This window comes from Halomonas hibernica (assembly GCF_013183775.1).
Classification (GTDB): domain Bacteria; phylum Pseudomonadota; class Gammaproteobacteria; order Pseudomonadales; family Halomonadaceae; genus Vreelandella; species Vreelandella citrativorans.
This window is the reverse complement of sequence record NZ_VIFN01000005.1, coordinates 226,177-283,847: the sequence shown is the minus strand read 5'-3', so window position 1 is coordinate 283,847 and position 57,671 is coordinate 226,177. Positions and strand designations below refer to the sequence as shown.

At 54.8% G+C, this 57,671-nt stretch carries 53 protein-coding genes (2 of these 53 only partly in view); 36 read left to right on the top strand and 17 right to left on the bottom strand.

Going from position 1 to position 57,671, the window contains the following annotated elements; translation table 11 throughout:
* The 6 genes in view from FKN99_RS10450 to fliF are tightly spaced (at most 19 nt apart) and all read right to left on the bottom strand, a layout consistent with a single transcriptional unit that may run on beyond the window.
* Positions 1 to 791, bottom strand: the 5' portion of a protein-coding gene (locus FKN99_RS10450; RefSeq protein WP_172117778.1) for a flagellar hook-length control protein FliK. 637 nt of this gene lie to the left of the window's left edge; 791 of the gene's 1,428 nt are visible here — the first part of the coding sequence; it begins with the start codon at positions 789 to 791; the stop codon falls past the left edge of the window.
* A gap of 19 nt (positions 792 to 810) precedes the next feature.
* Positions 811 to 1,263, bottom strand: coding sequence for a flagellar export protein FliJ (gene fliJ, locus FKN99_RS10445; protein ID WP_087109085.1), 453 nt, complete (start codon positions 1,261 to 1,263; stop codon positions 811 to 813).
* Positions 1,260 to 2,654, bottom strand: a complete 1,395-nt coding sequence (gene fliI, locus FKN99_RS10440; RefSeq protein WP_172117777.1) for a flagellar protein export ATPase FliI — start codon at positions 2,652 to 2,654, stop codon at positions 1,260 to 1,262. Before fliI ends, fliJ begins: the two co-directional genes overlap by 4 nt.
* A gap of 11 nt (positions 2,655 to 2,665) precedes the next feature.
* Complete coding sequence (gene fliH / locus FKN99_RS10435; RefSeq protein ID WP_172117776.1) at positions 2,666 to 3,424, bottom strand: flagellar assembly protein FliH; 759 nt, start codon at positions 3,422 to 3,424, stop codon at positions 2,666 to 2,668.
* Complete coding sequence (gene fliG, locus FKN99_RS10430) at positions 3,417 to 4,424, bottom strand: flagellar motor switch protein FliG (protein ID WP_172117775.1); 1,008 nt, start codon at positions 4,422 to 4,424, stop codon at positions 3,417 to 3,419. Before fliG ends, fliH begins: the two co-directional genes overlap by 8 nt.
* Positions 4,417 to 6,183 (bottom strand): flagellar basal-body MS-ring/collar protein FliF, encoded by a 1,767-nt coding sequence (gene fliF / locus FKN99_RS10425; protein WP_172117774.1) that lies wholly within the window; start codon positions 6,181 to 6,183, stop codon positions 4,417 to 4,419. The genes fliG and fliF overlap by 8 nt, the downstream gene beginning before the upstream one ends.
* A 255-nt stretch (positions 6,184 to 6,438) precedes the next feature.
* Between fliF and fliE the strand changes: the two genes are divergently transcribed.
* Positions 6,439 to 6,768 carry a flagellar hook-basal body complex protein FliE gene (fliE, locus tag FKN99_RS10420; RefSeq protein WP_087109075.1) on the top strand — a complete coding sequence of 110 codons (330 nt, stop codon included), beginning with the start codon at positions 6,439 to 6,441 and terminating at the stop codon, positions 6,766 to 6,768.
* 88 nt (positions 6,769 to 6,856) lie between these two features.
* Here fliE and FKN99_RS10415 read toward each other — a convergent pair whose 3' ends face one another.
* A complete protein-coding gene (locus FKN99_RS10415) occupies positions 6,857 to 7,243 on the bottom strand; it encodes a flagellar protein FlaG (RefSeq protein ID WP_172117773.1) in 387 nt (128 codons plus the stop codon).
* Positions 7,244 to 7,629: 386 nt separating this feature from the next.
* Here FKN99_RS10415 and FKN99_RS10410 point away from each other — a divergent pair, with 386 nt between their 5' ends.
* The 27 genes from FKN99_RS10410 (at position 7,630) to FKN99_RS10280 (ending at position 35,140) form a co-directional block, all read left to right on the top strand.
* The gene (locus tag FKN99_RS10410) at positions 7,630 to 9,318 is read left to right on the top strand and encodes an HD domain-containing phosphohydrolase (protein ID WP_172117772.1); all 1,689 of its coding nucleotides are present in this window, start codon (positions 7,630 to 7,632) and stop codon (positions 9,316 to 9,318) included.
* A gap of 183 nt (positions 9,319 to 9,501) precedes the next feature.
* Positions 9,502 to 9,918, top strand: a complete 417-nt coding sequence (gene fliS / locus FKN99_RS10405) for a flagellar export chaperone FliS (protein ID WP_172117771.1) — start codon at positions 9,502 to 9,504, stop codon at positions 9,916 to 9,918.
* Between the two features lie 7 nt (positions 9,919 to 9,925).
* Positions 9,926 to 10,330, top strand: coding sequence for a flagellar protein FliT (fliT, locus tag FKN99_RS10400; RefSeq protein WP_172117770.1), 405 nt, complete (start codon positions 9,926 to 9,928; stop codon positions 10,328 to 10,330).
* Complete coding sequence (locus FKN99_RS10395; protein ID WP_172117769.1) at positions 10,327 to 11,595, top strand: flagellar hook-length control protein FliK; 1,269 nt, start codon at positions 10,327 to 10,329, stop codon at positions 11,593 to 11,595. The genes fliT and FKN99_RS10395 overlap by 4 nt, the downstream gene beginning before the upstream one ends.
* Complete coding sequence (locus tag FKN99_RS10390; protein ID WP_172117768.1) at positions 11,579 to 11,863, top strand: EscU/YscU/HrcU family type III secretion system export apparatus switch protein; 285 nt, start codon at positions 11,579 to 11,581, stop codon at positions 11,861 to 11,863. Before FKN99_RS10395 ends, FKN99_RS10390 begins: the two co-directional genes overlap by 17 nt.
* A 112-nt stretch (positions 11,864 to 11,975) precedes the next feature.
* Positions 11,976 to 12,305 (top strand): flagellar transcriptional regulator FlhD, encoded by a 330-nt coding sequence (gene flhD / locus FKN99_RS10385; protein ID WP_087109062.1) that lies wholly within the window; start codon positions 11,976 to 11,978, stop codon positions 12,303 to 12,305.
* Entirely contained in the window at positions 12,302 to 12,859 is a 558-nt protein-coding gene (gene flhC, locus FKN99_RS10380) for a flagellar transcriptional regulator FlhC (RefSeq protein WP_172117767.1), read from the top strand. The genes flhD and flhC overlap by 4 nt, the downstream gene beginning before the upstream one ends.
* A 191-nt stretch (positions 12,860 to 13,050) precedes the next feature.
* Positions 13,051 to 13,920, top strand: a complete 870-nt coding sequence (gene motA, locus FKN99_RS10375) for a flagellar motor stator protein MotA (protein ID WP_172117766.1) — start codon at positions 13,051 to 13,053, stop codon at positions 13,918 to 13,920.
* Positions 13,917 to 14,840: a flagellar motor protein MotB gene (gene motB, locus FKN99_RS10370; RefSeq protein ID WP_172117765.1), complete on the top strand. Its 924-nt coding sequence runs from the start codon at positions 13,917 to 13,919 to the stop codon at positions 14,838 to 14,840. Before motA ends, motB begins: the two co-directional genes overlap by 4 nt.
* 43 nt (positions 14,841 to 14,883) lie before the next feature.
* A complete protein-coding gene (gene cheA, locus FKN99_RS10365) occupies positions 14,884 to 16,965 on the top strand; it encodes a chemotaxis protein CheA (protein ID WP_172117764.1) in 2,082 nt (693 codons plus the stop codon).
* Positions 16,962 to 17,462: a chemotaxis protein CheW gene (cheW, locus tag FKN99_RS10360; RefSeq protein WP_087109052.1), complete on the top strand. Its 501-nt coding sequence runs from the start codon at positions 16,962 to 16,964 to the stop codon at positions 17,460 to 17,462. The genes cheA and cheW overlap by 4 nt, the downstream gene beginning before the upstream one ends.
* A gap of 130 nt (positions 17,463 to 17,592) precedes the next feature.
* Positions 17,593 to 18,882: a methyl-accepting chemotaxis protein gene (locus FKN99_RS10355; protein ID WP_253927020.1), complete on the top strand. Its 1,290-nt coding sequence runs from the start codon at positions 17,593 to 17,595 to the stop codon at positions 18,880 to 18,882.
* Between the two features lie 53 nt (positions 18,883 to 18,935).
* Positions 18,936 to 21,104 (top strand): methyl-accepting chemotaxis protein, encoded by a 2,169-nt coding sequence (locus FKN99_RS10350; RefSeq protein WP_172117763.1) that lies wholly within the window; start codon positions 18,936 to 18,938, stop codon positions 21,102 to 21,104.
* Positions 21,101 to 21,967 (top strand): CheR family methyltransferase, encoded by an 867-nt coding sequence (locus tag FKN99_RS10345; RefSeq protein ID WP_172117762.1) that lies wholly within the window; start codon positions 21,101 to 21,103, stop codon positions 21,965 to 21,967. The genes FKN99_RS10350 and FKN99_RS10345 overlap by 4 nt, the downstream gene beginning before the upstream one ends.
* Positions 21,968 to 22,060: 93 nt before the next feature.
* Positions 22,061 to 23,122, top strand: coding sequence for a protein-glutamate methylesterase/protein-glutamine glutaminase (locus tag FKN99_RS10340; RefSeq protein WP_172117761.1), 1,062 nt, complete (start codon positions 22,061 to 22,063; stop codon positions 23,120 to 23,122).
* Positions 23,123 to 23,178: 56 nt separating this feature from the next.
* A complete protein-coding gene (locus FKN99_RS10335) occupies positions 23,179 to 24,894 on the top strand; it encodes a methyl-accepting chemotaxis protein (RefSeq protein WP_172117760.1) in 1,716 nt (571 codons plus the stop codon).
* A gap of 50 nt (positions 24,895 to 24,944) precedes the next feature.
* Positions 24,945 to 25,334: a chemotaxis response regulator CheY gene (gene cheY / locus FKN99_RS10330; protein ID WP_172117759.1), complete on the top strand. Its 390-nt coding sequence runs from the start codon at positions 24,945 to 24,947 to the stop codon at positions 25,332 to 25,334.
* 42 nt (positions 25,335 to 25,376) lie between these two features.
* Entirely contained in the window at positions 25,377 to 26,072 is a 696-nt protein-coding gene (gene cheZ, locus FKN99_RS10325; protein WP_172117758.1) for a protein phosphatase CheZ, read from the top strand.
* 116 nt (positions 26,073 to 26,188) lie between these two features.
* The gene (gene flhB, locus FKN99_RS10320) at positions 26,189 to 27,355 is read left to right on the top strand and encodes a flagellar biosynthesis protein FlhB (RefSeq protein WP_172117757.1); all 1,167 of its coding nucleotides are present in this window, start codon (positions 26,189 to 26,191) and stop codon (positions 27,353 to 27,355) included.
* On the top strand, positions 27,352 to 29,433 hold the full coding sequence (flhA, locus tag FKN99_RS10315; RefSeq protein WP_172117756.1) for a flagellar biosynthesis protein FlhA: 2,082 nt from the start codon (positions 27,352 to 27,354) through the stop codon (positions 29,431 to 29,433). The genes flhB and flhA overlap by 4 nt, the downstream gene beginning before the upstream one ends.
* 54 nt (positions 29,434 to 29,487) lie before the next feature.
* A complete protein-coding gene (gene flhF, locus FKN99_RS10310; RefSeq protein ID WP_172117755.1) occupies positions 29,488 to 31,668 on the top strand; it encodes a flagellar biosynthesis protein FlhF in 2,181 nt (726 codons plus the stop codon).
* Positions 31,665 to 32,243, top strand: a complete 579-nt coding sequence (locus tag FKN99_RS10305) for a hypothetical protein (protein ID WP_172117754.1) — start codon at positions 31,665 to 31,667, stop codon at positions 32,241 to 32,243. The genes flhF and FKN99_RS10305 overlap by 4 nt, the downstream gene beginning before the upstream one ends.
* Before the next feature lie 16 nt (positions 32,244 to 32,259).
* Complete coding sequence (locus FKN99_RS10300) at positions 32,260 to 32,661, top strand: flagellar protein FlhE (protein WP_172117753.1); 402 nt, start codon at positions 32,260 to 32,262, stop codon at positions 32,659 to 32,661.
* A 26-nt stretch (positions 32,662 to 32,687) separates the two neighbouring features.
* Positions 32,688 to 33,389, top strand: coding sequence for an RNA polymerase sigma factor FliA (locus FKN99_RS10295; protein WP_172117752.1), 702 nt, complete (start codon positions 32,688 to 32,690; stop codon positions 33,387 to 33,389).
* A gap of 43 nt (positions 33,390 to 33,432) precedes the next feature.
* Positions 33,433 to 34,251 (top strand): motility protein A, encoded by an 819-nt coding sequence (locus tag FKN99_RS10290; RefSeq protein WP_172117751.1) that lies wholly within the window; start codon positions 33,433 to 33,435, stop codon positions 34,249 to 34,251.
* A 4-nt stretch (positions 34,252 to 34,255) separates the two neighbouring features.
* Positions 34,256 to 34,927: an OmpA/MotB family protein gene (locus FKN99_RS10285; protein ID WP_172117750.1), complete on the top strand. Its 672-nt coding sequence runs from the start codon at positions 34,256 to 34,258 to the stop codon at positions 34,925 to 34,927.
* Between the two features lie 21 nt (positions 34,928 to 34,948).
* Positions 34,949 to 35,140: a hypothetical protein gene (locus FKN99_RS10280; RefSeq protein WP_319941277.1), complete on the top strand. Its 192-nt coding sequence runs from the start codon at positions 34,949 to 34,951 to the stop codon at positions 35,138 to 35,140.
* On the opposite strand, the gene FKN99_RS10275 is transcribed toward FKN99_RS10280, so the two are convergent.
* The 3 genes from FKN99_RS10275 to uvrA form a co-directional block, all read right to left on the bottom strand.
* A complete protein-coding gene (locus FKN99_RS10275; protein ID WP_172117748.1) occupies positions 35,117 to 35,662 on the bottom strand; it encodes a hypothetical protein in 546 nt (181 codons plus the stop codon). The genes FKN99_RS10280 and FKN99_RS10275 overlap by 24 nt on opposite strands.
* Before the next feature lie 120 nt (positions 35,663 to 35,782).
* Positions 35,783 to 36,526 (bottom strand): Crp/Fnr family transcriptional regulator, encoded by a 744-nt coding sequence (locus tag FKN99_RS10270; protein ID WP_172117747.1) that lies wholly within the window; start codon positions 36,524 to 36,526, stop codon positions 35,783 to 35,785.
* Between the two features lie 171 nt (positions 36,527 to 36,697).
* Complete coding sequence (gene uvrA / locus FKN99_RS10265; RefSeq protein ID WP_172117746.1) at positions 36,698 to 39,541, bottom strand: excinuclease ABC subunit UvrA; 2,844 nt, start codon at positions 39,539 to 39,541, stop codon at positions 36,698 to 36,700.
* Positions 39,542 to 39,710: 169 nt separating this feature from the next.
* On the opposite strand from uvrA, the gene FKN99_RS10260 reads away from it, so the two are divergent.
* The 4 genes from FKN99_RS10260 (at position 39,711) to FKN99_RS10245 (ending at position 43,552) form a co-directional block, all read left to right on the top strand.
* Positions 39,711 to 41,087, top strand: a complete 1,377-nt coding sequence (locus FKN99_RS10260; protein ID WP_172117745.1) for an MFS transporter — start codon at positions 39,711 to 39,713, stop codon at positions 41,085 to 41,087.
* Between the two features lie 102 nt (positions 41,088 to 41,189).
* Positions 41,190 to 41,870: a single-stranded DNA-binding protein gene (locus tag FKN99_RS10255; RefSeq protein ID WP_172117744.1), complete on the top strand. Its 681-nt coding sequence runs from the start codon at positions 41,190 to 41,192 to the stop codon at positions 41,868 to 41,870.
* Positions 41,871 to 41,921: 51 nt separating this feature from the next.
* The gene (locus FKN99_RS10250) at positions 41,922 to 42,812 is read left to right on the top strand and encodes a sugar nucleotide-binding protein (protein WP_172117743.1); all 891 of its coding nucleotides are present in this window, start codon (positions 41,922 to 41,924) and stop codon (positions 42,810 to 42,812) included.
* The gene (locus FKN99_RS10245) at positions 42,809 to 43,552 is read left to right on the top strand and encodes a lysophospholipid acyltransferase family protein (protein WP_172117742.1); all 744 of its coding nucleotides are present in this window, start codon (positions 42,809 to 42,811) and stop codon (positions 43,550 to 43,552) included. Before FKN99_RS10250 ends, FKN99_RS10245 begins: the two co-directional genes overlap by 4 nt.
* 107 nt (positions 43,553 to 43,659) lie before the next feature.
* Here the strand turns inward: FKN99_RS10245 and fabB are convergent, their stop codons facing one another.
* Both fabB and fabA read right to left on the bottom strand, forming a co-directional pair.
* A complete protein-coding gene (fabB, locus tag FKN99_RS10240) occupies positions 43,660 to 44,877 on the bottom strand; it encodes a beta-ketoacyl-ACP synthase I (RefSeq protein ID WP_172117741.1) in 1,218 nt (405 codons plus the stop codon).
* Between the two features lie 12 nt (positions 44,878 to 44,889).
* A complete protein-coding gene (gene fabA / locus FKN99_RS10235) occupies positions 44,890 to 45,405 on the bottom strand; it encodes a 3-hydroxyacyl-[acyl-carrier-protein] dehydratase FabA (RefSeq protein WP_172117740.1) in 516 nt (171 codons plus the stop codon).
* A 374-nt stretch (positions 45,406 to 45,779) separates the two neighbouring features.
* On the opposite strand from fabA, the gene FKN99_RS10230 reads away from it, so the two are divergent.
* Positions 45,780 to 47,618, top strand: a complete 1,839-nt coding sequence (locus tag FKN99_RS10230) for a putative bifunctional diguanylate cyclase/phosphodiesterase (RefSeq protein WP_172117739.1) — start codon at positions 45,780 to 45,782, stop codon at positions 47,616 to 47,618.
* On the opposite strand, the gene phrB is transcribed toward FKN99_RS10230, so the two are convergent.
* Both phrB and FKN99_RS10220 read right to left on the bottom strand, forming a co-directional pair.
* Positions 47,615 to 49,039 (bottom strand): deoxyribodipyrimidine photo-lyase, encoded by a 1,425-nt coding sequence (gene phrB / locus FKN99_RS10225; protein WP_172117738.1) that lies wholly within the window; start codon positions 49,037 to 49,039, stop codon positions 47,615 to 47,617. The two genes, FKN99_RS10230 and phrB, sit on opposite strands and share 4 nt — an antisense overlap.
* Before the next feature lie 102 nt (positions 49,040 to 49,141).
* The gene (locus tag FKN99_RS10220) at positions 49,142 to 50,062 is read right to left on the bottom strand and encodes a MerR family transcriptional regulator (protein WP_172117737.1); all 921 of its coding nucleotides are present in this window, start codon (positions 50,060 to 50,062) and stop codon (positions 49,142 to 49,144) included.
* Positions 50,063 to 50,538: 476 nt separating this feature from the next.
* Between FKN99_RS10220 and FKN99_RS10215 the strand changes: the two genes are divergently transcribed.
* The gene (locus tag FKN99_RS10215) at positions 50,539 to 51,450 is read left to right on the top strand and encodes a TIGR01777 family oxidoreductase (RefSeq protein WP_172117736.1); all 912 of its coding nucleotides are present in this window, start codon (positions 50,539 to 50,541) and stop codon (positions 51,448 to 51,450) included.
* A gap of 4 nt (positions 51,451 to 51,454) precedes the next feature.
* Here the strand turns inward: FKN99_RS10215 and rapA are convergent, their stop codons facing one another.
* Both rapA and FKN99_RS10205 read right to left on the bottom strand, forming a co-directional pair.
* Positions 51,455 to 54,400: an RNA polymerase-associated protein RapA gene (rapA, locus tag FKN99_RS10210; RefSeq protein ID WP_172117735.1), complete on the bottom strand. Its 2,946-nt coding sequence runs from the start codon at positions 54,398 to 54,400 to the stop codon at positions 51,455 to 51,457.
* A 115-nt stretch (positions 54,401 to 54,515) separates the two neighbouring features.
* Positions 54,516 to 55,319, bottom strand: a complete 804-nt coding sequence (locus tag FKN99_RS10205) for a TlpA disulfide reductase family protein (protein WP_172117734.1) — start codon at positions 55,317 to 55,319, stop codon at positions 54,516 to 54,518.
* 67 nt (positions 55,320 to 55,386) lie between these two features.
* Between FKN99_RS10205 and FKN99_RS10200 the strand changes: the two genes are divergently transcribed.
* Together FKN99_RS10200 and FKN99_RS10195 are read left to right on the top strand one after the other, a co-directional pair.
* Positions 55,387 to 55,623, top strand: a complete 237-nt coding sequence (locus FKN99_RS10200) for a hypothetical protein (protein WP_172117733.1) — start codon at positions 55,387 to 55,389, stop codon at positions 55,621 to 55,623.
* Positions 55,624 to 55,847: 224 nt separating this feature from the next.
* Positions 55,848 to 57,056: an ABC transporter substrate-binding protein gene (locus FKN99_RS10195; protein WP_172117732.1), complete on the top strand. Its 1,209-nt coding sequence runs from the start codon at positions 55,848 to 55,850 to the stop codon at positions 57,054 to 57,056.
* A gap of 149 nt (positions 57,057 to 57,205) precedes the next feature.
* Here the strand turns inward: FKN99_RS10195 and FKN99_RS10190 are convergent, their stop codons facing one another.
* A protein-coding gene (locus FKN99_RS10190) for a branched-chain amino acid ABC transporter permease (protein WP_172117731.1) crosses the window boundary here: on the bottom strand, positions 57,206 to 57,671 show its 3' end. It continues 860 nt past the right edge of the window; 466 of the gene's 1,326 nt are visible here — the last part of the coding sequence; its start codon lies beyond the right edge, outside the window; it ends in the stop codon at positions 57,206 to 57,208.

Below are 57,671 nucleotides of genomic sequence, written 5' to 3'. Positions count from 1 at the left end.
TTAGCGGTGTCCAGCTTTGTCGCAATAGCGTTGGTTGTAGAAAGAGTGCTTGAGGCATCGTGACGATAGGCGCCACTGCTCAACGGTTGGCTCTGCGGCCCTTTGTGAGTGGCTAATGCCCCAGCACTGCTTTGTGTCGTAGCGGTAAGCATGACACTTAACGCGCTAGCAAGCTGACCCGCTTCCTCTTCGCTAAGATACGAGAGTAATTCAATGGCGTTGTCTGAGTGCTCTAACGCCATACCCGGCTGGGGGGCTATGCCGAGTGCACTGAGCAATTCAGCGGTCTGCTCTTGGCTCAGGTCGAGCTGTTGGAGCAGTGTCTCAAGCTCAGGCGCTACCCCTTGAAGCGCTTCAGCCGGCTCGGCTGGTTCTGCAAAGGAAGCAAGCAGGTTCATGCGGGCAGCAATTTCATCAAGAAACGTTAATGGCTCGCTGTTGGACGGATCAATCGCTAGCTCTGGCGTTAACATATCGCTCGTTGCGACCTCATCAAGAGGCGTTAATGACTCGCTGTTTAATGGATCAACCGGCTGCTGTGACGCTAACGTGTCGCTTGTTGCGAGTGATAACCTGGCCTGTAATGAGGCAAGCTGCTCTTGAGACTCTACTGGCGTTTGGCTGTCTACTTCCGTAGCACGTAATGGCGCATTAGTTGATGGCAAATTAGCTGCTTGAGATAACGCTTGGCGAAAAAGATCCGGCGTGTTTACAGACGCGGAGAGAGGCGAGCTGGCCATTGAGGCAGAACCCTGATTCTGTGCACCTGACAGCAATAGCTGTATGTTCATTTATCGTTCCTCAGTGCCACTAATGCGGTTTTTCATTGTGCTGGCGAGCCAAGCGGCTGGTCACCAAGTCATCATTGGTTTTTTGCTCATGGCGTTCAAGACGACGGTGCTCTTCTGATAGCCGGCGGGTGGCCAGTGTATCGTAGGAAGAGAGCTTGCGCTGCTCTTGTTGCCAGTGCTGTTGACTCTGCTGAACGCGCTGCTGTTGAGCGATTAATGCTTGGCGAGCACGACTTAACGCAGCGTCAAGTGAGGCCAGAAACTGCTGATAGTTGTACATGGTAGCGGGGTCAATACCTTCACGCATGGCCTTTTGCAGACGCTCGGCATACTCCGTGCGATACTGGCTAAGCGACTGCAACTGAGCGGCCGTCTGCTGCTCGGTTTGTCGCTCATGTGCAAGCAATTGACCTGCCTGGTCGCGAGCATCCTTGGCTAAACCCGTTAACATTTCTAGCTGTGAATGGCTCATGTTCGACCTCCCACTACGGTATGCAGTGCCTGGCGTGAATCCTCAAGCGTTGCACACTCGCTAATGTTTTGTTGAAGAAAGCGCTCAAGCGCGGGAAAAAGATTCACCGCTTCGTCAAGCCTTGCGTCGTGGCCTGGGCTATAAGCACCGACGCTAATCAAATCACGATTACGCTGATAGCGAGAAAACATTTGCTTAAAAGCGCGGGCTTCCTGTAGTTGTTCCGGTGCGGCAATTGCCGTCATCGCACGGCTAATGGAGGCTTCGATATCAATAGCCGGGTAGTGGCCCGCTTCGGCAAGGCTGCGAGATAGCACAATATGGCCATCCAGAATTGCCCGAGCAGAGTCGGCAATCGGGTCCTGCTGATCATCACCTTCGGTAAGCACGGTATAAAATGCGGTAATGGATCCGCCGCCGCGCTCAGCATTGCCTGCCCGTTCAACAAGGCCGGGTAGCTTGGCGAATACGGAGGGTGGATACCCTTTGGTCGCCGGTGGTTCACCAATGGCGAGGGCGATTTCACGCTGGGCCATGGCATAACGAGTTAACGAATCCATAATCAGCAACACATTGCGCCCAGCATCGCGAAACCCTTCGGCCAGCCGTGTCGCATAAGCGGCCCCTTGGAGGCGCTGCAGCGGCGAGGTGTCGGCTGGCGCAGCGACGACTACAGAACGACGTCGGCCCTCCGGCCCTAGAATGTGATCAATAAAGTCTTGTACTTCTCGACCACGTTCACCAATTAAGCCCACCACGATAACATCGGCTTGGGTGTAGCGAGCCATCATGCCCAGTAGCACCGATTTACCGACACCGGAGCCTGCAAACAGGCCCATTCGCTGGCCTCTGCCGACACTTAAAAGCGCGTTGATGGCACGAATGCCAACATCAATCTGATCTTCAATCGGCGCACGGGATAGCGGATTCAGTGGCGCCGAGCTAAGCGTTGCATGGGTTACGTCCTCAACGCTTTCACGATCATCCAAAGGATTGCCGTTTCCGTCTAAAACGCGGCCCAATAATTCATCTCCGATGGGGAAGCGGCGCGCGCTGTGCCCGCTTCCATCGCCAAGTGGGGAGACTCTGGCGCCAGGCATCAGCCCGGAAATTTCTTCCAGCGGCATAAGGAAGAGTTTGTCGCCCGCAAAGCCGACCACTTCGGCTTCTGCATGTTTATCGCTGTCCGTAAGGCGCCCATCAGGGCCAGGAAGCTCTATACGGCAGGCACTGCCCACGGCTACGCGCAGCCCAACGACTTCAATCACCATGCCGGTCGCGCGTGTTACGCGACCGCTACTGCGCTGGCGCGGTAAGTGGCTTATCCGCTGCGTGGTGCGGCGTATTGCTTTATGCCAGCGGTGTTGATGAGGACATGTTGAGTCAGACATGCGCGGTCCGCCTATGAAGACGTAGTATTGGGTGAATGACGCTTACGGGCCTGGGACTGGATCGCCTGCCAGCGGCTTTCAAAAGTGGCATCTAATTCACCCTGAGCGCTGGTGACTCGACAACCACCTCGCGCCAGCTGGTCGTCAGGCTGTAATTTCCAGTTGGCGGCGCTAAGCTCATTACCTAGATGAGTTTCTACCAGGGTATGGTCTTCAGGATTTAGCCACAGACGCTGCTGCCCAACCAGCGGTGGCTCCGTATGTAGAAGCGCACGCACAATATTCAGAATTTGTTCGGGTGTTTCTTGCAGGGCTTCGCCAGCCAACTGCTTGCCTGTCGCCAATGACAGCGCCACAAGATCATGGGCGATAGTTTCATCAATACGCTCCAGGGCATCTGTAAACTGTTTAGCTAGCGCATGCAAAGGCGTAACCGCTTGATGAATCTGTTCTTGAAGCTCTTCTTTTGCCTGGGCGCGGCCCTCTTCCAGACCTTTTGCTAACCCTTCTTCATGACCCTGTTGTAACCCGGCCTGGTAGCCCGCCTTTTCAGCCTCCTGGCGAAGACGTTCATAACGTTCCTCGCGCTCCTGCTGTTCGCGCTGATGTGCCTGTTCGGCCGCTTTTTGTGCAGCCAGCACTTTGCGCTGGTGCGCAGACGGCGCCGCAGGCACGTGGTTGCTTTCTTGATGTAGCGGGGCAAGCTCCTCCATTTGCCAGCGTTGCCAGCTGCGATGGCGGTCAAACTCAGGAGACGACGAATTAGACATATTCGTCGTCTCCTCCGGCCAGCACGATCTCACCTGAATCTGCTAAGCGGCGCACCACTTGTAGAATGGCTTTTTGCTCCGCTTCAACTTGTGAGACACGAATTGGCCCGCGTGCTTCCATATCTTCGCGAACGAGCTCTGAGGCGCGCTGGGACATGTTGCGCAAGAACTTGTCGACCAATGCATCCTGTGCACCTTTGAGCGCCACCACCAGCGAATTGGTTTCGACTTCCTGAAGCACCATTTGAATAGCGCGGTTGTCCAGGTCGAGTAGATTTTCGAACAAGAACATTTCGTCGATAATCTTTTGGGCAAGGTCTTCGTTGTGCGCGCGAACGGTTTCGATGGCTGTCTCTTCCTGAGAAGAGTTCATCAGGTTGAGGATTTCGGCTGCGGTTCTCACGCCGCCCATCTTGCTGCGCTTAAGGTTCTGACCATCCAGCATGCTGGTGAGCACTTCGGTGAGTTCCTGCAGTGCGGCGGGCTGAACACCGCTAAACGTGGCGATCCGCAAGACGACATCGTTACGCAGTTTTTCTTCAAAGTGCTCAAGAATATCTGCCGCTTGATGGCGGTCAAGGTGAACCAGAACCGTCGCGATAATCTGCGGATGCTCATCGCGGATCAGCTCTGCAACCATGGTGGCTTCCATCAGGTTGAGCGCATCAATACCTGAGTTGCCGCCGGTTGTCTCCATGATATCTTCAATCAGGCTGGTCGCGCGTTCGCTACCCAATGCCTTGGTGAGCACAGAACGGATATGTTCGCTGGAATTAAGATTGAGCGCGACAAACTCTTCTGTCTCTTTGTGGAACGCTTCAAGTACGGCCTTCATATCCTCATGGGATACTTGATTTAGGCGCGCCATTTCCATACTGATATCTTGTACTTCGCTGGCGCTTAGGTACTTGAACACCTCTGCCGCGCTGTCTTCATCAAGAGCGAGCAGAAGAATGGCGCTTTTGCGAGCGCCGCTCATGTCGGCTAGTCCGCTACTCATTGGCATTCATCCAGCTGCGAATAATCATGGCGATCATGCGTGGGTCATCCTGTGCCATGTCACGCAGGTCATTAAGATTGTGTTCGTATAGCGACGTTTTGCGGTTTCGCTTGGGCTTATTGCTATAGGTGTTGCCTTCCTCATCAGGCGCTTCACCCTCAGCCTCGTCTTCCACATCGCCACCCACGCTGGTCGCAAGCGTTTGTCCTGGAAGGACCGGTGCCACCGCGGGTGTTTGTGTATAACGCTTGATCAAGGGACGTAAAATAAGTAGATAAAGCAATAAGGCAGCAAGCGCGACAAGCAGATAGCGCCCCAGGGTGCTGGCAATCGCGAGTGTGCCGGGGTCTTTCCACCAATCGGTTTCAGCCGCATCCTCGCGGGTATCGGCAAAGGGCGAATTCACCACTTCAATTTGATCCCCTCGCACTTCAGAGAAGCCCATTGCCTGGCGTACCAAGCGCTCGATTTGGGCAATCTCAATGTCCGTTAGCGCGACGCGCTCAAGTTCACCTTCGGCATTAACGGTGTCGCGGTAATTAACTACGACGGCCGCAGAAAGCCGCTGAATTTGCCCAAGTCGATGCTGTACATGTTCAACCCTACGGTCGACTTCATAATTGACCACATCTTCCTGACGCAGACTACGCAGTGCTTCAGGCGGAACGTCATCAGCTTCTTCCTCGTCACCCTCTGCACCTTCTGGCTGGTTAATGGGAGAAGGGGCCGTGCCGGGCGGCGTATTGCTGAGTGCCCCAGGAATGCCGCTTGCCAAGGGGTCGTCACCGTCAAAGGAGAGGCTCAACTGGCGGCTGCGTACGGCCGCTTCATTGGGCGGCTGGTTCGGGCCATAGCGCTCAGAGGTTTGTTCTCGGCTTGAGAAGTCGATTTGTGCGGCGACCTGAGCGCGCACATTGGCTTGGCCCAGGATAGGCGTAAGAATATGCTCGATGCGCTGCTGATAAGAGCGCTCTACTTCCGCGATATACTCAAGCTGGGAGCCGTCAAGATCATTACCTTTCGAGGAATTGGCTGACAGAAGGCGGCCATTTTGATCAACAACAGTGACATCCTCTGCGGCCAGCTCGGGAACACTGCTGGATACCATATGGATAATGGCGCTTACCTGCCCCTCGCCCAGCACGCGGCCGGGTAGCAGCGTCAATATGACGGAGGCCTTGGCCGGTTCGCGGTCACGAATAAACACGGATGGCTTGGCCAGCGAAAGGTGAGCGCGAGCACGCTCAACAGGCCCTAGCGACTCAATTGAGCGGGCCAGCTCACCCTCCAGGCCGCGCTGGTAATTAACCTGTTCAGCAAACTGACTAATACCAAACGCCTGGGTATCCATTAACTCAAGGCCGAGGTTGCCGCCCCGAGGCAACCCTTGCTCGGCAAGCTGCAACCTCAGTGTATATATCTGATCACTTGGTACCAGCAGTGCTTGGCCGCCTTGGCTAAACTGATAGGGCACGGAGCGGCTATCAAGCTCTGCAATAATTTGGCCACCATCTGCCTCGGTAAGATTGCTGTATAACACGCGGTACTCGGGGCTGCTTGCCCACATGAACAGTGCGGCGACAAGAGCAATAGAGGCTGCTCCTGCAATTAGCAGCACTACCAGCGGGTTACCACGTAACTGTTTTAACAGGCGCTCAACCGTAGGACTGCTTTTTACATCGCTGCCTGTTGGACCATTACGGAGAGTGCTTTGTGTCGTGCTGTTTTGACGGCCTGCCGTTGCACCGGTTTCACTCATGCATCCCTCCAAAGGGGTAAGCAAAACAGATGCCGGCCCAGGCGCATCACCAAAGAAGGCATAGGCTATATCCGTCAATCGCGGTTATCCGCCTGGAGGAAAAGGCGGAATTGTGATGGGCGCCATTATCCCGAGGTGTGTCGAGCATAAATGAACGAAAAGCTTGGCTTTTAGTGCGTAATTGTACGTATGAGCGCAGCGACAGCAGTGTTAGGCTTTGCCCATTACTTTATTTAAAGCTGATGAGGCTTATGTATGAGTACGCCGGCAATACAAGCAGCGCTTCAACAAATGCAAGGGCTCGCGACGCAAGCGGCAGCGCAACCGTTAAAAGGTGAGCATGTCTCGACGGCTGTAGGGCAGGGCGGTTTTGGTAGCGAGCTACAGGCATCAATTCAGCGTATTAATCGTCTTCAAAAAGCGGCTGATGCAAAAGCCATGGCGTTTCAGGCGGGAGAGCCGAACGTTGAGCTGAACGACGTTATGGTGGATATGCAAAAAGCGAGCGTTGCCTTCCAGATGGGGCTCCAGGTGCGTAACCGTGTGGTGACTGCGTATCGCGATGTAATGAATATGCAAGTGTAGTGGCTTGAAGCTTCCTTCAAACAAGGCGCCAGAAATAAGTAAGTGTTGCGTTAGCTGGCGCTTGTTTGAAGAAAGCTTTGCCGAGTCTTTATACCTCTAGTGAAATAAGGCGTCCTTGCATTTCTTCCAGGCGCTCAGCAATGGCCAGCACTTCTTCTGAAGGGATTTGGCGAATGACATCCCCAGACTCCCGGTCAATAACGCGTGTCACAATACGTGATGACTCATCGCTAACATCGAACTCTATTCCATGCGCTTGCATCGCCGCGTTAATACGCTGGATGGGTTCAATCAGCTCGCCTTTTGTTACGGCGGTAGTTCCTGAGCCAGTTCCTGAGACAGCTCCTGAGCCAGTTTGAGCGCCGCTATTGTCTGTCATTGACAGCTGGGCAAGCGTGCTGTCCAGGCGTTGTTGCGGCGTTAGGCGGGGTGTGGCTGATAGTGTTGTTATGGTATCCGTTAGCGGTGATGTCATGACAGCCGTTCCTCGTAAAGATAAGGGCTAAGTATTAGTGATTCAGTAGTAACAACCCATGGATAAGTCGGTTTGGATAAAGCATCAACCCTGCCTCTATAGCTGAGCCTCCTTACTATTGTCGGCTGATACGCCACAAACTTTATATAACGAAATCGTTCTGTATGTGATCCGGCTTAACAGTGCCGGTGTCAGTGAGCTGTCATGTCTGGCTTTTATAAGGGTGCCTTAAGATGACTGGCCCTTTGCAGTATCTGCGCTAACCAGAGCGCGTCTGCTATGCTTTGCCGTTTTGAAGTGGTATTTAAAACAGCTCTTTGAACAGGCTCTTGGGGTGTTTTTGAAAAAGTAGCCTTTGATTAACGTGTTGGAAAAGTGAGGCGAGCATGCTAGCGCAGCGAGACGATTACGAAACGATTGCCAATGCGGCGGCGATTGAGTTGCTACTAAATACAATGATTGAAAGTGGTGGTGTGTCTCTTTGTATGGCTTCGTCTGACGCAACCCCTGAGCCTGTTGTTCTTATGGAGCAGCACGTTGGCCAGACACTCGTCATGGATCTGTCGTCTGTTGATTTTCTGCTTGGGCGCCTGGAGAAGGGCGAAAAATTCTACCTGCGCGGTCAGACGCAGGGGAAATTAATCCGTACCCCTCTTTTGTCATTGACTGAGGCGCGCCGTTCTGGGGGGCGTTTTTTATGTTGCAGTGACTACCCGGCGGCGCTTGATGTCCTACAGAGGCGCGAATCCTTTCGCGCCGAACTGCGTATGGGGATGATAGTAACGGCCTCTATTGTTGGAGCGCTGGGTGAAGAGGTGATAGGTGAGCTACGCGATCTTTCCCAAGAGGGGTGTCAGTTAGAGCTGCCGATGGCAGCGAGTGGTGTACTGCCGGAAACGGATAGCCCTCTAAAGCTAATGCTAAATTTTCCTGACGGCACCTATTTTGAGGGGCAGGGTGTTGCTCGCCACCAAAAGGTTGATCCTGAAAAGCACCTGCTGCGCATCGGGTTTCAGTTTTCTGGCTTTACGGCAGAGCAAGAGCGCCAGATTTGGTACTTCGTGTGTGAGATAGAGCGCCAAGCTGCTCGCTATGAAATGGATAGTCCGGATGACCGACAGTCATCACCGCTGTTTGAGCGGCCTCGCCAACGTATGAGCAGCGAGCGTGTTGGTCGGCGAGATATCAAGCATTATGCGACGCCCATGGCGCGGCGGCTTGTGAAAGTGGCTGCCTATCTGGATGCCCAAATTCTGCTGTTACAGCAGGGTAGCGATATTGATGCGCGACGCTTATCGCGTAACGCTGATCGTGTACTTCTGCTTCACGAGGAGGATCGAGAGTCTTTGTTGTTTGCCTCGCGTTGCCTGTCACTTGAGCCCTTGCTGGTACGTCATGGTATTGCGGTGGCGGTGCACCTGCTTGATCTAGTCGGCGCTAATATGCCCCGCGAGGCGCGTAAAGCCATTGTGGCTAGCGGTTTGATTCATGACTTGGGCAAGGCGCTGGTGCCGCAGGTTGTGTTTAGGGTGCCTGGTTTTGAAGCACCCCATCGGCAGGCAATGAGTGAGCATGTGTCCTTACTGATGGGCCGCCTTCAGCACTGTCAATGGCTTTCGACCAGCGTTGTTCAGGCGGTAATTGGTGGCATTAATGAGCGCCTGGATGGCAGTGGTTATCCAGAGGGCGTGAGCGGGAGCGATATCAATGAACTGGCCAAGGCCAGTGCGGTGGTTGATGTTGTAGAGGCAATGCGCCGAGACCGAGCTGATCGTCCGGCTAAAACTACGCAGCAAATTTATCGACACTTGTTACAGCATTCGCATCAGTTTGATTTGCGCTGGGTAAAGCGCTATATCGAGCATTTCACAACATTGCCGATCGGCTCTTTGGTCCGCTTTTCGAGTGAGCAGTTAGCTTGGGTGTTGCGGCTGGATGCCGATGGCATGCTCGTCGAGGTGGTATTAACTCAGCAGGCCGTTCCTCCCATGCGCGATACGCTTGGGAATACGGTGCGTAGTGATGTGCAGGAGCGGCTCGGTAAGCCAACGCAGGAAGTGGCTATTTCGACGTGACATGGCTTGATCACGTATTCTTTTTTGTTGCAAAGAAAGTTGGCCGCGCCATTAAAGTCAGGCGCCATTGCGCCGATATCATTTTATAGATGAGCATGGTGTGCTCGTGTTAAATGAGAAAAGACGGGCGGCGGTTACCGTGTTGTCTGACCAGTAACCGGTATCAATTAGGAGTTCAAGCTAGTGACATACTCTCGCGGCAGTGCTGCCTACGGAAGAGGTGCTAACGCTTATGCGCGCGTTGGTGTCGAAAGTGGCGTGATGTCAGCTGATCCGCATAGGCTTATTGTCTTGTTGTTTGAGGGGGCGCAAACATCTATTCGTGCTGCACGTATCCACATGCAAAGCGGCAACACGAGTGAGAAAGGCAAAGCAATATCCAAAGCGTTGGATATTATCAATAACGGCCTTAGCGCCGCCCTTGACCAAGAAAAAGGTGGCGATATTGCTGAGCGATTGGCGTCACTTTATGACTACATCGCTCGCTTATTACTCACCGCCAATTTACGAAATGACGAGGAAAGCTTAAATCAAGCAGAGCAACTGCTTGAAAATATTGCCTCTGCATGGCGTGAAATTGGACAACAGCAAAGCGTATGAGGCCCTCATGGCAGCTTCCATAAATGCCCACGATCACGCACCGCACGTACTGTTAGATGCGTATGAGGGGCTGCTGGTTCATGTTACTCAAATGCATGAGCTGGCCAGCGCCGAGCAGTGGGCAGAACTGATTGAGCAGCGCACCCATTATGTCTTGCTGGTCGAGGAAGTGCGCAAGCTCGATAGCGTGGCGGTGCTGGATGATCCCGCCAGGCAGCGTAAGGCAGAGTTACTTGAGCGCATTTTAGAATATGACGTGGAAATTCGGCGCCGTTTGATGGCAAGGCGAGATGAGTTAGGCAAGCTGATTAGTGTTTCTCAGCGTCAGCGAGACCTTCATCGTGCCTACGCACCCCAGCAGGGCGCTTCTTTTAGTGCCTTGGGTGCTGACGATGGAGAAGTGACCAAGTGAGTGGTATCATACCGCTGATTGATACGCTTATGCATCAAGTGCTGGGTCGGCAGGGGGAGGTGTCGTTAAAGCATGCGTTGAGCGAACCTGTTAAGCCAATTCCTCCTGGTGAGGGGCCGCGCGCGCTACAGGGCGATTCACGCCTTGATGGGCGTATTGAACCGGCATTGCTGAATGATTTAAGGCGCGCGCCGGGGTCACTTAACGGTGACAGGCTGTTGGCGCGAGGTGATACGCAGGGTACGCCGCCGGGGTCAACACAGACCCATTTTAGTCCAGCAGCACGCAGTATTGCGGATGTGTTACTGCGCTTCCCTGCGCCACCTGCCGTCATTCGGCCACCCGCGCCCTTGTTGGCTGCGCAAGAGACGCCAGCGGCGACGGTTGTCGCGGAACGTTTGGAGTCCAGCATACGCGATAGCGGGCTGTTTTATGAGTCCCATTTAAAGCGTTGGTTTCAAGGCGATATGGCACGTCAGCAACTGCTACGAGAGCCGCAAATGCAGCCCGGTCCTCGCCCGCTCGTTGCGCTACAGCCTGGTACATCACTGCAGCCAAGTGCACCGCTGCAGCTCCATACGCCGTTACAGCCAGCCGAGCCGCTATCGCCTAATGTACCGTTTTTATTAAAGGCGTCTTTTTCCGAGTCGCCTTTAACCAAAGCAATAGTGCCCGGCAGCGCTTTGCAGTATGTATCCAACGATCAGACTGCCGCCACGCGTGCAGCCCCAATGCCGAATACAGCAGCTTTTACGCCAAGTGCGCCGCCAAGTATGGAGGATAATGCCAGGCTGACGCGCGATGCCATGGCCTATGAGCGCGGCACGGAAGCTCTCAGCAGTCGTGGGCACCGTGAAGTCGTCCATGAAAGTTTGCAAAGTATCGTACGTCAGCAGTTAGATATGCTGGTCATGCCTGTGGTTCGTTGGGAGGGTGACGTTTGGGCAGGCATTTTTATGGCGCTCGTGATCCATCTGCCTGCTCAAGAAAAAGAGGGGGACGGTGAGGGTGATAATAAGGAGGAGGATGGGTGGCGCTCTGAGATGCAGCTGGATGTGCCTAATTTGGGAGCCTTTAGCGTCTCATTGTGGTTTTATCGAGCGGTGTTAAGTATTGATTTAACAACGGCCGATAAAGCCACGTATCAGTACCTGGAGCAAGGCATTTCTGCTTTAGAACAACGTTTGAATGCACTGGATTTGGACAAAGTGCAGGTGCGTGTGCGGTATATGCCGCTGGAGAGTAGTGATGCCCATGCCGAATGAGCGTAGTCGCCAGGCGGTTGCGCTTGCTTACCAGGAAAACGAACGCGCACCACGTGTTGTCGCAAAGGGGTACGGCGAGCTTGCCGAGCGCATTATGGCGGAAGCCCGCCGGCAAGGGATTTATGTGCATGATGCACCTGAGATCGTGGCACTTTTAATGCAGCTGGATTTAGACGCAGAGATACCTCCGCGCCTCTATCAAGTAGTGGCAGAGCTGCTGGTGTGGGTATTTGAGCTGTCAGACGAGGGCCTAAAACGCCATGATTGAGCCAAGTAGCCAATATATAGATAGTGTGCAACCATGGCGAAGGGGCAGAAAAGTCATCAAGGCGTCCGCATAACGGTTACAAGATAGCGCCTGTGTCATTTGATGGAACACTATGAGTCACACCAACTATCTCGATGAAATTGAAGAAATTAATTTAGCCTATTTGCTTCTCGCGCAGCGCCTGTTAAGTGAAGACCGCGAAACAGCACTATTTCGTTTAAAAATAGATAATGACGTTGCTGAACTGCTGTCTTCGCTGAGTGCTCGCCAATTGACGAAATTGGCGCGTACTAACCAGCTGATATGTCGATTCAGTCAGCCGAGTGCTCAGCGGCTACGTCAGATCACTGAGAATCCGCGCGATCAGGGGCTCGCTGGTCTACACGCTTCGCTACTGTTAGCTGGCGATACATTTGAGTCATTATCAGGAGATAAGGGGTGACCCAGAAAAGCCTGGTGGATGAAATGCACCAAGTGCAGCTGGCAATTGAGCTGATTGAGCTAGGCGCACGCTTGCAGGTGCTGGAAACGGAAACCGAATTAAGCCGTACGCGACTGATCAAGCTTTATAAAGAAGTCTGTGGGATGTCGCCGCCCAAGGGCATGCTGCCGTTTTCGACCGACTGGTTTATTACCTGGCTGCCCAATGTTCATTCATCGCTTTTTTACAATATCTACGCCAGCCTGCTGCGAGACACCTGCTGCGAGAGAATCGAAGCGTTTGTAAAAGCCTATCGACTTTACAGCGAGCAGATGATGTTGGAGGGCGCCGAGCCCGTATTGGGTTTGACGCGTGCCTGGACGTTAGTGCGCTTTTTTGAAAGTGACCTGCTTGAGTTTAGCCGTTGCACCCGCTGTGGCGGGCAGTTTGTGGCTCATGCCCATAGCCCGGCCCACGACTATATTTGTGGTATTTGTCAGCCGCCATCGCGGGCAGGTAAAACCCGTAAGGCGCAGCAAGCCAAGGAAGATAGCCTCGGCATCAGTGAAGGGTAAAAGAATTATCAAATGCGCCTTTAACGAATAGATAGCGTTAAAAGGCGGCGTTACTTTTTAATTAGACTGTACATTAGCCCTGGTATGATAAAGCTAATTTGTACCTGAGCCGGAACGCCACTCAACCGTCTGAACAGATGGCTAAGTTTTGGTTCCCTACTTAATACTGAAACACCGCAAGGACCCTGCTTGTGCTGATACTTTTAGGCTATGTAGTCGTTTTGTTATGTGTATTTGGTGGCTATGTACTGGCAGGTGGCAGTCTAGGCCCTCTGTACCAACCACTTGAGCTAGTCATTATCGGCGGTGCTGGTGTTGGCTCATTTATCGCCGCCAATAACATCAAAGCGATTAAAGCCACCTTCAAGCTACTGCCCAGGCTCAGGGGAGCAAAAAAATATAACAAAGCATTTTACATGGAAGTGATGGCAATGCAGTACAAGCTATTGTCAAAAATCCGCCGTGAAGGAATGCTGGGCATAGAGCGAGATATTGACAACCCTCAAGAAAGTCCCCTTTTTCAAGAACATCCTGCTGTATTAGCTGATCCGCATGTCATGACGTTCTTGACGGACTACCTGCGCTTGATGGTGAGTGGCGGCATGGAGCCTATGGAAATTGATGAGCTGATGCTGCACGAAATCGAAGTATTTGAACAAGAGGCTCATGTCCCCGTCGATGCGATTGCAAAAGTGGGCGATGCCATGCCCGCCTTCGGCATCGTGGCGGCAGTAATGGGGGTCATCAAGGCATTGACCTATGCGGATGCCACGGCGCAACAGATGGGTGAAATGATTGCCCACGCGCTGGTGGGAACCTTCCTGGGTATTTTGTTGGGTTACGGCTTTATTAACCCCATTGCCAGCTTCGCCGGTCGGCAAGCCCAGGAAGCAGAAAAGATGATGCAATGCATTCGGATAACATTATTGGCAAGTTTGCACGGCTACGCACCTCAGCTGGCCGTTGAGTTTGGCCGTAAAGCGCTGTATACCGCCGAGCGTCCAACTTTTTTCGAGCTTGAAGAGTATGTGAAAAATGCCAGGAAGGGCGGTACTGCATGAGTAAGGGCGGTGAAAAGCGCCCGATTATTATCCGGCGTAAAAAGGTGGTGCATGCGCATCACGGCGGCGCCTGGAAAATTGCTCTAGCGGATTTCATGACCGCGCTGATGGCGCTGTTCCTGGTAATGTGGATTTTAAGTGTCTCCAGTGAAGAAACGCGGCGCGGCGTGGCGGAATATTTCAGTACGCCACTGGTGACGGCAATCACCGGTGGTGATCAATCAGGCAGTACCAGGGTTATCCCTGGTGGTGGCCCGGACCCGACACACAGTGATGGTGAAAGGGCGCGCATCGATACCATGCAGCAGACCCGGCCAAGCATGCAGGAGCGACGTTTCTTCACCGATCTACAGGAGCGCATCGAACGCGCCATTGAGGCAGACCCCGAACTGCGTCAGCTACGCAGGCAAATGCGCTTTGATTTAACCCGTGAAGGGCTTCGTATCCAACTGCTGGATACCGAGCAACGCCCAATGTTTGAGTTGGGCAGTGATCAGGTGGCCCCGTATATGCGCAATTTACTGCGTACGATTGCGCCGTTACTTAACGAATTGCCTAACGATCTTAGTATTAGTGGACATACCGATAACGTGCCCTATGCCGGAGGATTTCGGGGCTATAGCAACTGGGAACTCTCTAATGATCGTGCCAATGCCTCGCGCCGCGAGCTGGTGACCGGAGGGCTTGATCCTGATCAACTGCTGCGCGTATCAGGCTTTGCTAACCGTGTCGTGTTACCCGATACGGATCCTCGGGATCCGGTTAATCGCCGTATTGAGCTTGTCGTCTTGCTACCCGAAATCGCAGAGGCGATTCGCAACCCGGGAACGATGAGTTCCGATGCCACGCTGCCTGCTTCTGCGGATGACCTGGTCGAAGACTTAACGCAAGAGCCCCTGCCGACAAATGTGTCGGATTAGCGTTGGCTTGTGACAAAAATATGACGTTAGAGTGGAGTGGTGCATGGATATAGCGGATTTTTTTGACACCTTTTTTGAAGAGGCTGAAGAGTTGCTTGCTGATATGGAGCAGCACTTGCTGGAGCTCGATGTCGATAATCCCGACATTGAGCAGCTAAACGCTATTTTCCGCGCGGCGCACTCGATCAAAGGTGGAGCAGGTACCTTCGGCTTTAGCGTGCTACAAAAGACAACGCATATACTCGAAAATCTGCTGGATCATGCACGTAAAGGGGAGCTTGTACTGCGTGCCGAGCTCGTGGATACCTTTTTAGAGGCTAAAGACATCATGCATGAGCAACTCGATGCCTATCGCAACGAGGAAGCGCCCAATCAAGAGGCGTACGAAAGAATTTGCCAAGTATTACAGCAGATAGCTCTGGAAGAAATTGGTCAAACATTGGATGCGCCGGTGGAGGCAGCGGCACCTGCACCGGTCGTCCAGGCTGAAGAACCAGCGAAAGCCTCAGCCGGTCAAAACCAGCTGATTGTCGCCCTGCTTAATGTGGTTGAAAAAGAGCGTACGTTGCTGGTTGAAGAGCTTGAGCAGCTGGGCGATGTTCAGTCGCAGTCTGGCGATGAGAAATGTTACGAAGTCATACTGAGTGGCGATGTCAGCGCTGACGATATTGAAGCCGTCATGTGTTTCATCATTGAACCAGAGCAGATTGAGATTCGTGTAGCGAGTGGTGCCCCTGCAACTGCACAAGAGGAGGCTAAAAGCACGCCGCCGCCTGCTCCTACTCCAGTAACACCGGAGCCTACAACGCCTGCACCAGAAGCTGCGCGCCCACCTGCAGAGGCCAAAAAGACGCCCGATAGCAGTGCTAAGTCGAAAAAGGCGGCCGCCGAGTCCTCTTCCATTCGCGTTTCGGTGGATAAAGTCGACCAGATTATCAATCTGGTGGGCGAGCTAATCATTACCCAGTCGATGCTTGATCAAACGGTTAGCGATTTGGACGATCAGTCGGTGGGCAACAGCTCGCTTCAAAATGGCATGAGCCTTTTGCAGCGTAATGCCCGAGACTTGCAAGAAGCGGTCATGTCGATCCGCATGATTCCCATGGAATTCGTGTTTAGCCGTTTTCCGCGTGTTGTTCGCGATACCGCGGGCAAGCTGGGTAAAGAGATAGAGCTTGTGACCGAGGGTAAGTCCACGGAGCTTGACAAGAGTCTGGTTGAGCGGATTACCGATCCCTTAACTCACCTGGTGCGTAATAGCCTTGATCACGGCATTGAAATGCCGGATAAGCGCGAAGCGCTTGGCAAGCCCCGTATTGGCAAGCTCGTACTTTCTGCTCGCCATCAGGGCGGTAACATCCTGATTGAGGTGCGCGATGATGGCGCCGGAATGGATCGTGAGCGACTGCTAGCCAAGGCACGTGAAAATGGCCTTAGCGTCTCTGACACCATGAGCGACGAAGACGTTTACCAGCTTATTTTTGCGCCAGGCTTTTCAACCGCTGAGGCCGTGACCGACGTCTCCGGACGTGGTGTGGGCATGGATGTGGTTAAACGTAATATTCAGGGAATGGGCGGTCGTGTTGAGATCCAGTCCAAAAAAGGCGAAGGCACCAACACGCGGATCGTGCTGCCGTTAACGCTTGCGATACTGGATGGCATGTCGATTAAGGTCGGTGGGGAGACGTTTATTCTGCCGCTTTCTACCGTGCTTGAGTCGTTACAGCCAACCAAGGGCGAGATGTACGCGATGGCCGGAGACGACGTTGTCTTAAAGGTACGCGACGAGTATTTGCCTGTTATTGCGATTCATGAAGTTCTGGATGTGGAAAACGCCATTACGGATCCTACCCAGAGTATCGCGGTCATCGTGCAGGGCGAAGGACGCCGTTATGCCATGCTGGTTGATGAACTGGTTGGGCAGCAGCAGGTAGTGGTGAAAAACCTTGAAGACAATTACCGCAAGGTGCCGGGGATTTCGGCGGCAACCATCCTGGGGGATGGCAGCGTAGCGCTAATTTTGGATATCACAGGACTGCATCGCTTGAGCAGGGTCAAGAAAGAAGCGAGCAAAGTGATTAATAATCAACCTATCTCTTTTTATAAGGAGGCTGAGCCGTCATGAGTCAAGCAAATAATGAGGCGGTTCTCGCCGCGGATGAAGCTGAAAACCGTGAGTTTTTAGTATTTTCATTAGGCGAAGAAGAGTACGCCATTGATATTTTGAAGGTACAGGAGATTCGCGGTTACGAAAATGTAACGCGTATTGCTAATGCGCCTGACTTTATTAAAGGGGTTACCAATCTGCGCGGCGTGATTGTGCCGATTGTCGATCTGCGTATCAAATTCCATCTTGAAAACGTGGAGTACGGCGGCCAGACCGTGGTGATTGTGGTTAACGTTGCCGATCGCGTCGTGGGTATCGTGGTCGACGGCGTTTCTGACGTCATGACGTTAAACCCTGAGCAAATTAAACCGGCGCCTGAATTTGGTGTCACCCTGTCTTCTGATTTCCTGAGCGGTCTTGGCAGCCTGGATGACCGCATGCTGGTACTTGTCGATATCGATAAGCTGCTTACCAGTGAAGAGATGGCATTGGTGGACAGCACCAGCAATCGTTAAGGCGACTGCCGCTACGTTGTACTAAAAAGGCCACACGGAACGTGTCTTCCCAAGTTGAACGGCCCCTCTAGCGCCAAGGAATGCGCCTGCGAGTGACGTTGTGTTTGGAGAAAACATTGTGACACAGCTAATGCGGCAGATGTTGGGAAACATGACCGTGCGGCTCAGTTGGGGGCTGGTACTTGCTTCCTTTTCGTTACTGGTGATTGTGGCCTGTGGCATCGGTTTTTATGCCCTTCAGCATGGGGCAGCCATCATGCAGGCCGCCAGTGATGGCAACGTTCAACAGGCAGAGTTCTCGGACTTTACCGGCCGCATTCGCTGGGCGCTCATTGCCATTATGGTGATCACAGCGACGACCGTCGTGGTGGTGATTTGGGGCGTGACGGTCAATGTACTTAAGCCACTGGATCGTTTGGTTGGCTATTTCGAACGCATGGCGCAGGGCGATTTAAGCCAGCAGATCTCGGCACCGGGTAATAATGAAATAGGCCGGTTATACGTTGCGATGGCGCATATGCAGGCTTCTTTATCAGAAACAGTGAGCGTTGTGCGTGGCAGTGGGTCGTCCATTTATGAGCGCTCTCAACAAATTGCCAGCGGTAATAACGACCTCTCCTCACGTACTGAACAGCAGGCCTCTTCGCTTGAAGAGACCGCCTCCAGTATGGAACAGCTTGCCTCAACGGTGGGCCATAATGCTGATAACGCACGTCAGGCTAGCCAGCTTGCGCAAAACGCTACGTTAACAGCGAGGCGAAGCGGTGAAGAGGTGAGTGGTATTGTTGAAACCATGCAGGATATCAATGCCAGCTCTCATCAAGTCGCCGATATCATTACGCTGATTGATAATATCGCATTTCAAACCAACATTCTGGCGCTTAACGCATCGGTAGAGGCTGCCCGTGCGGGTGAGCATGGCAAGGGGTTTGCCGTGGTCGCTCAAGAAGTGCGCAGTTTGGCCAGCCGCAGCGCTAATGCGGCGAAAGAGATTCGTACGCTCATTGATACCTCGTTGGGTAAAGTAGAGACCGGCACGCAGCGGGTCAATCAGGCAGGCGAAACCATGCAGGCGCTGGTAGAGGCCGTACAGCGAGTCAGCGATATCATGGATGAAATTGCCGCCGCCTCTGAAGAACAGAGCAACGGTATTGCTCAGGTTAACCAAGCGGTTGCACAAATGGATCAAGTGGTTCAGCAGAACGCTCAGCTTGTTCAACATGCGGCACATAATGCCAATGAGCTTGAAGACGAAGCGGCGCGGTTAAGAAATACCGTTGAGCGTTTTCAAGTTGCGCATAATGCGGCGCCTGTATCTATCTCATCCACGGCGGGGCCGGTCGCGTCCGTCACTTCCAAGCCTCTTTCTATCGGCACTGCTTCAAGAAAGGTGGAAACAGAAGCCTGGGAAGCATTTTAATAGCAAACGCTATAAACAACGATAGTTTAAGAACTGAACAATAAGGCCCCTAAATGCGCAATAACCAACCCATTTCGCAGCGTGAAGTCGAGCTAAAAGAAGACGATTTTCTGGTCTCTCGGACGGATTTAAAAGGTCGTATTACGTACACGAACCCGGCATTTATTGAGATAAGTGGCTACACGCATGACGAGTTGATAGGTGCTCCGCATAATCTAGTTCGTCATCCGGATATGCCGCCTGCCGCGTTTGATAATTTTTGGAAAACCGTGCAGAACGGAGATACCTGGCGAGGGTTGATTAAAAATCGCTGTAAAAATGGTGATCACTACTGGGTGGATGCCAGCGTAACGCCAATTATTGAAAACGAGCAGGTGGTGGGTTACGCCTCGGTGCGTGTTCAAGCCTCACGTGAGGCCATAAAGCATGCTGAACAGGCTTATGCTGAAATACGGGAAGGGCGTAACAAGCATCTCTACCTGGACAAGGGGCGTCTGCGTCAGCGCGGTATCGGCCAGCGGCTGAAAAGGATTCAGTTTAATACCATTCGTGCCAAACTGGTGGGCATGATCGTGGTCGCCGCGGCGTTGCTGTTGGTTAGCGGTGGCTTGGGGCTTTACGGCCTTAACGCGTCGAGTGACCGGCTTGAGAGGCTTAATAGCGATGGCTTGCGCGATGTCGTCAGGCTGCAACAAATTGATCAGATGATCGCCAATACGCGCCAGCAAATGATTGAACCAGAGCGTATGGAGTTGATCAATCAGCGTTTTGAAATAGGCGAAATGATTGAGCAACGTGCTGAAGAAGTGGCCACCGTATGGCAAGACTATTACGCCCGTGCGGTCAATAACACGCCGCTCGCGAGTGCGTTTGACGATCAGCTGCAGGCCTTTCTTGAGGAGGGAATGAGCCAAGCGGCTCGTGTGCTACAGGCCGAAGAGACCTACCAGGCATTTACCGGATTGGATGGCGTCATCAGCGTCATGTCTGAAGAGGGGCGAGCACTTTCTGAAAGTGTGAATCAGCTCATTGAGCAAAAACAGCAAGCGGCCGAGCAAATGGCGGCTAATGCCCAGCAAGCGCAGAACACCATCATCGCAACGCAAGCGGTAGTGCTGGGGATTGGGCTAGCACTGCTGATAGCGATTGGTTGGTTAACTTTCCGCGCAATTATACGTCCCCTAAAGAGCGCTTCACGTTTTACGCTGCAAATCGCGGGCGGTAACCTGGCGGCTTCCGCGCCCAAGCGTCAGCACGATGAAGTAGGCCAGCTAATTGATGCGCTTAATGCCATGCGTAAAAGCTTAAGCAGCATTATTGGCGACGTAAAAGGCGGGATAGACATCGTAACGCCTGCTGCACAGGACATTGCGACAGGTAATGAAGCGCTCTCTTCACGTACCGAGCAACAGGCTGCTTCGCTACAGCAAACGGCCTCCAGCATGGAGGAGATGACCGCTACCGTACGCCAGAATAGCGACAATGCTCAAGAAGCCCGCCGACTCGCCGATAATAACTCTACTCGGGTTTCTCAAACGGGCGAGCTAATGACGCAGTTGGTAGACAATATGCAACGCATTACCCAAAGCTCTCAAAAGATGGCCGATATCATCAATACCATCGACTCGATAGCTTTCCAAACCAACATCCTGGCGCTAAATGCCTCGGTGGAGGCGGCGCGCGCCGGCGAGCATGGGCGTGGTTTTGCCGTGGTTGCCGAAGAAGTGCGTAATTTAGCAGGACGAAGCGCCGGCGCTGCCCAGGAAATTCGAGGGTTGATTGACGGTTCTAACAAGGAAGTCAATGCGGGCGCTGGGCTGGTTGAAAAAGCAGAAACCGCGATCAACGAGGTCGCTGAGGCGGCACGCAGTATTACCAATATCATGCACGAAATTTCGGCAGCGTCTGAAGAGCAAAGCAGCGGTATTGCGGAGGTAAACCAGGCAGTCGCCGAAATGGATCAAGCAACGCAGCAAAATGCTGTTCGAGTCCAGGAAACCGCCCGCGCGGCTGCCGCGTTAGAGCAACAGGCAAGCCTGCTGGCGTTATCGGTTGAAGCCGTTCGGCTTAACCAGAAGAGCCCAGAACGCCCTCTTGCCTTGGCGAACACGTTACCTGCTAAACAAGCAACAACGCTTGCTAGCCCCGCAGTGCGCAACAAAGTGGCCGCGCCTGCTGTGCAGCGACAAGCGACACCTGTAGAGGAATGGGAAGAATTTTGAGCGAGCAACGCGAACCAGGTGTCGACGCCAGTCAGTGGGCGTCTAGTCATCAGATTGAGCGAGATCTGGTGCTCACTGATGCGGATTTCTCACGAATACGAGAACTTATTTACCAGCGTGCGGGCATTGTGTTGGCCGAGCATAAACGTGAGATGGTTTATAGCCGGTTGGCCAAGCGTCTACGGCATCATGGTTTGACACGTTTTACCGATTACCTGTTGCGTCTGGAGCGTCAGCCTGACGCAAAAGAGTGGGAGGCGTTTACCAATGCGCTGACCACTAATCTGACCGCGTTTTTTCGCGAGGCGCACCATTTCCCTCTTCTGGCAGAGCATCTTCGCCATAAGCAAGGTCCGTTCACTATTTGGTGCTCGGCTGCCTCAACAGGGGAAGAGCCTTATTCATTGGCCATGACGCTGTTAGAAACGTTAGGGCCGAAAGCCGCGCAGGCGAAAGTTATTGCCACCGATATAGATACCGATGCCCTAAGCCGTGCGCGCCTCGGTATTTATCCACAAGAGCAGGTGTGCAAGTTAGATGAAGCCCGTGTGAAACGCTTTTTTCAGAAGGGTACAGGGCAGCAACAGGGGCTCGCTCGTGTGCGCCCGGAAGTTTCCGAGCTGGTTGAGTTTATGCCACTTAATCTGCTGTCGACACAGTGGCCGGTTAAAGGCCCGTTTGATGCCATTTTTTGTCGAAATATCATGATCTATTTCGATAAAGAGACTCAGGCAAAGATTCTTAAGCGGTTTGCGCCCCTTATGAAGCCGGATGGCCTGCTGTTTGCCGGTCACTCTGAAAACTTTTCGTATATTAGTGATGCGTTCAAACTGCGGGGCCAGACGGTATACACACGGGCCTAATGGAACCATTTTCGTGCTTTTTATACGCCTAATGTGTGGTTATCCGTGCAAACAAGGCAGTACACCCGGCATTAATTGCAAAGGAGGCGTCCATTGAGCGCTGCCAAGATCAAAGTATTGTGTGTCGATGACTCGGCGCTGATTCGTGATTTGTTAACCGAAATTATCAACTCTCAGCCGGACATGGAAGTGGTTGCCGTGGCGCCTGATCCACTGGTTGCCAGGGATTTAATTAAGCAACACAACCCTGATGTGCTAACGCTTGACGTTGAAATGCCGCGCATGGATGGGCTCGATTTTCTGGAACGCCTGATGCGCCTGCGGCCCATGCCGGTCTTGATGGTGTCATCGCTCACGCAAAGCGGTTCGGAAATTACGCTGCGTGCACTTGAACTTGGCGCGCTGGACTTTGTGGCTAAACCAAGCCTGGGTATTCGGCATGGCATGATGGAGTACGCCAATGAAATCGCCGAAAAGCTGCGTGCGGCCGCACGTTCACGGCCGCGTCAGGCGCGCCATAAAAATGCCCCGCCGCCTGCGCAGTTAAAAGCGCCGTTAGTCTCAAGCGAGAAACTGATTATCATCGGCGCATCCACGGGCGGTACGGAAGCTATTCGTGCGGTATTAGAGCCGTTGCCTGCCAACTCCCCCGCCATTTTGATCACCCAGCATATGCCGGGGGGGTTTACGCGCTCGTTTGCTGAGCGCCTGGACCGGTTGTGTCGAATAACCGTCAAAGAGGCGACTGATGGTGAACGTGTGCTGCCGGGCCACGCCTACATTGCCCCTGGCGACCAGCACTTAAAGCTCGTACGCAGCGGAGCAAACTATGTGGCACGCCTGGACAACGGGCCGCCGGTCAACCGGCACCGGCCATCCGTCGATGTACTGTTTCATTCCGCCGCTGAACAGGCTGGGCGTAACGCCATCGGGGTGATTCTGACCGGCATGGGCAAAGATGGGGCTGCGGGGCTTTTGGAAATGCGCCAGGCTGGCGCGCCTACCGTTGCCCAAAACGAGGCGACGTGTGTGGTCTTTGGTATGCCGCGTGAAGCGATAGCCGTGGGGGGCGCCGTGGAAGTTGCGGCACTCGATGATATTCCCGCCCGGTTGATGGCAATGGTAGCTGCCTCCGGTCGCTCCCAGCGGGTATAAACCTTTTTACTATAACGTTTTACTATAAAAAAGTGCTTGGTCAAGGGGATGATCTAATGACGCGTTTTCTACGCAACCTGAGTATCCATGCGGCTGTTGTGGCAGCATTACTGTGTTTTACCATGCTGATTATCATGCTGGCGAGCATCAGTTTTCTATCAGAGGAACGATCACAGGAAAACCTAGCGACTTACGGCCTTATTAGTAGCGATCAGTTGAATGAGATTAATCGGGCCGATTCGCTACTCAACCAGGCCATGCTGGCCATGGAGGTTGCCTCAAATTACTTAATGGTCGGCCATATGGACCGAACCAACGAACAGCTGGCAATTGCTGCCGACCGTATTGAACGCTCCGAGATCCGTTTTGAGAACTTTGTAGCGACCCCGCGTACGCCCCAGGGGGAAGTGTTAGGAAGTGAGTTAATCGACAACTTCCGTGCCGTGATGACGCTAGTAAAACAGCAGCACGAAAGCTTTGCACAGATGGATATCAATACCTATAACGACCTGCGCGATGCATTAAACGAACCGCTGATGCGTCTTGCCGCTAGCACGACGGCATTCGTTGAATATGGCTTCCAGCGGGTGGAGAGTATTGGCCAAGAGGCGCACGCCCAAGGCAGCTTGTTTAAACTGGTTAGCGCCCTTGCATTGGGTATAGCGTTGCTGGTTACGCTTGCCATTTATATTGGCTTACGCCGCACCGTGACGACGCCCTTAAACGATGCGGTTAAACGGTTAAATAAAATTGCTGAAGCGGATCTTACCCAACCGCTACCTGAGGCGGGCAATAACGAGATTGGTCGCCTGTTTTCGGCGATGGCCACCATGCAGCAAAACCTGACGGGGATTGTTGCTCGGGTCCGAGAGGGTAGTTCTGAAATCCACTATGGCACGCGGGAAATCGCTAGCGGCAATGCTGACCTTTCCTCACGTACGGAGCAGCAAGCGGCGGCCATTGAGGAAACCGCGGCCAGCATGGAAGAGATGACGGCCACCGTGAAGCAGAACGCAGATAATTCTCGTCAGGCCAGCACGCTGGCGGCAGATGCCTCGACAACCGCTGAGCACGGTGGCCAAGTGGTCAGCCAAGTGGTTCAAACGATGCATGGTATATCGACAAGTTCGCAAAAAGTGGCCGATATCACCAGTGTTATTGACTCCATTGCGTTTCAAACCAATATCCTCGCACTGAATGCCTCGGTGGAGGCTGCACGCGCCGGTGAACAGGGTCGTGGCTTTGCGGTGGTGGCGGGTGAAGTGCGCAATCTTGCTAGTCGTAGTGCCGATGCTGCCAAGGAAATCAGAACGCTAATTGATGCCTCGGTGAGCCAGATTAAGCAAGGCTCAACGCTCGTGGAGCAAGCGGGCTCTACCATGTCAGACGTTGTCACTGCCGTGCGCCGTGTGACTGACATCATGGATGAGATATCGGCCGCTTCACAGGAGCAAAGCGATGGCATTGAGCAGGTGAGCCATGCGGTTGGGCAGATGGATCAGGTCACCCAGCAAAACGCTGCCCTTGTCCAGGAAGCTTCCTCGGCTGCTGCCTCATTGGAAGAGCAGGCCAGCCAGTTAGAGCAGGCGGTTGCCGTATTTAAGTTGCTAGGATCTCAGACGCCTCAGCGTACTTCATTGCCACCGCGCACTTCACTGCCTAAGCAAGCGAGCTCTACGCCGCCTCGTGCTGCAGAAAAAAGTTTACCGGCGGCCACCGCGTCACGATCAACGCCAAACCACAGCGACCACGCAGAGTGGGAAGCTTTTTAACCCTGACTATATAACGCGTCATAAGACGTGAATTGATAAGAGGATGAACAATGGCCGACAAGAACATGAGCTTTTTGGTAGTCGACGACTTTCCTACCATGCGCCGGATTGTACGTAGCCTGCTTAAAGAGCTGGGTTTTACCAATGTCGATGAAGCAGAAGATGGTCAGGACGCGCTTAATAAGCTGCGTGCAGGTGATTTTGAATTTGTTGTCTCTGACTGGAATATGCCTAACCTGGACGGTTTGGAAATGCTCAAGGAAATTCGTCAGGACGACGGCTTGAAGCATTTGCCGGTATTGATGGTAACGGCAGAAGCCAAGAAAGAAAATATTATCGCGGCCGCTCAAGCGGGTGCTAACGGCTACGTCGTTAAGCCATTTACCGCGGCTACCCTTGAAGAGAAGCTTAATAAAATCTTCGAAAAAATGGGTAAATAAAGCGGCTGGGCCGAAGGGTCTGGTGAGCGAGGAGATAATACCATGAGTCAGAATGAGCAGATCGACTCTAACCCGCTATCCGAGGAAGGCGCTGAAGAGCTAATTCATCGCATCGGCAAGCTTACTCGCATGCTACGCGATAATATGCGCGAGCTGGGACTGGATAAAGAGATCGAAAAAGCGGCTGAAGCCATTCCTGATGCGCGAGATCGGCTGCATTATGTTGCCACGATGACCGAGCAGGCAGCCGACCGCGCATTGAATGCGATTGATCGTGCTCAGCCTCTTCAGGATGAACTCTCTGAGCGTGCCGAAGGGCTTGATAAGCAGTGGGCTGAGTGGTTTGAAGCGCCCAAAGATCTGGAAGATGCCAAGGCGCTCGTTAAGGATACGCGCAGCTACTTAAGCGATGTGCCTACGATGACGGCGGCGACGAGTAAAGAGCTTCTTGAAATCATGATGGCTCAGGACTTCCAGGATCTGACCGGCCAGGTGATCAAGAAAATGATGGACGTGATCCGTGAGATCGAATATCAGCTTGTTCAGGTGCTGATCGACAACGTACCGGGTGCTCAGGTACGCGAATCGATGCAGCGCAAGGCCGAAGATCAGTGGAAAAACGACAGTGCACGACGTAAAGAGGATTTGTTGAACGGCCCGCAAATCAAGGAGAGTGCGCCCGATATCGTCACTGGTCAGGATCAGGTGGACGACTTATTGGACGAATTGGGCTTTTAATGCCGCGTTATTAGAGCATTGTAAAAAGCCGTATCTGGCAATATAAGCGTTTTGTTCAGCCGTCCCTTGGGGCGGCTGACTTTATGGTGCGCCACGCACGCTAAGCCGGATGTAGCATGGCAGATAACGATAGCGATCAGGAAAAGACCGAAGAGGCCACGCCCAGGCGCAAAAGCAAAGCGCGTGAAGAGGGGCAGGTGCCTCGATCGCGTGAGCTAACCACGTTTTTGCTGCTGCTGGGCGGTGTCGGTGGGTTATGGGGCATGGGGCAGATTTTTTATGACCAGTTGGGAATGGTCATGGAGCAGGCTTTCATGTTTGACCGGCGCCAGGCCATGGAAGAGATGCCCATGCTGGTCAATGCGCTAAACCTGGGGCAGCGGACGCTGTTTACCATGATGCCGCTATTTCTACTGCTGGCGGTCATTGCGTTAACGGCTCCTGCCTTACTGGGGGGATGGCTGATATCCGCAAAGTCCATGCAGCCCAAGCTCTCCAAGCTAAACCCTATCGCAGGGGTTAAGCGGATATTTTCGACCCAAGCGTTGATTGAGCTGGCGAAAGCGATTGCCAAGTCGGTGCTGGTGGGTAGCGTGGCCGGGACGTTTTTGTATCTCAACCTGGGTAAGTTTTTAGCGCTAATGGATCAGCCCGTGCATCAAGCACTGGTCAGTGCGCTTAATATGGCGGCCCAGGCGGCTGGTTTGGTCGTACTGTCGCTAATGATCGTCATTCTTATCGATGTGCCTTTTCAGCTGTGGAGTAACGCCAAGAAGCTGCGCATGAGTAAAGAAGAGGTGAAGCGCGAGCATAAAGAGTCAGAAGGTGACCCCCATGTTAAAGGGCGCATTCGTCAACAGCAGCAGACGATGGCTCGGGGTAGAATGATGAGCAAGGTGCCAGAGGCCGACGTTATTATTACCAACCCAACGCATTATGCCGTGGCCTTGATGTATCAAGAGGGCAGCATGGGAGCACCGCGACTGGTGGCCAAAGGGGCGGATGCCGTTGCGGCAAAAATACGCGAGCTGGGCGTAGAGGCAGGCGTTCCTCGTTTGGAGGCTGCACCGCTGGCGCGCGCCCTTTATCATCATGTGGATCTAGAGGCCGAAGTGCCTGCCGAGCTTTATACAGCGGTGGCAGAAGTGATGGCGTGGGCTTACCGCTTAAAGCATGTTGGACAACAAGGAGGCGAGGTGCCCCCAACTCCCGATAATCTGCCGGTACCCCCGGAAATGCAAACCCCTGGCCGTCAGGCCAGTGGCAATGAGGCACCGCCATGAAAGGTTTAAACCAACTGGTCTCTCAGCGTGGCTGGATGGGCGAGGTACGCATGAAGCTGCTTGCCGGGCCGGTGCTGATTTTAATGATTTTGGGCATGATGATCCTGCCCTTGCCGCCCTTTGCGCTGGATATGCTGTTCACCTTTAACATCGCCTTGGCCATCATGGTGTTGTTGGTCAGCATGTTTGCCGAAAAGCCTTTGGATTTTGCTGCGTTTCCTGCTGTTTTGCTATTTACCACGCTACTGCGTCTTTCGCTTAACGTCGCCTCAACGCGGGTAGTATTGATGGATGGCTATGCGGGCGGCGCATCGGCCGGTAAGGTCATCGAAGCGTTTGGTACCTTTCTGGTAGGGGGTAATTTTGCCGTTGGCCTAGTGGTCTTCTTGATTCTGGTCATTATCAATTTTATGGTCATTACCAAGGGTGCAGGCCGCATTGCCGAGGTCGGGGCACGCTTTACGCTGGATGCGATGCCAGGCAAGCAGATGGCCATTGATGCGGATTTAAACGCCGGCCTGATTGGTGAAGAAGAAGCCAAAAAGCGTCGTTCAGAAGTCGCCCAGGAAGCCGACTTTTATGGCTCTATGGACGGTGCCAGTAAGTTTGTACGCGGTGATGCCATGGCGGGCCTGGTCATCATGGTGGTTAATATTATCGGTGGTCTGTTGATTGGTATGATGCAGCACGATATGAGCTTCGCCGATGCGGGCCGTACTTATACGCTGCTAACGATTGGCGACGGCCTGGTCGCTCAGATTCCTGCACTGGTCATTTCCACCGCGGCCGGTGTGACGGTATCGCGCGTTAATACCGAGCAGGATGTTGGTCAGCAAATGATCAGCCAGCTGTTCGTGAACCCTCAGGTGATGATTCTGGCGGCCGCGGTTATGGGGCTGCTGGGCCTGGTGCCGGGCATGCCGAACTTTGTCTTTCTGTTTTTTACCGCCCTGCTGGGTGGTTTGGCTTGGCTCTTGATGCTTCACAAGCAGAAAGCCCAAGTGCAAGAGGAGATCGCTACAGAAGCACCTGTTACCCAGGAAACCCCTGAGGCCAGCTGGGAAGATGTCCAGCTGGTCGATACCCTTGGGCTTGAAGTGGGCCATCGTTTAATCCCACTGGTCGATGCCCGCCAAAAAGGCGAGCTTCTGGGGCGTATTAAAAGCGTGCGTAAAAAGTTTGCTCAGGAGGTCGGTTTCCTGCCTCCGGTGGTGCATATCCGCGACAACCTGGAACTGCCGCCTAATACCTATGTGCTTTCCATGAAAGGCGCTGAAATCGGTCGCGCCGAAGCGCAGACAGGCAAGTGGCTCGCCATTGACCCGGGGCAGGTCTCCGGGGAGCTGCAAGGGACTGCCACCCAGGACCCTGCCTTTGGTCTACCTGCGGTTTGGATCGACACCAATCAACGTGAGCACGCCCAGGTGTATGGCTATACCGTGGTCGATGCCAGTACCGTTATTGCGACGCACCTGAATCATTTGCTACATCGACATTCACCCGAAATGCTGGGCCGCCAGGAGGTCCAGAAGCTGCTCGACAAGCTGGGCGAAGAGCAGAAATCACTGGTAGAAGAAGTGGTGCCCAAGGCAATTTCTCTGACCATACTGCAGCGTATTTTGCAAAATCTGCTGGAAGAGGATGTGTCTATTCGTGACATGCGCACGATTCTGGACACTCTGGCAGAGTATGCCGGTCAGCAAAAAGATCCTAATGAGCTTACCGCGCTGGTGCGTATTGCATTAGGCCGGGCCATTACGCAGCAGTGGTTTGCCGGACAGGAGACCCTCAATGTGATGGGGCTGGATGCCCAACTGGAGCAGGTACTGATACAGGCGATGAACGGGAATGGCGCGATGGAGCCAGGCTTGGCTGAAACCTTGATGGATCAGGCGCAGCAGGCTCTGGAGCAGCATGAAAGTAGCGGGGAGGCGCCGGTATTGGTGGTTCAGCACTCGTTGCGTGGCGTGCTGTCACGCTTTTTGCGCCGTCGTTTGCGCCATCTTGTGGTCATGTCACAAGCAGAAATTCCGGATGACCGCACGCTGCGTGTAACCACCACAGTAGGTGGCCGCTAACCATGACCGCAAGCAGCGAACGTATCAGCTATGTGTACAAACAAAAGGTAAGACATGAGCGTTAGGCGTTTTACGGGAGCAAACAGTCGTGATGTCATGCGCCAGGTGCGTGAAACGCTGGGAGATGATGCGCTAATTTTGGCGAACCGCCGTACCGATGATGGCGTTGAAATCATGGCGATGGCTGATGAGGCTGTCGAGCCTGTCGACGCCGCGTTAGAGATAACCGCAAGTACGGTAGAACCCGCTACAGCGACGGACCCTCTTCAGTCCATGAGTGAGCGCCTACTGCGTGAAATGCAAGATATGCGTGCGCTTTTAACTAACCAACAGGTAACTAGCCAACAGGCGCCTCGGCCCACCGGGGCGGTGCAACAAGCCGCCGACACGCACGGGCGGCTGTCTCAGTTGTTGACGCGCGTTGGCTTTAGCGCTGAGCTTGGCGATGAAGTGCTCGCGGGTCTACCAGCATCATTGAAAACGCTTGGCCCTGAAAGTGAGCAACCGCTTGACTGGCTGCGCCAGCAGCTGACAAGCAGGCTTCATGTGTTAAATGACGAGGCCAGTTTTTTTGACCAAACGGGCATCGTCGCCTTGGTCGGTCCTACCGGAATAGGCAAAACCACGACCACCGCAAAGCTTGCGGCGCGCTTTGTAATGCGACATGGCACACGCCCCGTCGCGCTGGTTACCACGGATAGCTTTCGTATCGGCGCCCATGAGCAGCTCAGGATTTACGCACGCCTGTTGGATACCCCCATGTACGCCCTTGATGCTGAGCAACCGGTCGATGATCTGTTGGGCCGCCTTCACGGCAAGCAGTGGGTCATGATTGATACGGTTGGGATGAGCCAGCGTGACCAGCGTGTTATTGATCAAATTGCGCATTTGCAGGGCGGAAGTTCCACGGTAAGACTGGTACTGCTGTTGAACGCGGCTAGCCAGCCAGAAACCCTGGAAGAGGTCGTGTTGCGTTATCGTCAGGCCGCGCGGGCAGCAGGCGCTGAGCTTGATGACTGTATTATTACCAAGCAGGATGAAGCCGGCCGACTAGCCCCCGTGTTGGATATTGTTATCCGTCACGGTATGCGCGTGCTGTTTAGCTCTCATGGGCAGCAAGTGCCCGAAGATATGAGCGTGGCACTGCCGGATGCGCTGATCAACCAGGCGCTGGAAAGCCAGGCGAAAGCAGCGCCGCAGCCTGGCTTCACGGCACCGGCTCGCATGCCTCGCTGGTCGCGAGATGTGCTTGGCCAAGGGCGGAGGCTGTCACTACTACTGACGCGGCTGCGCCAGCGTTTGGCAGGCTTCGCCACGCTGGAAGCCATGTGGGATGTTAGCGCTTTGCCGAGCGAGCTACAGAGCGCGCAGCTTACTCGTCTGTTGCCGCACGCGTTACCCGCCCCCGGTGTGGTGTGGGCGGCACGCCGTAACGAGCGTGGCTGTGATTGGTCGATGCCGGATATCAGCATGGACGAACGGGGCGCTTGGCATGCCGTCCCCATGCTTCAACATCGCCAACCTGCGGGTTGGCAGGCCAGGCTTGAGACACGAACGGAAACGGCGGGCGCCACGGTGCATCTATTGCCCGTGCTGCCTCCGGCAGAAACCGTGCAGTGGCTGAATGAGCAACAGCTGACTTGGGTCAGCCTTGTGACACCTGCACAGCGCGTATACTTTCATGGCGAGCGTTCTGCGCTACGTGGACTATTTGAACAAAGCACGCTCAGCCATCATGTCAGCGTGCGGTTTCGTGGCCAGTCCATGCAGTTATGGACCGCCTATGCCGAAGTGCAAAATGAGGCGGGCAGTGTACTGCTTGCGTGGTATGGGGAGGTTCGTGACCCCGAAAGTGCCAAGGTCGTTGCCCGGCGCTACTGGTTGACGCCGGCTCGTTTAGGCGCCGATGTACTTTTCCAGCTGGTCATTCAGCTGCAAAGTGAGGGTCTGGCAGCGCTCACCAAACGCGCGTTGCAGCAGTTTAAAGAGGCCGATAGCGGGGATACGGATCCAGAAGTACGTCTACTGTTAGCCAGCGGCGTCGCGTCAGTGGTAGGGCATTTGGATAACGCGGGTGATGATGAAGCATCCAGTCTGCGCAGCGATCTACTCAGCCTATTGGGCGCGCGCCGAAAACGCCGCGATACGGCCATGCTGGATGCGTTGATGTACGCCTTTATGGCGCGCGACGCCATTCGCCAATTGGGCAGCGTTAGCCGAGAGGTGAGTGTATGAGCCAGGATCAGGCGGCGGGCTTGCGCCAATGGGCCGACAGCCAGCGTCAGAAGCAGGCACCCAGCCAGCCTGATGCGCCGTTGGCAAGTGATATGGAGGTGATGAGCGAAGCGCCTGCGCCCGCGCCAGGTGCTGTTTCGCCCACCCCCACGATTGACGAGCAGCCGGTCGCGAAAGCCCCTTCGCGACCTAAAAAGCCCTTGTATATTATTGGTTTGCCCGGGCGGGGCGCGCAGTCTGTCAAACAGGTTCAACACCGGCTGGCTCAATGGTCTGCGCTGGGCCGTCACTGGGCAGGATCACCTGACGATTGGGATATACAGGCTGTTAGCGTTAATGCGCCTGACCTTGCTCAGCTAAGCGCTAGGCATGCGCGTTGGGCGCTCTGGATTAACAGCGATGCTGACGCATTTGCCGAGATGTACCGGCTACTTCGCCAGGCGCGTGACAATGGCGGGCCTCGCCGATTGCTGGCACTGCACGAGCCCTCTTTGCCGCGCCAAGGCTTGTTGGAAAACCTGCGTGAAGCCGCTAGCCACTATTTGGCCACCGATCTTCTGGTGTTGGCGCGCTGATAAGGAAATATTCGACATGTTAGGCAAGCTATTCAAGATGATGGGTGTTTGCGGGTTGATAGGACTCATCAGTAGCGCTCAGGCGGCGGGCAGTTGGAGTACCTCGGTGCCTGGTGTGATGGTGGCCATGAGTGATCGAGAAACCCGTAGCCAGTCAATGACGCCACCCGATTCTGTACAGGTGCACAATCGGGTGATTGATCGGATACACTGGCAGCTTGAGACGCCGCCGGGCAGCGCTATCAACGCATGGCTATGCCACCCGGAGCAGTGTGTGGCGCTCTCGGGAGGGCGCGGAACGGTCACCGAGCTGGCGGGAAGGCAGGTAAGTGCTCCTTTGCAGTTTCGTTTTAAGTTACTGCCTGGACAGCGGCCAGTTCGTGTTCAGGGTCTGCAAGTCATTGTGAACTATCAGTAAAAGTTGTATAGCCGCGAGGCAAAAAGATGTACACAGCACAAGGCAGAATCAAGCAAGGCGAGCTATTCACACAATACATGCCACTGGTAAGACGTCACGCCTTAACACTGCAGGTCAGGTTGCCTGCAAGCATTGAACTTGATGATCTTATTCAGGCGGGCACGGTAGGGCTTTTAGAAGCACTGGGCCGTTTTGATGCCGCTCATGGTGCCAGCTTTGCGACGTTTGCCAGCCAGCGTATCCGTGGGGCGATGGTCGATGAACTGCGTACGCGGGATTGGTTACCACGCAGCGTGCGCCGCGCTGCGCGCGCTGTGGACGACGCGATCCGGCGGCTAGAGCAGCAGCTCGGACGCTCACCGGAAGAGAGTGAAATTGCCTTGGCGCTTGAGATGCCGCTGGGTGATTACCAACAGCTGCTTAACGACACCAATAGTGGCCAGCTATTGCCGTTTGAAGAGTTGGTTGCCGATGGTGGTGAGCCGGTAAGTTTTGATGTGAGCAACTTGCCGTTTGAAAAGCTGCTGGATGAGCAGCAGCGACAAACATTGATTGCTGCCATTGAGGCGTTGCCAGAGCGGGAGAAACTGCTCATGGCACTTTATTACCAGGAAGAGCTGAATTTAAAAGAAGTGGGCGCCGTGCTGGGCGTGACGGAGTCGCGCGTGTCTCAGCTGCATAGCCAAGCCATTAGCCGTCTGCGTGCCCGGTTGCATGATTCAGCCTAAACAACCGATACGTTAACTCACAATAACCGGCGAGGAGCCGTTGATGAATCCGTCCACGTTGATAGGTATATTCGCCAGTATGCTGCTGCTAGTAAGCGTGCTGTTCTTTACTGCGGAGTCCCCCGAAAGTTTTATCAATCTGCCGGGCCTGGCGATTGTTATAACCGGTACCCTGGCCGCTACTTTTATAAGCTATCCGCTAAAAGAGGTGTTACGCGTTGTACGCCTGGTAGGGCTTGTCTTTCGGCGTGAAAACACCTATATACGCGACGATATCAACGAGCTGGTCGCCATGTCCCGGCTATGGTTTAAAGGCGATGTGCGTGCAGTCGAAAACGAGTTGGAGCATACGCGCAATCCGTTTTTACGTACCGGTATTCAGTTAGTCATTGCCAATACCAAAGAAGATGAGATCTTCGACATGCTGCGTTGGCGGATTGCCCGGCTCAAGGCCCGCGAGCACGCAGAAGCCCAGATTTTTCGCACCATGGCGACCTACGCGCCAGCGTTTGGCATGATTGGCACGCTGGTGGGATTGGTTAATATGCTGGAAGTCATGGATGCCGGTGACCTGGATGTCATTGGCCCCCGTATGGCGGTGGCGCTGCTCACCACCTTCTACGGTATCTTGCTGGCGAACCTGGTGTTTAAACCCATCGCGGTTAAGCTAGAACGACGTACTGAAGAGCGCCTGATTACCATGAACATGGTGCTGGAAGGTATTTCATTGATCACCAAGCGCCGCCTGCCCTCTTTTATTGAGGAAACGCTCAATTCATTTATCGCCAACTATAACGATGAGATTCGCGATGCCACTATAAAGCCCCGGCCTGATACACCAAGCGCGACGGCAAAGGGCTAAGACGATGCTGGATAGCAATACGCGCCATGCGCTGGAGCTTCCCGCCGGGCAGGGTGAAAGCGATGAGAGCTGGCTGACCAGTTACCTGGACGTGCTCACCCTACTGATTACGCTGTTTGTCTTGTTGCTGGCCTTGGCTCCCCCCGGTGGTAATGAAGCACTTAAGGGCGAGAAGGCGTCCATGTCCAGCGTGATTAGCTCACTGCCCTTGGCAACGCTTGCCACCGGCATTCACCCACGTCATAGCGGGTTACAGCCCCAAATGGCGGCATTGGATATTCCTGGTGTCAGCGTATCGCAGGGCCAGGAGGGCGTAACGCTACGCATTGATGATAGCCTTTTATTTCCCAGTGGTGAGGCAGTGCTTACCTCTCTAGGCCAGGAGGTGATAGAAAGCCTTATCGATGTGTTCGCGGCCTTTGATGGTCAGATTTCCGTTGAAGGGCACACTGACAATCTTCCTATTGCGACCACCCGGTTCCCTTCCAACTGGGAGCTCTCCGCCGGACGTGCGATTGCCGTTATGCGCCACCTGGAACGTCAGGGTATCGCTATTTCTCGTATGCGAGCCGTTGGTTATGCGGATACTCAACCTATGGAAAGCAACGCAACACCTGAAGGGCGAGCTGCTAACCGGCGCGTTGAACTGTTGTTACGACAACAGCCAGAAGGGTGAATGGGACTCAAGGCTGGGTTTGTGTCTAAGCATCCCCTTCTGCTGCAGTCGTATGCTGCCCTGTTGGTGCTTGATGCCGATCGTCGGCGCATCCAAGCGGCCAGTACAAACCTGGCCGCGCTGATGGGACTCTCACGCCAATCGGTAACGCTTACCCAACTGCTGGGGAAGCGTTTAATCCAGCGGCTTTCAGGGCGACGCGGTTTCACATAGCGTTTGCATGCGCTCAATCGCTTGATGGGCGCCTTCAAGCTGAAACGTCATGTACCAGGGGGGCTGTTCGCCTCGATCAAACCCCAGGAAAAGTTGCTCACCTTGTTCCATCTGGCGCATCAGCGTCTGCATATCAGCAAGATAAAAGTGTACGTAAAAGCCGTTATCGCCTCGCTCGGTGATGAACTCTGCCATGGTATCTACCGCGGGCTGCTCATCGATACGCAGTCGGGTCGGCACCAGATTGACGGTTTTACTTTCGCCTTGCTGCTCCTCCAGCGTGACACGCACTTCAAGCCACGGTAAATCACACACGTTTTGGGTGGCATTCAGGCTGAGTGTCGCGTCGGAATAGCTATGGGTTTCAACGGCGCGAAAGTGGTGCTCGTTACCCAGCGTTAATGTCATTGATTGCCACTGGCCATGCGACTGTATGTCCTCCATATTAAAGTTCGCCGCCTGTGTTAACGGTGCAATAAGTAGAAGGGTGGCGCTTGCCAAGGCTGTTGAATAGGGTGTCATGTCAGCACATCAAGGTTGGGTAAGAAAAGCCCAGCGTTTATGACGGGGTTACCCGCAGCAAAGGCGCCGGGTGCTTTCTATAAACCACTACCGCCCGTAGGCTGCACGTGGTAGTGGCCGCTAGGCAGAAAGTTCGAGTAATGGCCTAACGTCGTCATTAAGATAACAGTCATCAAACTCGCCGACTGCCGCCAGTGCTTGAAGATCAGGAATCGTAACGTTGTGACGATCACGAAATACCAGACCTTCTTCGCTCAGCAAGCTAAAGGTGCGGCTAACATGCACAGGGCTTAAGCCCAGAATGTCAGCCAGCTGCTCTTGAGAGAGCGGGAGTCGAAACTGCCCGTCGGTATGGCTATTGGTCTGGCGCAGTCTCAAATACATTTCGTACAGGAAGTGCGCTGTTTTTTGCCGAGCGCTGCGTCGGGCAAGCGTTACTAATCGCTCGGTGAGCAGTGCCTGGTGACGGCTGGTGATCGCAAATACCACCGAGGTTAGTGGCACCGACTGACGAAATACTTCAAGCAGGCGTTTGTGAGGAAAATGGCATATTACGCCATCTGTAATCATGCGAACACTTTCCAGACGTTGTGAAAACGCGAACTCACGCAGGCCAATAATATCGCCAGGCAAATAAATTTCCAGAATCTGTCGATCACCGTTTTCAAGGTGGCGATAGGAGTAGGCCCAACCACTTTTCAAGGTGCAAAATTCGCCAGCCGGATCACCGAGTTCCCATAGCAGTGAGCCCGCTGTGATATCCGTAGGGCTCTCTTCCAGGGACGCTAACAGGGCTTTATCTGCCGAGCTTAATGAGCAGTAGTGGCTGAAGTGGTGAAGAATGCAGCTTTGATCTTCGCTCACAGCTTGATCTCCATGAGTGTTGCCTAACAAATATCAAGTTATTTGGCGAATGACGATAAGCAATTAATCGCGCACTGCACTGCCCGATGACCTTGATACAGGGGCGAATCGGCTAAATTATGGCATAAAATCACGTTCAGGGTGGGCGCATGCCCACCCTGAAACGCCCGATTACGAAGCGGCGCGGTTGCCGCGTTCAAGTAGCGGAGAGAGAAAGCGTCCGGTATGTGAAGCGTGCTGCTTGACGATCTGTTCCGGCGTGCCTTCGGCGATGATTTGCCCGCCGCCGGAACCGCCTTCCGGGCCCAGGTCGACAATCCAGTCAGCCGTCTTGATCACATCCAGGTTGTGCTCGATGACCACGATGGTATTGCCGTGGTCGCGCAAACGATGCAATACGGTCAGTAGCTGACGAATATCTTCAAAGTGAAGTCCGGTTGTAGGTTCATCCAGGATATACAGCGTCTTGCCGGTGTCACGTTTGGCAAGCTCACGAGCCAGCTTGACCCGCTGCGCCTCGCCACCTGAAAGAGTGGTGGCGCTCTGGCCCAAGCGGATGTAGGAAAGCCCTACATCCAGTAACGTTTGCAGGCGGCGCGCGATCGCCGGTACCGGGCTAAAGAACTCAAGTGCATCCTCAACCGTCATCTCCAACACTTCGTGGATCGTTTTACCCTTGTAGTGGATATCCAGCGTCTCGCGGTTATAGCGCTTGCCTTTACAAACGTCGCAGGGAACGTAGATATCCGGCAAAAAGTGCATCTCGACCTTGATCATGCCTTCGCCCTGGCATGCCTCGCAGCGGCCACCCTTAACGTTGAAGCTAAAGCGGCCTGGCTTGTAGCCACGCGAGCGAGCTTCCTGGGTACCGGCAAACAGCTCACGGATAGGTGTGAAAATACCGGTATAGGTGGCGGGGTTGGAGCGTGGTGTGCGGCCAATTGGGCTTTGATCAATATCGATCACTTTATCAAGCTGATCGAGCCCTTCGATTTTTTCGTAAGGTGCCGCCGTCAAGGTTGTTGCTCGATTAAGCTCCCGCGCGGCAATCGGCATTAGCGTGCCGTTGATCAGTGTGGATTTACCCGACCCGGATACGCCGGTAATTGCAATGAACAGCCCCAGTGGCAGGCTGAGCGTTACATCCTGCAGGTTATTGCCAGTGGCACCGCGTAGCACCAGCTGTTTTTCGGGATTGCCGGGAATGCGGTAGGGCGGCACGCTGATCTCGCGGGTGCCGGTTAAGTACTGGCCGGTCAGCGAGTTGGGGTTGTCCATAACGTCCTGAGGCGTGCCCTGGGCGACAATCTCGCCACCGTGCACACCGGCGCCTGGGCCAATGTCCAATACGTGGTCAGCGGCGCGAATGGCATCTTCGTCATGCTCTACCACAATCACGGTGTTGCCCAAGTCGCGCAGGCGCTCCAGGGTTTTCAATAGCCGGTCGTTGTCGCGCTGGTGCAAGCCAATGGAGGGTTCATCAAGAATGTACATGACGCCCACCAACCCCGCGCCAATCTGGCTTGCCAGGCGGATCCGCTGGGCTTCACCGCCGGAAAGGGTGTCGGCGCTACGCTCAAGATTCAGGTAATCAAGCCCTACGTTTACCAGAAACTCCAGGCGGGCCTGGATCTCGTGAACAATTTTGTCGGCAATTTCGCCTTTGCGGCCAGGCAGGCTAAGCGTTGCAAAGTAGCGCTGCGCCTCGCCAATTGGTGTGCGCACTACGTCGGCGATATTACGGTCATCCACAAACACATGACGCGACTCTTTGCGCAATCGCGTACCGTGACACGTGGCGCAGGGCTGCAGGGCGATGTACTTGGCCAGGTCTTCGCGCACCATGTTGGACTCGGTTTCCCGATAACGGCGCTGCATATTGGGCAGCACACCCTCAAAGGAATGCTCGCGAGTGACCTTGCGCCCCCGGTCGCCTACATAGGCAAAGGGAATCTGTTCATCACCGCTGCCGCTAAGAATGATGTCACGTTCGTGACGCGCCAAATCTTTCCAGGGCGTTTCCAGCTCAAACTGATAGTGCTTGGCGAGCGCTTGTAGCTGAGTGAAATAATAAATATTGCGCCGATCCCAGCCTTTAATGACGCCTTCTGCTAACGAGAGCTCAGGATGGCTAATCAGCTTTTCAGGGTCAAAATACTGCTGTATGCCCAAACCATCACAGGTCGGGCAGGCACCCGCAGGGTTGTTGAACGAGAACATGCGAGGTTCAAGTTCTGACAGCGAATAGCCGCAGACCGGGCAGGCAAAGCGTGATGAAAACGCCATGTCTTCCTGCTCGCCGTCCATAAAATGAATCATGGCGGTGCCATCGGCGAGATTGATGGCCGTCTCAAAAGATTCTGCCAGGCGCTGGGCGATATCGTCGCGCACTTTGAAACGATCAACCACAACGCTGATATCGTGCTTTTTACGTTTATCCAGCGGTGCGATATCGTCAAGCTCCAGCACTTGGCCGTCGATTAACGCACGCACAAACCCTTGAGCGCGAAGCTCGGCAAGCAGCTGCAAGTGTTCTCCCTTGCGGCCTTTAACCACAGGCGCCAACAGCATCAGCTTGGTGCCCTCGGCCAGATTCATTACCTGGTCGACCATCTGTGAAATGGTTTGGGCTTCAAGCTCTTCGCCGTGTTCTGGGCAGCGTGGGGTGCCCGCACGGGCAAACAGCAAGCGCAGATAGTCGTATATTTCGGTGATGGTACCCACGGTTGAGCGCGGGTTGTGAGAGGTGGATTTCTGCTCAATGGAGATTGCAGGCGAAAGTCCCGCGATGTGATCCACATCGGGTTTCTCCATCATCGACAGGAACTGGCGCGCATAGGTAGAGAGCGACTCTACATAGCGTCGCTGCCCTTCGGCATACAGCGTATCGAACGCCAGCGACGATTTTCCCGAACCGGATAGGCCGGTAATCACAATCAGCTTGTCGCGGGGCAGTTCCACATCGATCTGCTTGAGGTTGTGGGTGCGTGCACCCCTGACCAGAATGCTGTCCATCAACACCTCGACTCGCGCGGCAAAAAAGTAATTATACGTTTGCCACCCCCTCTCGGCAAAAACGCTTTGTTATCCGTTAACGCAGGACAGCGTTTCCAGCGTGGTTGCAAACCGCTAGAATGGGGGGTTCTCCGAGAAAATTACCTTATCCACCATACACAAGGGCATTATGCGCAAGGTTTCCGCACTGCTAATGGCCTCTGAGCGTCGTGCAATCAGCGGCTTGGCTGGGCTTTATGCGTCTCGTATGTTGGGGCTTTTCATGGTGTTGCCGGTGCTGGCGCTGTATGCCGACGCGCTTGAAGGGGCGACACCCTTGCTGGTGGGCTTTGCATTAGGTGTTTATGGGCTTACCCAGGCCATACTGCAAATTCCGTTTGGTTGGCTGTCAGACCGCATTGGGCGTAAACGGGTTATCGCCTTTGGGCTGCTTGTTTTCGCCATAGGCAGTGTGGTGGCCGCGATGGCCGACTCCATCGGTGGGGTTATTATTGGGCGAGCCTTGCAGGGCGGTGGTGCGGTGGCGGCGGCCATCATGGCACTGCTTGCCGACCAAACGCGCGAACAGGTGCGTACGGCGGCAATGGCAACCATCGGGCTGTCGATTGGCATCTCGTTTGGTATTGCCATGGTCGTGGGCCCTTGGCTTGCCTCATGGGCGGGGCTTTCCGGCGTGTTCTGGTTTACCGCGCTGCTAACCCTTTTAGGGCTAGTCGTTCTGTGGCGCTGGGTGCCGCCCGCTCCTCGGCGGCTGCGCCACCGTGATGTGGGGATGGATCGTCAGCAGGTTAAAAGTGTGATTATGCGCCCTGATCTGTGGCGTCTGGACCTGTCGATTTTTACACTACATCTGGTGCTGATGGCTATTTTTGTCGCGGTGCCCTTTCGGTTGCAGGAGGCCGGGATACCGCTGGCGCATCACGGTTTGGCGTACCTGGGCATTATGGGGCTTTCATTTGTTGCCATGGTGCCGCTCATGATAGTGGCCGAGAAAAAGCAGCAGATTAAAGTCGTGTGCCTGTTGGCTATTGGCGCCATTACGGTAAGCCTGGGCGGGCTTGGGTCGTCGTTCTCTCATGGGCACTGGCTGTTTGTTGGGCTGTTTATTTTCTTTACCGGTTTTAATCTGCTGGAAGCGACGCTGCCATCAATGCTCAGTAAGCTTGCTCCCGCTGGCGCTAAAGGCACCGCCATGGGCGTGTACTCTACAAGCCAGTTTTTAGGGGCTTTTCTGGGCGGTACGCTGGGAGGACTATTGGCGAATGTGTGGGGCCTTGATGCCGTTTTTATCGGCTGTGCGGCACTGGCTCTGCTATGGTGGCTTGCGATGTGGAAAATGCCCTCACCACCGCCGCTCTCCAGCGAGGTGGTGGACTTAAATGACGCGCTGCCAGATACGCTGGATGTGTTGATGGAGCGGCTGGCAGAGGTTGTGGGCGTCGAAGATGTCATGCTGGTGCCCGAAGAACATCTGGTCTATTTAAAAGTGAATCGTCAGCAGCTTGATAGGGCGGCGCTGGCCAGGCTGATTCCCCCCAAATCCTAATGCGGCTGGCTGCCAGCCGCAGGCAATAATCAGTGATATCGGCAGTGTAGGCATGATCGCGTCGATGTTTATCTATACGCAACACAATGGAAGGAGCGCCTTATGGCTCGCGGTATCAACAAAGTGATTCTGATCGGTAACCTCGGGCAAGATCCTGAGATGCGCTTTACGCCCAGCGGTACGGCAGTGGCCAACTTGAATCTGGCCACCTCTGATACGTGGATGGACCGCCAAAGCGGCCAGCGCCAGGAGCGTACTGAGTGGCACCGGATCGTGCTGTTTAATAAAACGGCTGAAATTGCCCAGCAGTATTTGAAAAAAGGCTCCAAGGTCTATATCGAAGGGCGCTTGCAAACACGTAAATGGCAGGATCAAAACGGCCAGGATCGTTACAGCACTGAAATCGTTGCCAACGATATGCAGATGCTGGATAGCCGTTCCGGTGACTTCCAGGGCGGCAACGCACCGCAGAATAATTACCCTGGTAACCAGGGCGGCATGGCTCAAGGCGCGGCGCCTCAAGGGGGGTATCCCCAGCAAGGTGGTGCTCCACAGGGCAATAACTTTGGCGGCCAAGGGTATGGCAATAACAACCCAGGCAACCAGGGGCAGAGCAATCCTCAGCAGGGTGGTCAGCAGGCTTCTCGCCCCCAACCTGCGCCCCAGCAGGCCCAGCCCGCTCGCCAGGGAAATGCTGTCCCTCAGCAAGGCCAACAGAACAGCAACTATGGCGCGCCTGATCCGGGCAGCTTTGACGATTTCGACGACGAAATCCCGTTCTAAAGCGGCTGATCAAGCCCATTACGCTATGTTCGTTGATAGAAGGGGTCTGTCTTGAAACTGCTAATACTGAATTCCGGGCACTGCTTAAGTTTGGCACTGGCCCGGGAAGTAAACCGTCGTGCGGATATGGAGCTGGTGATTGAGCAGGACACCACCATAACGGCGGCGCAGTTACACGAGATTGCCCCGGATGCGGTGGTTATTCCAGCGCTGGCGCAGCCGCTGAACATGACACCCGCCGAGGTAGGCGCACATGCTGACGCGGTTGACCGCTGCCTGGAGGCATGTCTTGCGCAGTCGGTGCCGCTGGTGTGGTGTGTTTCAGACCAGCTCTATGAGGATGGTTTTGATGAGCCTATCGACGAGCACGTAGTACCGACTCCGCGTGATGAGTGTTTGCGGCGCCTGGTTGCCACGGGGGACCGTATTCGGGCAGAGCATCATCACCATCTGATCATTCGTCTGGGTCCCTTGTTTGCGCTTGAAGGTAGCCACGCCTGGTTGAATGAAATGCTGGATAGCCTGGTGACAGGGCAAAGTGTGCGGGCCGCAGAAGATGTCGTGTGTTGCCCAACGTCAGCCGATGCGGTCGCTATGGCACTGGTAGGCATGCTTCAGCAGCAGGCGTGTGGCGCCAACGCGTGGGGGGCCTACCATTTGGCAGGCACTGAACCTGTCAGTGTGTTTACGTTTAGCTCCATGGTGCGTACTCAGTTGGCAACGCATCTGGAAGGCCGTGGTGAGCAAATTGAGCTTGGCGAAGTCACGGCCCTTAATCATCATCACGATGCAAAACTGCGGCGTGTTTTAAATTGTCGCCGGGTACTGGATGTCTTTGGTGTGCATCAAAAGCCGTGGCGGCTAGAGGTGGGGCGTATGCTGGATGCCTGGTGTTTAACGCGTGATGGCCAGCAAGACGCTAGTACAGGAGAGTCCGTTTGACCAATGTGGTTCGTAGCCTGGTGTTTTATGCCGGGTACTTTCTTGCCATGCTGATTATTGGCGTGCTGTTTCTACCCATCGCCCCTTTTTTACCGTTGGCAGGCCGCTACCGGCTGTTGAACCTGTATAACCACTTTTTAGTGGCCTGGTTTCAACTAGCCTGTGGGGTTCGCTACGATATTCAGGGGCGCGAGCGTATTCCGGATGGGCCTTGTGTAATTCAGGCGAACCATCAGTGCGAGTGGGAAACGGTTTTTCTTCAAGTCATGAAGCCGCCGGTATGCACGGTGCTTAAGCAAGAGCTTCTGCATATCCCGATTTTTGGCTGGGGATTGCGCCTGCTAAAACCGATTAGCCTGGACCGTTCCAAGCCCGCGCGTGCCTTGAAACAGGTGCTGACGCAAGGTGTGGAACGGCTAGGAACGGGTCTTTCAGTGCTGATTTTCCCGGAAGGCACGCGAGTCGACCCCGGTGTGCGTAAGCGCTATAACAAGAGCGGCAGCGTGGTGGCTTGCCGCGCGGGTGTGCCAGTGCTACCAATCGCACATAACGCAGGCGAACGCTGGCCTGGGCGCCACTGGGTGAAGCAGCCTGGGGTGCTGCGGGTACGCATTGGTCCGCCAATTGAGACCGAAGGGCGCACACCTGATGAGGTACTGGCCGACGTTGAAGCCTGGATAGAGGCGCAGTTGCAGGAGATTTCAGAGGTGCCGCGCCCGTCGACTAGCCAAAGACCCTGAGGGCGGGTAGCTCGCCATGAATAGCGACAAACGCTAACAGCAAAAACGGCGCCTTGATAAGGCGCCGTTTTATTACTGCTACAACTCGTCAGCCATTAAGGCATTGCTCAGTCGTTATAGCGCTGGAAGACCAGGCAGGCATTAGTGCCGCCAAAACCAAAGCTATTCGACAGGATGCGTTCAAGCGCCACATCGTCACGCCGTGTTGTCACAATATCAAAGCCGTCTGCCTGCTCGTCGAGGTGTTCAACATTGGCAGAGGCGGCAACAAAGTTGTGTTGCATCATCAGCAGTGAGTAGATGGCTTCCTGAACACCGGTAGCGCCCAGAGAGTGGCCCGTCAGCGACTTGGTTGAGCTCATCGCAGGCGTGGAGTTGCCAAACACGGCACGTACCGCTTTTAGCTCAGCTACATCGCCTACAGGCGTTGAGGTGCCGTGAGTATTGATGTAGTCAATATCGCCTTCCACGGTCGCCATCGCCTGATGCATGCAGCGCACCGCGCCTTCGCCGGAAGGAGCAACCATGTCATGGCCGTCAGAGGTGGCGCCATAGCCTACCAGCTCGCCATATATTTTAGCGCCGCGGGCCTTGGCATGCTCCAGCTCTTCTAATACCAGCATGCCGCCACCGCCAGCGATAACAAAGCCATCGCGCGCCTGATCGTAGGGGCGCGAGGCTTTTTCAGGCGTATCGTTGTAATGGGTAGAGAGCGCTCCCATGGCATCAAACAAGCACGAGAGGGTCCAGTGCTCCTCTTCACCGCCGCCGGCAAAAACCACGTCCTGCTTGCCGAGCTGAATCTGCTCCATCGCGCTGCCGATACAGTGTGCCGAGGTGGCACAGGCAGATGAGATTGAGTAGTTTACGCCTTTGATTTTAAACGGAGTTGCTAAACAGGCTGAGACCGTGCTGCCCATTGTGCGGGTAACGCGGTAAGGGCCAACGCGGCGCAAGCCTTTCTCACGCATGGCGTCAGCCGCTTCGACCTGATTAGCACTAGAAGCGCCGCCGGAGCCTGCAATAAGGCCGGTACGTTCGTTGGAAACCTGTTCTTCGGAAAGCCCTGAGTCTTCAATGGCCTGAGCCATGGATACATAGGCATACGCTGCAGCATCGCCCATAAAGCGGCGCAGTTTACGGTCGATAAGGGGGGCCAGATCGATATCGACACTGCCCGCAACATGGCTACGAAAGCCGCGTTCAGCGTACTCTTCCTTAAAACGAATACCGCTGCGCCCGTTTTGGAGAGCGTCCAAGACCTGTTGCTGGTCGTTGCCTAAGCACGACACAATGCCAAGGCCGGTGACTACCACTCGTCGCATGGGAGCCTCCTGTTAGAAATTCGCAGTAGAGGTGAATAGGCCAACGCGTAAATCATTAGCCTGGTATATATCGCGTCCGTCGACGGAAACGGTGCCGTCAGCAATGCCCAAAATAAGTCGACGGGTAATAATACGCTTTATATTAATGCGGTAAGTTACTTTTTTCGCATCTGGCATGATCTGGCCACTGAATTTTACCTCGCCACAGCCAAGTGCGCGTCCGCGCCCTGGGTGACCCAGCCACCCCAGGTAGAAACCCACTAACTGCCACATGGCATCCAGGCCCAGGCAGCCGGGCATCACCGGATCACCTGGAAAGTGGCAGTCAAAAAACCACAAGTCAGGAGAGATATCCAGCTCGGCGATCAGCTCGCCTTTGCCGTACTCACCGCCTTCTTCATGAATGTGTGCGATACGGTCGAGCATTAGCATGTTGGGAGCCGGAAGCTGAGCGTTACCGGGTCCAAATAGCTCGCCGCGTGAGCAGGCCAGCAGTTCTTCGCGATCAAAGGAATGTTGCTTGGTCACTGAATCGTTCCGAGTTTCAAAATGATTGTTGGCCGCGTGCGGCACCTATAGCTGAGGTGTAGCACCGGAGCATAGCACGGAAATGCAGTGTCGAGACACGGCCCGCAAGGTCTAGCTAGTCTACTTCCCGAAACAGACGAATGCACGTAAGTCACTACCTATCGCGTACATCGAACGTTTTTTTATTAAGTAATAGAGGTTTTAAGGTAAGCTTTTACGCCCCATCGGCATCAGTAAGTTGGCCTGGATAAACGGCTTATTAACGTTATATGCGTTATTCAAGCCTTTGGTCCAGGGCAGGATGGGTATGCTGCTAGAAAATTAGGTTTATTTAATTAGTGTTAGTTTTTAGTGACAGGATATAGCGAACCGCCATGTGGCTACCAATTTCTCTTAATCGACCGTTGGCTTGGGTAGCATTAGCGGCGCTGCCAGCTTGTATCTGGTTAACCGATGCGATGTTACGCATGGTAGCTGTGAGCCTGGTTATTTTTGGGGTGTGGGATGTGTGGCGCCAAGTGCGTCAGCAGCGCCAGCGTTATCAACTGTCCCAAAGCGCAATTAACCTGGCAAGCGATGCGATAGTGGTCTGTGATGCCGATAATCGGATCATGGCCGTTAATCCAGCCTTTACAGAAATTACCGGCTACAACAGCCAGGAAATAGTGGGCCGCAAGCTGGAAACACTGGCCGCTCCTCGTCACGATAAAGTGTTTTATCAAAACTTTTGGAGCACGCTAAAAGCGACGGGACGCTGGGAAGGGGAAATGTGGAATCGCCGCAAACACGGCGATGAGTATCCTGAATGGTTAAAAGTACGCGCGGTTACCGATAAACAGGGCAATATTAGCCACTTTATTAGCCTGTTCACCGATATCTCAGCGCAAAAAGCCCGCGAACATGATTTGCGGCGCATTGGATACGAAGACCCACTAACCGGCTTGCCCAACCGTCGCCGCCTGCACGACTTAATGACATCTCGCTTGCGCCATTTACGCGCAGGTGAGAGTTTAGATATTGCTCTGATCGATATCGATGGTTTGAAGTCGGTTAACGATAGCCTGGGCGTCGAGCAAGGCGACCGCCTGCTGGCGTGTTTTGCCCAGCGGCTTGCAGGCTATGTCGCGGGTAGCGTGGTCGGGCGTTTGGGAGGTGATGAATTCATGGTTATCCGTACCACCACGTTTGATGATCACGACCCATGGATTGCATCACTGCGTGAGCATATGTGTCGGCCTTTTGAAGTGAGTGATCACCTGCTGCGCTTGGGCATTACCATTGGCAGTTGCCGTGCTCCAGAAGATGGGCGTGATTCGGGGGTGCTTTTTCAGCGTTTGGAGTCGGCACTTTATAGTGCCAAACGATTAGGCCGTAACCATAGCCTGCGTTTTCGCCCGGCGCTGGATAAGCAGGATAACCCACAGCTTGCTCTGGTCAGTGACCTGCGTGCCGCGTTGATATCTGGCGATCAACTCGAGCTACATTACCAAACCCAGCACCACCCCGGCACCGGTGAGTTGTTGGGGATGGAGGCGCTATTACGCTGGCGACATCCCTTGGATGGCATGATTTCACCGGGCGATTTTATCCCCTTGGCCGAACGCCATGGGTTAATGGCAGAACTGGGAAGCTGGGTGATTGAAAAGGCTTGCGCTCAGCAGGCCCATTGGCAACACAGCGGCATGTCAGGGTTGACCATCTGGATCAATATTTCCGCGCTGCAGCTCTTTCAGGGCGATTTGGAAACCCAGCTAAACACGTGCTTAAAGCGCTACCAGCTGAAACCTTCACAGATTGGTTTGGAGCTAACCGAATCGGTGCTGCTGGATGAACGTGCAGGCGATATGGGGCCTCGATTAAAAGCCTTAAGTGATCAGGGCTACGCCATTGCCATCGATGACTTCGGAACCGGCTACTCGTCGCTTGGTTATCTTAAGCGGCTGCCGGTCGATAAAATCAAGCTGGATCGTGCGTTTATCCGAGAATTGCCCAATAGCAAAGCGGACGCCGCTATCGTTAAGGCGGTGCTCGCGATGGCCGAAGGTATGGGGCTTGACGTCGTCGCCGAAGGGGTCGAAACCCTGGAGCAGTGCCTGTTTCTGGTGGATGCGGGCTGCACTATCGTGCAAGGCTTCTATTTCGCCAGGCCGTTGCCTGCCGCTGAGCTAGAACAGCACTGGGCACCGCCGCTCCTTGCAGCGGCAGCGGTCTAGCCGCCTGGCGATTTGGAAAGGGCTTTAAAGGCATCTAACGCCCGCTGACGAGCTGCCTTATGCTCAACGATGGGCTCAGGGTAATCCAATTGGGCAAGCATATCGTGCGGCGGCGCATGGCGCGCCTTGGCCGGCAATGTGCCAAGCTCAGGGAGCCAGCGAGCAATAAACTCCCCGTCTGGGTCAAAGCGTTTGGATTGGGTGGTAGGGTTAAAGATTCGAAAATAAGGTGCTGAGTCGGTGCCTGTTGACGCCGCCCATTGCCAGCCACCGTTATTAGCGCAAAACTCACCGTCTACCAGGTGGCGCATAAAGAACGCCTCGCCGCGTCGCCAATCGATCAGCAAATGCTTGCTCAAAAACATCGCTGTCACCATGCGTAGTCGGTTATGCATCCACCCCGTGGCGACCAACTGGCGCATCGCGGCATCCACCAGCGGGTAGCCTGTGCGTCCTTCGCACCAAGCGTTAAAACCTGCGTCATCATCGCGCCAGGCAATCTGTTGGGTATGCTTCTGGAACGGTTGATGGCGGCATACCTCAGGAAAGCCTACCGCAACGTGCTGATAAAACTCGCGCCAGATAAGCTCGTTGACCCATGTGGTAAGCCCGGCATCGCCATCGGCCAAGTGTCCGCTGTTCTCGCTCATCACCGCTTGCATGCACTGGCGGTGCGATATCATCCCCAGTGCGAGGTAAGGTGAAAGCTCGCTGGTGCCGCATACACTTGGAATGTCGCGCTGCTGGCGGTAGTGGCGGCCACGAAAACGTAAAAACCGTGCCAGGTAATCGCCTGCTATTTCCGCTTCAGCAGGCCATTGTTGATGATCGACCGGTGTGTCATCGAGCCTAGGGAGATCTGGTAATGTATCGCTTTTAATCGGTAAACGCTGTTGAGGTTCTGGCGTATCGCGTAAAGCCAGCTGTTCAGCACTGATCTGCTTATGCCAGGCCTTGGAAAAAGGCGTAAAAATACCGTAATAGTCGCCTTTGCCGGTTAGCAGCGTGCCGGGCGCGAACGCCACGCTGTCATGATACCCATGAGCGGTAATGCCGGCTTCTTTAAAGGCGCCCAACACCGCGTTATCGCGCTGCTGTTCGTTTAACGGGTATTGGTAGTTAAAGTGCAGCTGTTTAACCGAATGCTCGCGGGCAATGTCGAGGAGCGCCTTGGGCGCCTCCCGATAGTGGCCGATGTCGCGGTGCAAGAGAGGAATGTTAAGCCCGTGAAGGGCATCTTTAACGGCCGCTACACCGCGCGCCCAAAAGTCGATCTTGTTAGCACCATGGCCGTGGGATTGCCACTGGGCCACGCTGCGAAGAAAGACGGCAATCACCGGGCCTTTAGTCGCTGCAGCAGCCAAGGCTGTGTTGTCATGAATGCGCAGATCGCTACGTAACCAAACTAATTGAACGTCCATGTTGCCTCCGGCGCGGTGAAAAACCATTTCAAAAACCATCTCCGTGCGGCCACTCATCTAACGACATTTAAAGTCCATCGCTGGCACGAAGTGTTAAATGGTCTATAAAACGCCAGACTCACGTAGCAATGGGCGCAGTCGTGCAATGGCTTGGGGGAGCTCGTCACCTAGCGTATGCACGGGGCTGTCACGCAGCTCTCTATCACGCAGCCGAGCGACTTCACCGCATATACCCAGTGGAACGCTAAGCGCCTCGGCTGCATTGGGTAGCGCCGTATGAATATAACTATCGCTTTCTCGTTGGCCGCTCGTTAGCAGCACCATTGAGGCATGTAGCCGTGTCACCGCTTGGGGCAATGCTTCAAGAGGCAGCGTGTGATCAAACATCTGTATACGGTAACCCTGCTCACTGGCCATCAAGGCGACCATTAATACCCATAGAGGGCCTTGATCGTCGGGCATGGCAGTCAGCAGCAATAAAGGCCCACGCGTGGCCTGGTTCGCGTAATGAAGGCGTGTGCCCACTTGACTACGTAAAAAGGCTTCAAGTGTCCGCCGTGCCAAAATGTCTGGCTGAATCGTCCACTTGGTTTCCAGTGCCAGGATGACCGGCTGCCAGAGCTCGCTTACTGCTGTGCTTAGCGGGTACAGGGCCAGGCTCTGATAATAAAGCGTCTCAAGCCTGGGTAAGTCGAGCGCTTCTATCGCCAACTGCAGTTGCTGACGCTGGCTAATCCAATCGCCGGCGTTGGGCGCGGGGGCTTCTACCGTTTCTGGCTGGTCAAGCAGGTCAACGACTTGGCTAACGGGAACACCACGGTTGAGCCACTGCAAAATACGTTCAATGCGGGTGATATCATCCTGGGCGTATAAGCGATGCCCTTTAGGTGTACGTTTAGGGCGAATCAAACCGTAGCGACGCTCCCAGGCGCGCAGGGTGACCGAATTCACACCCGTTAAACGGGAGACTTCCCGGATAGGATAGAGCGGGGTGTCGGGTGGGTGGGTCGCCTTGATGCTCATGGGCGCCTGTGCCTCTTGGTTGTCTGAAGCCGCAGGATACAAAAGGCTATTTGCGTTCTCTGGGGCAGAAATGATTCACAATCCATGTTGTGTCGTTTGAATAAACATAAGAAATAACGCGCTATCGTAGCTCTCTTTGTACAACTTGTCGCTATCAGGTACAACCTTTGTCTGTACAGGAGGTCTTGGTGAAACGTCACGTCGGGCCTAAGTGTGTGATGTTACTGGGGTAGCTTACTTGTTATGCTTCTATAGCCAAGGGTTATATTGCTATCAACTTCTACATAGATACTACCAAAGCTATCCTTGGGAATGTTTAGGTGCGGTTAGTGTATAGGTAGTGTACTTAACGCTACATTAGTGAGTAGTAAGCCAACCTGAGTGTTTGCCGTGCTGGGAATGGCCTGCTATGCCTGGTGAAGAAGCAAGCGCGTGGCTAGCGCGTATTTGCGCGGCGTCACAACAGGAGCAACACCATGCGTATATTAGTCACCGGAGGCAGCGGTTTTGTCGGAAAACGCCTTTGCGAAAAGCTGCAAGGCCAAGGACATGCCGTACAAGTGGTATCAAGAGACCCGCAGAAAGCGCGTAAGCGGTTGCCTCGCGAGTGCGATATTCGCGCCAGCGTGCTTGATTTTTTAGCGGCGCCGCCCGAGGCAATCGTTAACCTCGCCGGTGAGCCGATTGCTGCTAAACGGTGGAGTGATTCGCAGAAAGAGACGCTTATTCAGTCACGCACCCACATGACTCACCAGCTCGTTACGCTATGTGAAGAGCTTCAGGCCAATGGGCAGCCCTTGCCTAAGGTGATGGTAAGTGGCTCGGCCATGGGCTACTACGGTGATCAAGGTAGGCGTGTCGTTACCGAAGACACTACCGCGCACGATGAATTTGCCCACCGGCTATGCGTTAAGTGGGAAGCCGCCGCAAAGCCTGTTGAAGCGCTCGGCGTACGTTTGGCGCTTCTGCGAACGGGGCTGGTGCTGGATGCAGGAGGTGGAGCACTCCAGAAAATGCTGCCGCCGTTTAAGCTGGGGCTAGGCGGACGTTTTGGCAGTGGTGAGCAGTATATGCCTTGGATTCATCGCGAGGATCTGGTGGACGCGATTGTGTTCCTGCTGGAAAAAGAGGACCTTAATGGCGCCTTTAACGGCAGTGCGCCGCACCCCGCCACTAATGCCGAGTTTTCCAAAACGCTAGCCAAACGGCTTAACCGCCCGGCCATACTCCCCGTGCCTGCCTTTGTGTTAAAAGCAGGCCTGGGGGAAATGTCTCGGCTGCTGCTAACCGGGGCTGACATGCGCCCGGCGCGCCTTATCGAGGCGGGGTTTGAATTTCAGTACCCGACACTCGATAAGGCGCTGGCCGAGATATTAAGGCGAGATTGAGCGCTTAGGCGTTGGGGTCAACGGTAATCACGACCCGAACGGAGTCCAGCCGCAGGCGAGTATTTTCTATCGCCTCGCTCAGCGCCTGGCGCTCCTGCTTCAGGGCATCCAGCTCTTCAGCGCGTACCGAGGGGTTATGCTCGGCTAGCGCTGTTAGGCGGGCAAGCTCGGCATCCAACTGGGCGCGCATGCGCGTTTCAGCGGCCTCTACAATACTGGGCAGCTCACGTTCTGCCTCGCCTTCACCCTGAATAAGCAGCTCACGTAACTGATCGTGGCGGCTTTTAATTAAATCCCGCGCTAGCGATTTATTGACCTTTTGCAGGTTTTTGCCAAGCCCCGTGAACGAGATTTTGCTGGTCAGGTTGGCACCTGATTCATCCAGCAGAACGCGTACGGCGGTGGGCGGCAAGAAGCGGTTAAGGTGCAGTGACTTCGGCGCCGGGCAGTGGGTGCGGAAGACAAGCTCTGCCATTAGCCGCCCACTGGGGATGGCCGTGTGACGCAGCAGTGCCAGGGCCGTGTTGCCCATGGTGCCGTCCAGAATACGCTCCATCATTTCGCGCAGCAGCGGATGCTCCCACGAAAGGCGTTGAATATCATCTCGCGCAAGCGCCTGGGCACGGCTATAGGTCGCAGTAAAGCCCTCTTCGCCTTTCACCAGGCCAGGCAGTCCGTCCAGCATATGCTGGCTGGGCTGCAAGTGAAGAAGCCCTTTGCCGATCTCCTGGCTATCCACGCCAAATACGTCCAGTGCGCGCTCTACATAACGTGGGAGTGCGGTATCTTCATCCAACTCACGTACAGCGCTAATCACCTCTTGGGCGCGTGCTGGCCTACAGGCGTTAAGCTCCAGCAATCGGTTGCGCCCGGCATCACGTTCGGCCAGCTTGGCGGTAAACATTTCCCGTGTTTCAACGATGATTTCGTCCAGCGTTTCATCGTCGAGAAGCGCATCGGCAAGTGCATCGCCAAAGGCCTCGTACAGGTCGCTACCGATGCCGTGGGGCGCGCTGAACGCGTCCATGCCTTCGTTATACCAGCGCAGCAGGCGCTCGCCGGGGCTGCCAATAAAGCTGGGCACGTGTAGCTCAATGGCGTGCTTCTGGCTGATACGGTCCAGACGGCCAATGCGCTGCTCCAGTTGGTCAGGATGCTGGGGCATATCGAACATGACCAAATGGCGGCAGAACTGGAAGTTACGACCTTCAGAGCCAATTTCCGAGCAAATGAGTACCTGTACGCCTTCTTCTTCATCGGCAAACGCGGCGGCGGCGCGGTCACGCTCAACCAGCGAAAGCCCTTCATGGAAGACCGGCGCCTGATAGCCGCCCAGCACGCGCAGCCCTTCAGCAAGTCCCTCGGCGGTTTCACGGTGGTGGGCAATGACCAATACTTTGTCATTGGCAAAGCCTGTTTCGCTATCGTCGCTGAGCTTATCCAGCAGCCAGTTAACCCGTGGGTCGATATGCCACCAGGCTTCACCGTTGAGCGGGTCGTTGCGCAGCTCACGGTACATGGCATCCGGGTAGATCAAGACATCCGGGTGATCCATGCCGGTTTCGATCAGCAGCTCGTCGAGGTAGTCGTCATCACGCTCCAGGCGGCGCAGCACGCGGCGATACGCGGAGGGTAGCTCAAGCGAGGAGAGGTGCAGGCGACGCTCGGGAAAGCCGCCAACATGACGGCGGCTATTGCGGAACATCACCCGCCCCGTGCCATGGCGGTCAAGCAAGGCGTCACGCAGTTGATGACGGGCCGCATCGTGCTGCTCTGTGCTGGCTTCCGCATTACACAGCGTTGCCAGCAGCGCCTGGCTGTCGCGGTCGTCGGCGACGGCATCTATTCGGGCGCGGGCGTCCGGCGTGGCAGGCAGTTCATCTAAAGCGTCAATGGCGCTGGCGACAGCGGTGTAGTGGCGCTCTTCGTCTTTGAAGCGCTCCAGGTCGTGATAGCGTTCGGCGTCCAGCAGGCGTAGGCGGGCAAAGTGGCTTTCAATACCCATTTGCTCAGGTGTGGCCGTTAACAGCAGCAGGCCAGGAATTTCAGCAGCGAGCTGCTCAACACATTGATAACCTGGGCCGCTGCCCTCGGCGCTCCAGTCCAGGTGGTGAGCTTCATCGACAATCAGCAGGTCAAAACGGCTGGCCAGCGCCTGGTCCTGGCGATGAATGTTGGCAAACAGCCAGCCTTGGCTTGCCAGCACTAGCTGGGCGCTCTCAAACGGGTTGGCGCTGCCATGGGCCTGGCTTTGATGCTCATCAAGCAGGCTGACATTCAGCGAGAAGCGGCGCAGAAGCTCCACCAGCCACTGGTGGGTCAGGCTGTCGGGCACCAAGATAAGCGCCCGCTCAATACGGCCGGTCAGCAGCAGGCGGTGCAGAATCAGTCCGGCTTCAATGGTTTTCCCCAGGCCTACTTCATCCGCCAGAAGCACGCGCGGTGCATGACGGCGAGCAACTTCGTCGGCGATATACAGCTGGTGCGGAATCAAATCGATGCGCGGCCCGGCAAAGCCCAGGGCGTTGTGCTGCTCGATGCGCTGGTGATGGTGCAGCGTCCGAAAGCGCAGATCAAACCAGTCGTTGCGGTCTACCTGGCCTGTCAGCAGGCGATCACGTGCCTGATCAAACTGCATGGTGTCAGCCAGCTTGGCTTCGGGAAGTTCGCGCGGCGTGCCTTCGCTGTCCTCACCGATATAGGTAATCAGGCCGTGAGACTCTTTGCTGCCATCAACGATCATCTGCCAGCCATCGGCCGACAGTACCCGATCGCCGCTGCCGAACATCACGCGGGTCAACGGCGCCTGGCGCGTGTTATAGGTTCGGGTTTCCTGGCTGGCACTGAACAAGATGGTAACGCTACGGAAGTCGCAGTTAAGCACGGTGCCAAGCCCAAGCTCGGCTTCGCCGTCGCTAATCCAGCGCTGGCCGGGTGAAAAATCGCTCATGATGCCTCGGGGAAGTCTACAAAAACGGGTCATACGCTGCCGAGGGCACGCCATCAGCAGCGGTAGGGCGGGGGATTCTAACGCAAAGGCGCCGGGGGATTAAGGTGTATCGGCGTCAATCTTCCAACCAGTGTTCAAGATGGGCACGGGTAAGCTCGCCAACGTGGATATCCAAGGTAGTGCCCTGGCCATCAAAAAGCACTGTAGTGGGTAGCCCGGGCGCTTCAAACAGGGCCATCAGCGTTTGGCCTGGGTCGCGCAGTGCATGGGTAAAATCCAACCCTTCTGCGTCCAAATAACGCACGATAGGCAACAAATCTTCCCCTTGGTTAACGACCGCGACGCTTACGCCTTCGCGCTGGGCAGCCTCTTCGAGTAATGGCATTTCGCGTCGGCAGGGTGGGCACCAGGTGGCCCAGAGGTTAACAATCACCCGGTCGCTGCCGTCTGCCAGGTCGGGCAGGTACACATCGGCGCCGTCCACGTTTTCCAGGTGGATTTCGGGTAATTGGCTGACGGCAGATGCGCTACCCAAGGGCGACAGGGATACCAGCATAAGCCATAGACCCGAGGCGCAGAGCAGAATGACGGTGCTCCCAAGTAACGCTGAAAGCCGCTTGCGAAGCGTCCAAGCGGACCATAGCAAGCCGGTCAATAATCCGCCGATGCCGTGGTATCCCGGTTGCCAGACTTTAAGTGCATCAAGCGGATTGGCACTATAGCTCTCCAGGTGAAGCGTAATGTGCGCGATACGCGCCCCGATTAACCAGGCAAGGATTAGTCCGGTGAACCAGCGATTTAACAGTGGCGGTGGTAGGCGCAGTAAGTAACGCGCCGACAGTAACACCAGCAGCGCACAGCCGATGGCGTATAACCTGGGTAATGAAATCAATAGCGGCCCAAGGGCAATGGCATTCATGGTCTTTCCGATAAGCAGGTACACTACGAGACCATACCACGTGAGTTGAAAATTACGGAGTCTGACTATGTCACAACCCGCCTTTGACGTGCTGCGCGCGCTGGCTATTGGTTCTCAGGCGTTGGGCCTGATCGTTATCATCACGCTGGAGACGCTATTGGAAAGTGCGGCACGGCCCTGGCAAGGACTCACCTTGGGCTTCATGTTAGCAGCGGCGCTAAGTATTGCGCTGGTGCGCGTGTACCGCCGTAATCGACAGCGTAAACAACAAGACCAGCGGCTTGGTAATAGCCGCCATGAGTAAAGGATGCAGGCGGTGGCTGGGTTGGCTAATGCTGTGCGTACTGCTCTTACAGATGGCGGTGCTTTAATGCCTGTAACGCTGGTTGTAGATACAGCGCGTCGTCGATAAACATCAAAGCAGCGTTAGAAAGCGTTGCTTGTGTTTTTAACGTTGTGGTTCCAGATTAGAGGAAGTTTCTGCGCGCTAGCGCAGGACGGGTTATCTCACTGGGAGCGACAAATAATATGATCAATAAGCGCGCATTAGCCACTGCCGTTGCGGCCTCTGCATTTGCCATAACGGGTGTGGCCCAGGCAGAAGTGAAAATTGGCTTCCTTGGTGGTTTTACCGGGGGAATTGAAAGTCTTACGCCGCCTATCTTTGAAGGGGCAAAGCTTGCCGTCCAGCAGGTTAACGACCAGGGCGGCATTCTGGATGGCCAAACGTTGGTAATGCCTTCGGGCGATACCACCTGCGCCGATGCCTCGGCAGCCTCGAACGCGGCTGACCGCATGGTCAACTCTGAGCAGGTCACCGCGATTGTGGGGGCACTTTGCACCGGGGCGACGATTGCCGCAGCCAATAACGCGGCGATCCCGGGTGGGGTGGTGATGGTCTCGCCTGCCTCGACGGCGCCTGCGGTCTCTGAGCTGGATGACAACGATTTGGTCTTCCGTACGGTGCCTTCTGACGCGTTCCAGGGCGAGATCCTGGCCAAGCTGCTGCTTGATAAAGGTATTGACTACGTGGCGGTGACCTATGTCAATAATGACTACGGGCGCGGGCTCTCGGATGCGTTCAGCGTAGCGTTTGAAGCCGGTGGCGGCAAGATTGCCGAAAACCTTGCCCATGAAGATAACCGCGCTGATTACCGTTCTGAATTGGGCTCGCTCTCTGCTGGTGGCGCCGATACGCTGGTGGTGCTGGCCTATGCCGACACCTCTGGTCAAACCGTGCTTCGCCAGGCGTATGAAAGCGGCATGTTTACCCAGTATGTGGGCGCTGACGGTATGGTCGGCGATAGCCTGGTCGAGGCGATTGGTGCAGACGTGCTGGACGGCATGATTGCCACGCGGCCAGGCAGCCCGGACCTGCCCGGTACGCCTATTTTCAACGAGGCCGCTGAAGCCGCAGGCTTTGACCCCAGCGCGGTGTTTGCCGCCCAAGCGTATGATGCCGCTTTCTTGCTGGCGCTGGCCATTGAGCAAAACGGCAGCGCCGAGCGCGAAGGGCTTTCCGAGGCGCTGCGCAGTGTTTCCAGTGCGCCGGGCGAAGTGATTCTACCGGGGGAGTGGGAGAAGGCCGTCGAGCTAATCGCAGCGGGCACCGAGATCAATTACGAAGGTGCCTCAGGCGCCCACGATTTTGATGAATACGGTGATGTGCCTGGCGTCGTCGTAGAAATGGTGATTGAAGATGGCCAATTTACCAGCAAAGGGCAGGTAGATTTATAAGCGTGTTAGCGAGGCCGTTTGATCAGGATCGATAAGTCGTTTAAGCCCCGGTGTTTTGCACCGGGGCTTTTTCGTAGGCAGGTTTTTAAGGAGGCCCTTGAGATAGTCCTTGAGACTGACCTTGAAACAGCCCTTTGGACCGTTCGCCATCAACCGTGCTGGGTGATTTTTTCGGGCAGCAACCCTTTAGGCGCAAAGCGCAGCACCAGCGTTATCAACATGCCGATCACCAACACCCGTGCCTGCAGGGCGCGGCTATCCATATTGTTCGGTGCATCCCAGCCAAACGTGCTTTCACCTACGCTGACGATCAACTGCATCAAAAAGAGCGCCAACGGCTCCGACATAATCCAGATAATATACACCGCGACGGCACCGAAAATAGTGCCCAGGTTATTACCCGGCCCGCCCAGTATCACCATCACCAACACCAAAAACGTGTGGTTAAGCGGCAGATAGCCTTGAGGATCAAACAGGCTGTTAAACGTCCCCAGTATGCCACCGCCAAGGCCCATCAAAATGCACCCCAGTACAAAGATCTCCAGGCGGCGCTTGTTGATGTCCTTGCCCATGGCGGCCGCCGAGACTTCGTTATCGCGTATTGCTCGAATCATG

Bases quoted from the DNA above. Each gene is read 5' to 3' on its own strand.
- fliJ (WP_087109085.1), bottom strand. From the start codon at position 1,263: ATGAGCCATTCACAGCTAGAAATGTTAACGGGTTTAGCCAAGGATGCT.
- fliI (WP_172117777.1), bottom strand. From the start codon at position 2,654: ATGTCTGACTCAACATGTCCTCATCAACACCGCTGGCATAAAGCAATA.
- fliH (WP_172117776.1), bottom strand. From the start codon at position 3,424: ATGTCTAATTCGTCGTCTCCTGAGTTTGACCGCCATCGCAGCTGGCAA.
- fliG (WP_172117775.1), bottom strand. From the start codon at position 4,424: ATGAGTAGCGGACTAGCCGACATGAGCGGCGCTCGCAAAAGCGCCATT.
- fliF (WP_172117774.1), bottom strand. From the start codon at position 6,183: ATGAGTGAAACCGGTGCAACGGCAGGCCGTCAAAACAGCACGACACAA.
- fliE (WP_087109075.1), top strand. From the start codon at position 6,439: ATGAGTACGCCGGCAATACAAGCAGCGCTTCAACAAATGCAAGGGCTC.
- FKN99_RS10415 (WP_172117773.1), bottom strand. From the start codon at position 7,243: ATGACATCACCGCTAACGGATACCATAACAACACTATCAGCCACACCC.
- FKN99_RS10410 (WP_172117772.1), top strand. From the start codon at position 7,630: ATGCTAGCGCAGCGAGACGATTACGAAACGATTGCCAATGCGGCGGCG.
- fliT (WP_172117770.1), top strand. From the start codon at position 9,926: ATGGCAGCTTCCATAAATGCCCACGATCACGCACCGCACGTACTGTTA.
- FKN99_RS10390 (WP_172117768.1), top strand. From the start codon at position 11,579: ATGCCCATGCCGAATGAGCGTAGTCGCCAGGCGGTTGCGCTTGCTTAC.
- flhD (WP_087109062.1), top strand. From the start codon at position 11,976: ATGAGTCACACCAACTATCTCGATGAAATTGAAGAAATTAATTTAGCC.
- motB (WP_172117765.1), top strand. From the start codon at position 13,917: ATGAGTAAGGGCGGTGAAAAGCGCCCGATTATTATCCGGCGTAAAAAG.
- cheA (WP_172117764.1), top strand. From the start codon at position 14,884: ATGGATATAGCGGATTTTTTTGACACCTTTTTTGAAGAGGCTGAAGAG.
- cheW (WP_087109052.1), top strand. From the start codon at position 16,962: ATGAGTCAAGCAAATAATGAGGCGGTTCTCGCCGCGGATGAAGCTGAA.
- FKN99_RS10355 (WP_253927020.1), top strand. From the start codon at position 17,593: ATGCGGCAGATGTTGGGAAACATGACCGTGCGGCTCAGTTGGGGGCTG.
- FKN99_RS10350 (WP_172117763.1), top strand. From the start codon at position 18,936: ATGCGCAATAACCAACCCATTTCGCAGCGTGAAGTCGAGCTAAAAGAA.
- FKN99_RS10335 (WP_172117760.1), top strand. From the start codon at position 23,179: ATGACGCGTTTTCTACGCAACCTGAGTATCCATGCGGCTGTTGTGGCA.
- cheY (WP_172117759.1), top strand. From the start codon at position 24,945: ATGGCCGACAAGAACATGAGCTTTTTGGTAGTCGACGACTTTCCTACC.
- cheZ (WP_172117758.1), top strand. From the start codon at position 25,377: ATGAGTCAGAATGAGCAGATCGACTCTAACCCGCTATCCGAGGAAGGC.
- flhB (WP_172117757.1), top strand. From the start codon at position 26,189: ATGGCAGATAACGATAGCGATCAGGAAAAGACCGAAGAGGCCACGCCC.
- flhA (WP_172117756.1), top strand. From the start codon at position 27,352: ATGAAAGGTTTAAACCAACTGGTCTCTCAGCGTGGCTGGATGGGCGAG.
- flhF (WP_172117755.1), top strand. From the start codon at position 29,488: ATGAGCGTTAGGCGTTTTACGGGAGCAAACAGTCGTGATGTCATGCGC.
- FKN99_RS10305 (WP_172117754.1), top strand. From the start codon at position 31,665: ATGAGCCAGGATCAGGCGGCGGGCTTGCGCCAATGGGCCGACAGCCAG.
- FKN99_RS10300 (WP_172117753.1), top strand. From the start codon at position 32,260: ATGTTAGGCAAGCTATTCAAGATGATGGGTGTTTGCGGGTTGATAGGA.
- FKN99_RS10295 (WP_172117752.1), top strand. From the start codon at position 32,688: ATGTACACAGCACAAGGCAGAATCAAGCAAGGCGAGCTATTCACACAA.
- FKN99_RS10290 (WP_172117751.1), top strand. From the start codon at position 33,433: ATGAATCCGTCCACGTTGATAGGTATATTCGCCAGTATGCTGCTGCTA.
- FKN99_RS10285 (WP_172117750.1), top strand. From the start codon at position 34,256: ATGCTGGATAGCAATACGCGCCATGCGCTGGAGCTTCCCGCCGGGCAG.
- FKN99_RS10275 (WP_172117748.1), bottom strand. From the start codon at position 35,662: ATGACACCCTATTCAACAGCCTTGGCAAGCGCCACCCTTCTACTTATT.
- uvrA (WP_172117746.1), bottom strand. From the start codon at position 39,541: ATGGACAGCATTCTGGTCAGGGGTGCACGCACCCACAACCTCAAGCAG.
- FKN99_RS10260 (WP_172117745.1), top strand. From the start codon at position 39,711: ATGCGCAAGGTTTCCGCACTGCTAATGGCCTCTGAGCGTCGTGCAATC.
- FKN99_RS10255 (WP_172117744.1), top strand. From the start codon at position 41,190: ATGGCTCGCGGTATCAACAAAGTGATTCTGATCGGTAACCTCGGGCAA.
- fabB (WP_172117741.1), bottom strand. From the start codon at position 44,877: ATGCGACGAGTGGTAGTCACCGGCCTTGGCATTGTGTCGTGCTTAGGC.
- FKN99_RS10230 (WP_172117739.1), top strand. From the start codon at position 45,780: ATGTGGCTACCAATTTCTCTTAATCGACCGTTGGCTTGGGTAGCATTA.
- phrB (WP_172117738.1), bottom strand. From the start codon at position 49,039: ATGGACGTTCAATTAGTTTGGTTACGTAGCGATCTGCGCATTCATGAC.
- FKN99_RS10220 (WP_172117737.1), bottom strand. From the start codon at position 50,062: ATGAGCATCAAGGCGACCCACCCACCCGACACCCCGCTCTATCCTATC.
- FKN99_RS10215 (WP_172117736.1), top strand. From the start codon at position 50,539: ATGCGTATATTAGTCACCGGAGGCAGCGGTTTTGTCGGAAAACGCCTT.
- rapA (WP_172117735.1), bottom strand. From the start codon at position 54,400: ATGAGCGATTTTTCACCCGGCCAGCGCTGGATTAGCGACGGCGAAGCC.
- FKN99_RS10205 (WP_172117734.1), bottom strand. From the start codon at position 55,319: ATGAATGCCATTGCCCTTGGGCCGCTATTGATTTCATTACCCAGGTTA.
- FKN99_RS10200 (WP_172117733.1), top strand. From the start codon at position 55,387: ATGTCACAACCCGCCTTTGACGTGCTGCGCGCGCTGGCTATTGGTTCT.
- FKN99_RS10195 (WP_172117732.1), top strand. From the start codon at position 55,848: ATGATCAATAAGCGCGCATTAGCCACTGCCGTTGCGGCCTCTGCATTT.